The organism is Arthrobacter sp. TJ-178, assembly GCF_058269275.1.
In genome coordinates, this window is record NZ_JBZCNK010000001.1 from 1 (window position 1) to 57,671 (window position 57,671).

The window sequence follows — 57,671 nt, forward strand, 5'->3', positions numbered from 1 at the left end:
CGTAAATGTGTTACAGACACAAGACCGGAGCCAAGGAAAATTGGCTGCACGGTCCTGCACTAAATTCGAAACCAGCTAAAAAAGCTGTCCCATACCCACGGGGTGGGCGGTCACAGCCTGTTCAACCAATTAAAATAAATTGGTATCAATAAACTTGGCACACTATTGAGTTCTCAAACAACAGATGCATCCGAAATACTCGGAAAACAATTAATGTTTTTCTTTTCTCTTCGCTGCAGTGTTTCTTTATTCTATTTCATCCGGACCGTGTTTGGCAATTCGGGATAATTCCCGGTTACCGTTTCATCCGGCCGGACGAACCCATCACAAAGCATCCGGATTATCTCCGCTGCTGTGTTGTGGGATGTTGCCGGATCCGGGAGTCTCGCTTGCAGACCATGTCCGCTGGGCGCTCTCCGGGGCAACTCACTCAACTTTACACAGAGTTGCCGGACCGTGCAAACCGCTGGAGTGTGACCTCCTGCACTTTGCCGAACCGCTTTCCCTGTAAGGCCTGAGCTTCGCTGAAAACCAACGATTAATAGTGTGCAACACGGCTTCGGCGCCCTGCAAGCCTCCTACCCGTTGCCTCACTCACAGCAAAGCTGCCTACAGCGGGGCGCCGCCCCGCAGGTACTGCAGCTGCGCCGCCACTGACAGTTCGGCCGCCCGCCGCACGTTGGCCGGCACCTCGGCATACACCAGGTCCGCGACCGCTGAGACAGAAGCATCGGCGCCTGCACTCTGCAGTGCCGAGCGGATTTGTTCGAGCCGTTCCTGGCGGTGGTCGCGGTAGGTGAGGACCACTGTACTGAGATCAGGCAGCACCGGACCGTGGGCCGGAAGCACCGTGGCGTGCCCCAGCTCGGAAAGCCGGTCCAGCGAGGCGAGGTAGTCGCCCAGAGTTCCGTCCGGATAGTCGAGCACCGTGGTGCCGCGCCCGAGGATGGTGTCCCCGGTCAGCACGGACCCGCCCGGACCGTCGTCCGGAAGGTGAAAGCAGACGGAGTCCGAGGTGTGGCCCGGCGTTGCCAGCACGGTGATGTCCACTCCCCCGGCCTGCAGCTTCTCGCCGTCGGCCAGCGGATCCCCGCCCACGCAGTAATTCGGATGGAAGGCCCGGACCGGAGCGCCCGTCAGTTCGGCGAAACGCTCGCTGGCCTCGGTGTGATCGGGGTGGCGGTGCGTGATGAGGACCAGCTCCACCGTCCCGGCGGATGCCAGAAGCTGCAGGTGCTCCTCATCCAGAGGCCCCGGGTCCACCACCACCACATGGCTTGATCCCTCAGCGGCAATGACATAGCTGTTGGTCCCCTCCAGGCTCATGGGACCGGGATTCGGCGCCAGGGCAAAGCGGGTCAGCGGGCTGCTGCGGGTCAGGGCGGTGGCGGACATCGGGTTCCTTTGTTGAGCTTTAGGCCAGGCGGGTCAGCCAGCCGTGGGTATCTTCCACGGTGCCGGTCTGGACGCCCAGGAGCTGTTCACGGATGGACATGGTGACCGGGCCGGCAACGGCGTCGGCCGAACCGATGGTCTCGGTTTCAGTCTTCAGCTCGCCCACCGGTGTGATGACGGCTGCGGTTCCGCAGGCGAAGACCTCGGTGATGTCGCCGGAGGCAACGCCGTCGCGCCATTCGTCCAGGGTGATTTTGCGTTCCTGGACGTTCAGGCCGCGGTCCCGGCCCAGCTGCAGCACCGAGGAACGGGTGACGCCGTGCAGGATGGTGCCGGACAGTGCCGGAGTAACCAGGGTGCCGTCCTTGAAGACGAAGAAGACGTTCATGCCGCCGAGTTCTTCCACGGCGTTGTCATTGGCTGCATCCAGGAAGAGCACCTGCTTGCAGCCGTGTGCCTCGCCTTCCATCTGGGCGATGAGGGAAGCGGCGTAATTGCCGCCGCACTTGGCTTCGCCGGTGCCGCCGATGCCTGCGCGGGCGTACTTGGTGGACAGCCAGATGGAAACGGGCTTCAGCTCGCCGCCGAAGTAGTTGCCGGCCGGGGAAGCAATAACCCGGTAGGAAACCTCACGCGCGGGGCGAACGCCCAGGAACGCCTCGGTGGCGATCATGAACGGGCGCAGGTACAGCGCGGCGCCGTCGCCCTCGGGGATCCAGTCCGCATCCACGGAGACCAGCCGGCGCAGCGACTCCATGAACAGCTCTTCGGGAAGTTCCGGCAGGGCCAGACGGCGGGCGGAGAGATTCATGCGCGCGGCATTGGCCTCGGGCCGGAAGGTCCATACGGAACCGTCGGCGTGCCGGTAGGCCTTGAGGCCTTCGAAGATTTCCTGGCCGTAGTGCAGCACGGCAGCGGCGGGGTCCATGGCGATGGGGCCGTACGGTTCGATGCGGGCGTTCTGCCAGACACCGGTGCCGGTTTCATCGACCTTGTAGTCGATGACGGCCGTGTGGTCCGTGAAGTAGTCTCCGAATCCGGGGTCCGCCAGAATGGCTGCACGCTCCTCGGCCGGCTTCGGGTGGGCAGAGAGCTGCTGGGAAAATTCCAGAGCGCTGACAGACATTTTTCCTCCACGGTGGGCGGCGCGGGCCGCCCGACGAATTGGTTATTGGTACTTCCCGAGCTTATGACACCGCTGCGGCAATCGCATTGCCGACGTCCGCCGTCGTCCGCGGTTCACCGGTGCGCGCAGCGACGTCGTCCGCCACCGCCTGTTCCACGCGGGCGGCCTCTTTTTCCCTGCCAAGGTGGCGCAGCAGCAGTGCGGCGGAGAGGATGGCGGCCGTGGGGTCGGCTTTCTGCTGGCCCGCAATGTCGGGGGCGGAGCCGTGCACCGGTTCAAACATCGAGGGGAAGGTGCCGTCCATGTTGATGTTGCCAGAGGCCGCCAGTCCGATGCCGCCGGTCACAGCGGCGGCCAGGTCCGTAATGATGTCGCCGAAGAGGTTGTCCGTGACAATGACGTCAAAGCGTGACGGATCAGTCACCAGGAAGATGGTTGCCGCATCTACGTGCAGGTAGTCGTGGCTCACTTCGGGGAATTCGACGGCGACGCGCTCCACCGTGCGCTTCCACAGCCGGCCGGCGTAGACCAGCACGTTGTGCTTGTGGACCAGGGTGAGCTTTTTGCGGGGGCGCTCGTTGGCTCGCCGGAAGGCATCGCGGACCACGCGCTCCACTCCGAAGGCCGTATTGAGGGACACCTCGGTGGCTACCTCCTGCGGGGTGCCCTCGCGGAGCACTCCCCCGTTGCCGGTGTACGGACCTTCGGTTCCTTCGCGGACGACAATGAAATCCACGGTGCCCGGGTTGGCCAGCGGGCTTTCCACCCCGGGGTACAGCCGGGACGGACGCAGGTTCACATAGTGGTCCAGGCTGAAGCGCAGTTTGAGCAGCATTTCCCGTTCGATGAGTCCGGACGGAATGTTCGTGTCCCCGGGAGCTGCGCCGACGGCGCCGAAAAGAATGGCGTCATGGCCCTTGAGCGCCTCCAGCGTGTCCTCCGGCAGGGTTTCCCCGGTGGCCAGCCAGTGCTCGGCACCGAGCGGATACTCGGTCAGCTCAAACTGCACAGGACCGCCTTCGGTCACGGCAAGGAGCACCTTGACGGCCTCGGCGGTGACTTCCGGGCCAATGCCGTCGCCGGGAATGACGGCCAGGGAAACGGTGGAGGACTGTTCGCTCATTTGGCCATTCTAGGAACGCAGTCCACATCCCGGGCAAACCATCCCACATGCTGGACTACATGCGGACCGCCGAGATAGCAGCGCGACGATGGCTCGCCACGCGAGCGCCCCATCCGGATTGCCCGGCCCGGTATCAGACCGTGGCATGAGGCGCCGGGGCGCGTGCTGGCCCTAAAGTTGTTGTTCATGCTCGTGCACCGCCGAATTCAAGCCTGGCTCCAGGCCAACCCGTTCAAGGTCGACCTCACCCTGATGCTTTTCGGTGTCCTGATCTTCGTGCTGTCGGCTACTGCTGTTGGAAGCACGCATCCGGTCTTCGATGTCGCCTTATCCTTGGGCATCGTGGTGCCCCTGGCCTGGCGCCGGACCCGTCCGGTGCTGTCAGGAAGCATTACCGCCTTCTTCTGTCTCGTGCAGATTGCCTTCAGCGGGTTCCCCCTGCCGGCGGATATCCTGCCGCTGGTTACCGTCTATACGCTGGCTGCCTACGGGCCGCGCTGGGCGAGCCTGGGCGGATTGGCCCTGGCCCTGGCGGGCGGCGTGCTGTTCGTCTTTCGGTACTTCGGTTTCCCGTATGCAGCCTCAAGCCCGGTTGAACTGGCCATGTACTTTTTCAGCTTGGTGGCCTTTGAAGCCGTAATCCTGGTGGCCTGGACCTTCGGCGACCTGGCCCGCACCCGCAGGCTCGCCATCCAGGCGCTGGAGGACAGGGCCCGGCGCCTGGAAACCGAGCGCCAGCAGGAACGGGACCTTGCGGCTGCCGACGAACGGACGCACATTGCCCGCGAGATGCACGACATTGTGGCCCATTCACTCTCGGTCATCATCACCCAGGCCGACGGCGCCAGGTATGCGAGCGCCTCGGATCCGGAAATTGCTGCGAAGACCCTGGCCACCATTGCGGAGACCGGCCGCGGCTCACTGCGCGAAATGCGGCGCCTGCTTGGAGTCCTCCGCGGGGACGAGCTGGCCTCCACCCGTCCGCTGCCCTCGCTGTCCGACGTCGGCGCCCTCGTGGACGCGGTCAAACGCGCCGGTGTGGAGGTGGTGTTGACCGAAACGGGAACGATGCGCCGGCAGCTTCCCGCCGGGGCCGAGCTGACCGCGTACCGGGTCATCCAGGAATCGCTGACCAACGTCCTGAAACATGCCGGCTCTGCGGCACAGGCAGCAGTCGATCTGGAATGGACATCCCGCGGAGTGGAGATCAGCGTCCGTGACGATGGCCGCGGCGCCGGGGCAGACAGCGGGCCGGCTTCCCCGGCCGCCGGTTCCGGGCAGGGCATCAACGGCATGGCCGAGCGGGTGGCCCTCTACGATGGAAGACTGAAAGCGGCCCCTGTGCCCGGCGGAGGATTCCGCGTTGAAGCATTCATTCCCTACACGGAGGCCTAGGCTCGTGCCCCACTCCCCCTGGACCCCTGAGTCCGATTCCGCCGACACCTCCGCAGCCCCCATCCGCGTGGCTTTGGTTGATGATCAGCAGCTGGTGCGCGGCGGTTTCAAGATGCTGATCAACTCCCAGCCGGACCTGACAGTGGTGGCCGAGGCCGGCAACGGAGGGGAAGCCCTGCACGCGCTCTCCGCCGTGCGCGCCGACGTCGTCCTGATGGATGTGCGCATGCCCGGCATGGACGGCATCGAGGCGACCGCCCGGCTGCTGGAGCGGGCGGCCGCACAGCCCAAGGGATCCAGCGACGCCGAGCTCAAGGTGGTGGTGCTGACCACCTTCGACCTGGACGAGTACGCGCTGTCCGCGATCCGCGCCGGAGCCAGCGGTTTCCTGCTCAAGGACGCCCCGCCGGAAGAACTCCTCGAGGCCATCCGCACCGTGTACCGCGGTGACGCGGTGATTGCGCCGTCGACCACCCGCAGGCTGCTGGACCATGTGGCGCCCCTGCTCCGCGAGCCCACCGCCGAGGTCAGCCGGCACGCGGCCGACGTCGAACGCCTCACCCCCCGCGAGCGCGAAGTCTTCGGACTGATCGCGCAGGGACTCTCCAATCCCGAGATTGCCGCGTGTCTGTTCCTCTCGGATGCCACCGTGAAAACGCACGTGGGCCACATCCTGGCCAAGCTTGGCGCCCGGGACCGCGTGCAGGCTGTGGTGATTGCCTACGAGACCGGTATCGTCGCCCCGTAGACAGGGGCCGCCCCGGCGCCCCGGAGCCAGGGAGGCTGCCGTGTCCGCTGAAGCCGACGTCCGTTCCTTCTGCCTTGGGCTGCCCGGTGTGACGGAACGGCTCAGCTGGCAGCAGCCCGCGTGGTTTGCCCGGACTCTCATGGCGCGCATCTGGGATGACGGGGTGCTGACCGTCAAGTCTCCCGAACGGGAGGCACTTGCGGGCACCAGCCCGGACACCTTCTTTTGGACGCCGCACCACGACCGTTCCCCGCTTTTGCTGCTGGTGCGCCTGGACCGGGTGGACCGCGGCGAACTGGAGGAACTGCTGCTGGAGTCCTACCAACTGGCGGGCCCGCTTCCACCCACGGTATGAGACGGAGCGGGCTGATGCCCGTCCCTCCTCCGATGCTCCGGCAACCGGCCGCGGCATAACGTAGCAGGTATGACAACCCTTACTGAGAAATCTTCCGTGCCCGGCGGCACCACGGCCGCCGCTGCCGCGCAATCCCTGAACAAGACTTACGGTTCCGGGGATACCGCGGTCCATGCCCTGCAAAACGTGGACGTCACTTTCCAGGCCGGCACCTTCACCGCCATCATGGGCCCCTCCGGCTCCGGAAAGTCCACGCTCATGCACTGTCTGGCCGGGCTGGACACCGCCGACTCAGGAAAGATCTGGATCGGTGACACGGAGATCACCGCCCTCAAGGACGCCGAGCTGACCCGCCTGCGCCGCGACAGCGTGGGCTTTGTGTTCCAGTCCTTCAACCTGGTGCCCACCCTCACGGCAGAACAGAACATCACCCTGCCCGTGGCGCTGGCCAACGGCAAGGTGGACCGGAAGTGGCTGGAAGAGATCACAGGCATTCTGGGCCTGACCGGGCGGCTCAAGCACCGCCCCCACGAGCTCTCCGGCGGACAGCAGCAGCGCGTGGCCGTGGCCCGCGCCCTGCTGACCCGCCCGCACGTGGTCTTCGGCGACGAGCCCACCGGCAACCTGGATTCGAAGTCCGGCGCCGAGGTGCTCTCCCTGTTGCGCCGTTCCACCCGCGAAATGGGCCAGAGCATCATCATGGTCACCCACGACCCGGTGGCTGCTTCCTATGCGGACCGCGTGGTCCTGATGAACGACGGCGCCCTGGTGGGCGAGTTGTCCGAGCCCACCCCGGAAACCGTGCTCGCAGCCCTGACCAAGCTGGGGGCCTGAGCATGCTGCAGGTAGCGCTGGCGCAGGTGCGCCTGAACGCCCGCCGGTTCATTGCCGTTTCCCTCGCCGTCATGATTGCCGTCGGGTTCCTGACCGCCACGCTGATCATCAACTCCTCCTCCAAGGCCTCCCTGACGCAGAGCATCGGCGAGGGCTACCGGCATGCAGACCTGGTGGTCACGCCGGAAGTTTCTTACGACGCTCCACCCACCGTCATCACCCAGCAGATGGCGGACGCCGTCAGGGAAACTGACGGGATTGCCGGAACGTATGCGGCCATTTCGTCCTACGTCAACATGGACGAAGGGAAAAAGACCTCCTTCGCCGAGTTGAATAACACCGCCGAAGACCGCGCCCTGTTTCCGGTCGACATTGTGACAGGTGACCTGCCCGCCGCCGGGGAGGTTGCCGTGGACCAGGACACCGCAGACCGTCTGGGGCTCGCGCTGGGCTCGGTCCTGGTGCTCACTGCAAGCGGCGAACAGGATGCCGCTGCCACCGAGCTCACCACCAGTGCCATTGTGTCCACCTCCCGGGATCCCATGAAGATGGGCGCGCCGCAGCTTTATGCCGCCACGGCAACGGTGGAACAGTTCCCCTCCACGGAGCAGGGGTTCCGCAGTGTGCAGGCAGCCCTGGAACCGGGAGCCAAGCTGGAGGATGTCCAGGCCGCGCTCGAACAGACACTGACGGACGCCGGATTCACCGGCCTTTCGGTGCGCACCGCGGCCGAGCAGACCGAGGCAACAGTGGCCGGTTACACGGGCGGTGAAGACCAGCTGACAGTGATCCTGCTGGCCTTTGCAGCTGTTGCGCTTCTGGTCTGCGCCCTGGTGGTGTCCAATACGTTCTCGGTGCTGGTAGCCCAGCGGACCAGGGAGCTGGCGCTGCTGCGCTGCATTGGAGCCGCCCGCTCGCAGATCCGCCGCTCGGTAATCGTTGAAGCACTGCTGGTGGGCGTCGTCGCGTCAATTGCCGGCGTGCTGGTTGCCGTGGCCCTGGTGGGTGCGACCGTGGCCTATCTCCGGAATATTCCGGAGAGCGGCTTCGCAACGCTGTCCGTTTCCCCGCTTTCCGTCGTTGTTGGCCTGGGCGTCGGTGTGGTGATGACCGTGCTGGCCGCCCTGGTTCCGGCGCGGGCCGCCACTGCTGTGGCACCGCTGGCCGCGCTGCGCCCGGCGGACGACGTCCGTGCCGGTACGCGCCGCGGCAAGATCCGGCTGGTGAGCGGGCTGGTCCTGCTGGCCGTTGGAGTTGCCCTGTTGGCAGCCGGGGCTGTCCGTTCCGATCTGCTCCTGGCTCTTCCCGGCGGCATGCTGAGTTTTGTGGGCGTGCTGATGTGCGCCACTCTCTTTATTCCTACCCTGGTCCGTGCCGTTGGTTCCCTGGCAGCTCCGCTCGGAGTCCCGGGCAAACTGGCGGCAGTCAACGCAGTGCGCAACCCGCAGCGGACCTCGGCAACGTCGTCGGCCCTGCTCATCGGTGTGACCCTGGTGGCCATGATGATGACCGGCGCCGCAACCGCCAGGGATTCGTTGAGCACCCTCCTGTCCCAGGAGTTCCCGGTGGACGTTGCCATCAGCGGCGGCCTGTCGGACGGCTCGCCCTTCACCGGTGACGACGCCGATATTGCCCGGGCGGTTCCCGGCGTGACCTCTGCGGCGCTGCTGCCGGTGGCCGGCACCACCGATATGGACGGTTACCCTGCGGAGGTTTACGCACTGGATCCGGCGGATCGAGGGGTACTGCAGGACACCACGGTGGACATCGCACCGGGCAGCATCCTCATGCCCCAGGGCACCAAGGAAAAGACCGTCACGGTCAACGGCGCCAAGGGCGACGTAACACTGGACGTGGTTCTGAGTGAAAGCGGCGCCATGCAGCCGCTGGTCGCGGGCTCAACCGCTGATGAGCTGGGCGGTGTTCCGAAGACCACAGATCCGGACGCCTATCTGTCCGGGCCGCAGCTGTGGCTCTCCGTTGACGACACTCTGACCAGCAACGAACTCCTGAACCTGCAGTCGGACCTCGCCGAAGCCCTGGGCGTGGACGACTACATGGTTTCAGGGGCTGCCATTGTGCGCGCGTCCTTTGAACAGGTCATCGATGTCCTGCTGATGGTGGTCACCGGCCTGCTGGGCGTAGCCGTGGTGATTGCCCTGGTCGGAGTGGCCAACACCCTCTCCCTGTCCGTCCTTGAACGCACGCGGGAATCATCCCTGCTGCGGGCGCTCGGACTGACCCGGGGACAGCTGCGCGGAATGCTGGCGCTGGAAGCGGTGCTGATAGCCGGCGTCGCCGCCCTGTTCGGCACGGTGCTTGGAGCGCTGTACGGATGGCTGGGGGCCCAATCCGCCCTGGGTGCGTTCAGTCCGGTGGCTGCATCCATCCCGTGGGGACAACTCGGCGTGGTGCTGGCCGTAGCGCTCCTTGCCGGTCTGGCCGCCTCGGTGCTGCCGGCCCGCCGCGCTGCCCGTCTTTCGCCGGTGGCCGGGCTCGCCGCCGACTGACCTGCGGCTGAGCAGCGGTTGAGCAGCGGTGCAACCGCAGGCACCGCTGCTCAGGGCATCCCGCGGTGGTGCGCTCGCGGCCGGTCCGCTCGCGGCGGTGCCGGTGATCTGACAGGATAATAAGCAAACTGATCAGCACGAGTTGAAGGAGCACCTGATGTCCAACCCCGGAGCCGCTTGGAAGCCCAAGCATCAGTCCCTGTCCGCCTACCTGGACGATCATCTGCTGGGTGCTGAAACCGGGGTCCGGCTTTTCGGTGCTGCCCGGCGAACCTGGGAAGGGTCCGGCTATGAGCAGACCTTCGCTGATCTGGAATCCGAGATTGCCGGCGAACGCGATGAGCTGGAACAGCTGATTGTGACTCTGGGCTACCGGCGCAGCAAGGTCAAGAAGGCCATGGCCATGGCGGGTGCGGCAGCCGGAAAGCTCGGTCCCATGAATCCGATGAGCACCGGCGGGGGCACCACCGGCCAGTTTGAGCTGGAAGGCCTGCAGTCCATTGTCCGTGCCAAGGAATGCCTGTGGCGCACCCTGCTGGCTTTGTCCGCACACGACCACCGGTTCAATCCGTCCCGGCTCCGGGAGATGATCGATATGGCCGGCAGGCAGCAGGATGCGGTGGCAAAGGTGATGGAGGAAACGGCACCGGCACGGTTCCTGACCGGTCCGCTCAGTTCCGTCTCCTAGGTTCCTACACCCCTAGGTTTCTACGCCCGCTCTACCCGAAATAGCAGAAAGTGCCCTTCTGAGCGTTCAGAAGGGCACTTTCTGCTATTTCAGCGTGCTGTTTACGCCGGCAGGGACTTGAGACCTATTCGGCGGGTTCTTCGTACCGCGGGAAGATCGGCGCCGGAGCCGGCAGCGGCGTGCCGGGTACCAGCGGGGTGCGGATCGCACTGAACCGGCGGGCGTCGTCGTCGGACTGGCCCAAAACGGTCAGCAGCTTGGATGCGCTGTCCGGCATCACCGGCTGAATGAGGATGGCAACGATGCGCAGCACCTCCAGCGTCACGTACAGCACCGTGTTCATGCGTTCGACGTCGGTCTTCCGCAGCACCCACGGTGCCTGCTCCGCGAAGTAGGCATTCGTGTCGCCGAGGACCTTCCACGTGGCTTCGAGCGCACCGTGGAAGTCCTGCACGTCGTACGCCTTGCGGGAAATCTCCAGCAGTTCACCGGCGGCCGCCATGATGACCTTGTCCTCATCGGTGAACTCGCCGGGCTGCGGAACCGCGGCGCCGCAGTTCTTGGCCACCATGGACAGCGAGCGCTGGGCCAGGTTGCCCAGGTTGTTGGCCAGATCGGAGTTCATCCGGCCGACCACTGCCTCGTGGCTGTAGGAACCGTCGCCGCCGAAGGGCACTTCACGCAGCAGGAAGAACCGCACGGAGTCCAGGCCGTACTGGTCCGCCCACTCCTTGGGCGCCACCACGTTGCCCAGCGACTTGGACATCTTCACGCCCTTGTTGTGCAGGAAGCCGTGGATCATGATCCGCTTGGGCAGCTCGATCTTCGCGGACATCAGGAAGGCCGGCCAGAAAATGGCGTGGAAGCGGGAGATGTCCTTGCCGATCACGTGCACATCGGCGGGCCAGTACTTCTTGAAGGTCTCGCTCTCGGTGTCGGGGAAGCCGACGCCGGTGAGGTAGTTGGTCAGTGCATCCACCCACACGTACATCACGTGATCCGGGTTGCCCGGAACCGGAACACCCCAGTTGAAGGTGGTCCGGGAAATGGACAGGTCTTCCAGGCCGCCCTTGACGAAGCTGATGACCTCGTTGAACTTGGACTGCGGCGCGGCGAAAGTCGGCTGGGACTCATAAAGTGCCAGCAGCTTGTCCTGATAGGCGGAGAGGCGGAAGAAGTAGCTCTCCTCCTCGGTCCAGGTCACCTCAGTGTCGGTCTCCTTGGAGTACCGCACGCCGTCTTCGCGGACTTCGGTTTCATCCTCGGTGTAGTACGCCTCGTCCCGCACGGAGTACCAGCCGGCGTACTTGGAGAGGTAGATGTCACCGTTGTCCTCCATCCGCTTCCAGATGGCCTGGGCTGCGGCATAGTGGTCCGCGTCGGTGGTGCGGATGAAACGGTCGGGCGAGGTGCCCATGTCCGCTTCCATCTGCTGGAAGGCGGCCGAGTTGCGGTCCGCGAGTTCCTTGGCAGTAATGCCTTCCTTATCCGCGGACTGCTGCATCTTCAGGCCGTGCTCGTCCGTACCCGTCATGAAGAACACGTCGTAACCGTCAAGGCGCTTGAAGCGGGCCATGGCGTCGGTGGCGATGTGCTCATAGGCGTGCCCGATGTGGGGTTCGCCGTTGGGGTAGGAGATGGCAGTGGTGATGTAGAACGGGGTCTGGGAATCGGAAGAAGTCACATAAGAAAATTACCCTGTTTTGCCCGTCGGTGTCGCTTCGGCCCCGGCGCTGCGGGCAAGGAGCAGCAGGACGGCCGTCATCCGGGACTACACCTCGGCTTTCAGTACCCCGGTCAGCACCGAACCGGTGGCAGCGAGCCCGGCCCGCACCAGGGCTACCCCGACGGCGACCGACCCTGCCAGGAACGCAACGGACACCGGGGCCACCAGCAGCGCTGCTCCCGTCAGCGGAAACAGCAGCACCGTGGGCACGGCGGTGGACACGATGCTGACCAGCAGCAGCGGCTGCATGACAGCACCGGTGCGTGCAGCATCAATCACCTCGCGCGGCATGCCCATCCGGTCCAGGCTGCGGTAGAGGTCTGCCCGGTCCAGCACGGTGGCTGCCTGGTTGATTCCTGCCGAGCAGGCCACCATGAGGAAGCCGGCAATGACCGTGATCAGGACGCCCGTCATGATGTCCTGCAGCAGAAAGTCTTCCGGCCCCTCGGCCTGCGCTCCCTGCAGGGCGGCGGCGCCGGCACCGGCAACCACTGCGGTGAAGCAGACCATCGACAGGGCGCTGACCTGCCGCCAGGCGGTTTTCGGCGCATCCAGGACGATCCGCGCGGACATCAGTGCCTGCGGTGTCGCGGCCCGGCGCAGCCGCTGCCGGGCGGAAACGGACACCAGCCAGGGTCCCACCAGGTTCAGCACTGCCAGCCCGGCTGCGAACGCGCCGAAGATAACAGCAAGGGCTATCGCGGCTGCGGCCACCGGGGTCATCAGGGCGAAAACGCAGAGGGCGAGAATGAGCACCGCCGCACCGGCCCGTGAGCGGCACACCTTTTCGGGGGCGGAACGGGTGCGGACGCCCAGCGGTGAAACCACCACGCGCTGCAGGCCGACGGCGGAACTGACGGCGGCCAGGATCACCACCGCCAGGACGGCCATGGCGCCGGCCGCGGGGTTCAGCCAATAAGCCGCGCCGAGTGCTTCCCCGCGGAAGTGGATCAGCTGGACGAACGGAGCGAGCACCAGATATCCCACCACACCGGCCAGGGCTCCGGCGAGCGCCTGGGCGCAGGCCTCCAGCACCGTCACCTGGCGGACCGTCTTCGCGGAAGCACCCAGCAGGCGCAGTGTTGACAGATGTTCATTACGCCGGCGGGCCGACAGCCGCGCGGCCGAACCGCCAAGCGTGATCAGGGGCAGCACCAGCAGGATGAGTGCGAAACAGGCGAGCAGCAGGTAAAGATTGCCTTCGTCATCCCCCCACTGCAGGAAGGACAGGGCACCGGCCAGGACCGTCAGCAACAGGGTGGTGACGACGGCGAAGGACACCGCAGGCAGCAGCGACGCCGCTCTCCCCGTGGTGCCGGGACGGTTCAGGAGCCAGGCAATCCGCAGCGGTACGGCCAGTTGGGAGGAGCCGGCTGCGCGGGCAAAAGCGGAAGAGACCGGGCTGCTCATCGGATCATTCCTGCGGCACCGGCTGTATCGGCCACGACCCGGCCGTCGGCCAGGGTGACTACCCTGCCGCACCAGCGGGCCACCTCGGAATCGTGCGTGACAACCACCAACGAGCGCCCGGTTCCCTCCACCGTGCCCAGCAGCAGCTTCATCACTTCCGCCGAAGTACGGGAATCGAGTGCACCGGTGGGCTCGTCGGCAAACAGCACGCGGGCGCCGGTGACTTGTGCCCGGGCAATGGCAACACGCTGCGCCTGTCCCCCGGAGAGCTCACCGATTCGCCGTCCCTCCATACCGGCCAATCCCAGGGCGGCCAATGCGCCGGCTGCAGCCTGTTCGGCCTGCGGGCGGGCCGTGCCGCCCAGCATGAGGGCCAGAGCAACGTTCTCCCCCGCGGTGAGCTCGGGAATCAGCAGCCCCTGCTGGAACACGAACCCGAAGTCGGTGCGGCGCAGGACCGACCGGGCGTCGTCGTTCAGGGCGGTGATCTCGACCGGAACACCGGCGCTGCCGAACAGCCGGACGGTGCCGGCATCGGGCGAGATGATGCCGGCCAGGCAGTGCAGCAGGGTGGTTTTTCCGGAACCGGAAGCTCCCATCACTGCGATGGACTCACCGGGCCGGACAGTGAGGCTGACACCGGCCAGAGCGGGAGCGGTGTTGTAGGTCTTGACAAGGTTCTCGGCCGCCAGCAGAGGCATGCCGGGCATGGGTTCAGTCATACCTTCATGGTGTCCCCGCAGGGCAGCCCGGCACCTCGGAGCCCGGCATGAACTCCATGCCGGGCTCCTCCTACCCTGGGCGGAGACGGGCGGACGCTAGCCCTGCAGGTCAACCTCGCGGACCACCGTGGCGCCGATTTCCGTACGCAGGGTTTCCAGCACGTCCTGCGGTACGGAGGAATCCACGGTCAGCAGCGACAGCGCCTGGCCGCCCTCGGTGTTGCGGGCCACCTGCATGCCGGCAATGTTGATGCCCTTCTCCCCCAGGATCCGGCCCAGGGCGCCGATGACGCCGGGGCGGTCAGCGTAGATCAGCACCAGCAGGTGCTCGCTGATCGGAATTTCCAGGTCGTACCCGTTGACGCCCACAAGCTTTTCGATCTGCTTGGGTCCGGTCAGGGTGCCGGCCACTTCCAGCTGCGTGCCGTCCGAGAGCGCCCCGCGGATGGTCAGCACGTTGCGGTAGTCGTCCACTTCGGAGGTCTTGAGCAGACGCACCTCAATGCCGCGCTGCTCGGCCAGGACCGGAGCGTTCACGTAGGAGACCTGTTCGGAAACGATATCCGTGAAGATGCCCTTGAGTGCCGCCAGTTCCAGCGCCTTGACGTCCAGGGCGGCAATCTCGCCGGCCACCTCAATGTCGATGGCGGTCACGGAGTCGGAGGAGAGCGCAGTGAAAATCCGGCCCAGCTTTTCGATCAGCGGGATGCCCGGGCGGACCTCCTCGGCGATCACGCCGCCGGCAACGTTGACGGCGTCGGGCACCAGTTCGCCGGCCAGGGCCAGGCGGACGGACTTCGCCACGGAGACCCCGGCCTTTTCCTGGGCTTCGTCGGTGGAGGCGCCCAGGTGCGGGGTGACAATGACGTTGTCCAGGGACTGGAACGGCAGGTCCGTGGAGGGCTCCTTGACGAAGACATCCACGCCGGCACCGGCAATCTTTCCCTCGGTCAGCGCGGTGTAGAGGGCATCTTCATCTACGAGGCCGCCCCGGGCCACGTTCACCACATACGCGCTGTCCTTCATCTTTTCGAAGGCCTCGGCTCCGAGCATGCCCAGCGTTTCCGGAGTCTTGGGCATGTGGATGGTGACGAAGTCGGCCTGTTCCAGGAGTTCGTCCAGGGTCACCAGCCGGACATTCAGCTGGGCTGCGCGGGCCGGGGTGATATACGGGTCATAGGCGAGGATTTCGGTGCCGAAGCCCTGCAGCCGGGCCGCCACCAGCGCGCCGATGCGGCCCAGCCCGATGATGCCGATTTTCTTTTCGAACAGCTCGGTGCCGGTGTACTTGGAACGCTTCCATTCCCCGCCCTTGAGTGCCGCGCTGGCCTGCGGAATGTGGCGGGCCAGGGACAGGATGTGGCCCACGGTCAGTTCCGCGGCGGAGATGATGTTTGACGTGGGGGCGTTGACCACCATGACACCGGCCTGAGTTGCGGCCTTTATGTCCACGTTGTCCAGGCCCACGCCGGCGCGGGCAATGACCTTGAGGTTCTTCGCGGCGGCAATGGCCTCGGCATCCACCTGGGTGGCCGAGCGCACCAGGATGGCGTCGACGTCGGCGATCGCGGAGAGGAGCTGGGAGCGGTCGGCGCCGTCCGTGGAGCGGATTTCAAAGTCAGGGCCGAGGGCCTCGACAGTGGCGGGCGAGAGCTCCTCCGCGAGGAGTACGACTGGTTTGGTGGCAGACACCGGTGACCTCTTTAGCTGTGGAAGATTCAGGTGGGGTTTTCGCGCAGGAGGCCGGACCCAACGGGTCCGGCCTCCTTGCCGATTCGGCTTGCTTTTCGAGCCTAGCGCCTGCCTCCCGGGCGGGCGTGAATCGGTGCTTCTGTTACGGCCGGCTACCGGGAAACGGAGCCCTCGGTGTAGTCGTCATCGGACTTGATCCAGGAGAAGAGCTTGCGCAGTTCGCGGCCCGTGGCCTCGATGGGGTGGTCTTCGCCCTTTTTGCGCAGTGCCTTGAACTCCGAAGCGTCGGCGTCCTGGTCATCGATGAAGCGCTTGGCGAAGGCACCGTTCTGGATGTCTGCGAGGACAGCCTTCATGTTTTCCTTCACGCTCTCGTCAATGACGCGGGGTCCGGAGACGTAGTCGCCGTATTCGGCGGTGTCGGAGACGCTCCAGCGCTGCTTGGCGATGCCGCCTTCGACCATCAGGTCCACAATGAGCTTGAGCTCGTGCAGCACCTCGAAGTAGGCAACCTCAGGCTTGTAGCCGGCCTCGGTCAGGGTTTCGAAACCGTACTGGATCAGCTGCGAAGCGCCGCCGCAGAGCACGGCCTGCTCGCCGAAGAGGTCCGTTTCGGTTTCTTCGGTGAAGGTGGTCTCGATGACGCCGGCGCGGGTGCCGCCAATGGCCTTGGCGTAGGACAGCGCCAGTTCCTTGGCCTTGCCGGAGGGGTTCTGCTCGACGGCGATCAGGTCGGGAACGCCGCGGCCGGCTTCGAATTCGCGGCGCACAATGTGGCCCGGGCCCTTGGGTGCCACCAGGGCGACATCGACATCAGCCGGCGGCTGGATGTAGCCGTAGCGGATGTTGAAGCCGTGGCCGAAGAACAGGGCGTCGCCGGCCTGCAGGTTCGGGGCGATGTCCTCGGCGTAGACAAAACGCTGGACCTGGTCCGGAGTGAGGATCATGATCAGGTCCGCCTCGGCGACGGCGTCGGCCACGTTGAGCACGCGCAGGCCCTCCGCTTCGGCCTTGGCGCGGGACTTGGAGCCTTCCTTGAGGCCAACGCGGACGTCGACGCCGGAATCACGCAGGCTGAGGGCGTGGGCGTGGCCCTGGCTGCCGTAGCCGATAACCGCGACGGTGCGGCCCTGGATGATGGACAGGTCGGCGTCGTCGTCGTAATACATGTCAGTCACAGTGTTCTCCTACTGAGGTTTCTTGGATAAAGGTTTGGATCGGAACAGCAGCGGAAGCTAGGCGGTGCGCAGGTGCGCACGGTCCCCCATTGACTTGGCGCCGCGGCCGATGGCCAGCGTTCCGGATTGAACTATTTCGCGGATGCCAAAGGGTTCAAGCACTGCAAGGAGCGCGTTGAGTTTTTCGGCGGTGCCTGTGGCTTCAACGATCAGCGAGTCGGTGGACACGTCAACCACTGAAGAACGGAACAGCTCGGCTGCCTGGGTTACCTGCAGCCGGGTTGCGGCATCCGCGCGAACCTTGACCAAGATGTGGTCGCGTTGCACGGAAGACTCGGGAACCAGCTCAACAATCTTGATGACATTGACGAGCTTGTTCAGTTGTTTGGTGACCTGCTCCAGCAGGTCACCCTCGGCCTCGACCACCACGGTGATGCGGGACAGTCCCGGCACCTCCGAGGGGCCCACGGCCAAAGAATTAATGTTGAATGCCCGGCGGGCAAACAGGGACGCTACCCGGGTCAGGACACCGGGAACGTCTTCAACCAGTACGGAAAGGGTGTGGCGTGCCATGGCCCTAGTCCTCCTCTTCCCATTTGGGTGTCATGTTGCGGGCAATCTGGATCAGGTCGTTGGGGACACCGGAGGGAACCATCGGCCAGACCATCGAGTCGCGGCTGACCACGAAGTCGATGACCACGGGGCGGTCGTTGATCGCCAGCGCCTGGCGGATGGTGTCATCGATGTCCTCGTCCCGCTCGCAGCGCAGGCCCGCGCAGCCGTAGGCGTCGGCAAGCTTCACGAAGTCGGGAACCCGGACGGTGTCATGGCCGGTGTTCAGGTCCGTGTTGGAGTAGCGGGACTCGTAGAAGAGGGTTTGCCACTGCCGCACCATGCCCAGGGAGGAGTTGTTGATGATGGCCACCTTGATTGGGATCTTGTTGATCAGGCAGGTGGCCAGTTCCTGGTTGGTCATCTGGAAGCAGCCGTCGCCGTCGATCGCCCAGACGACGCGGTCCGGGTTGCCCACCTTGGCACCCATGGCCGCGGGCACCGAGTAGCCCATGGTGCCGAGGCCGCCGGAGTTGAGCCAGGCGCGGGGGCGCTCGTACTTGATGAACTGGGCCGCCCACATCTGGTGCTGCCCGACGCCGGCCACGTAGACGCCGTCGGGGCCGGTGAGGGCTCCGATGCGCTCGATGACCTTCTGGGGCGCAATGTGGCCGTCTTCCGGTTCGCTGTAGCCCACGGGGTAGATTTCGCGCAGCCGGTTGATGACTTCCCACCAGGGTGCGATGTCCGGGCGTTCGACGGCGAATGCGGCGCGGACCGCCTCGGTCAGTTCCGGCATGATCTCCTTGACCGAGCCGACAATCGGCACGTCCGCCGGGCGGTTCTTGGAGATCTCGGCGGGATCGATGTCCGCGTGGATGACCTTGGCACCGGGAGCAAAGGAGGAGAGCACACCGGTAACGCGGTCATCGAAGCGCGCACCGAGCGTGATGAGCAGGTCCGACTGCTGCAGGGCCGCAACGGCCGACACCGAGCCGTGCATGCCGGGCATGCCGGCGTGCTGGCGGTGGGAATCGGGGAACACGCCGCGGGCCTGCAGGGTGGTGACCACGGGCGCACCCACCAGCTCGGCCAGCTCCAGCAGTTCCGCCGAGGCGTCCGCCTTGAGCACTCCCCCGCCCACGTAGAAGACGGGACGCTGTGAGGCGGCAATCAGGCGGGCTGCCTCGCGGACCTGCTTGGAATGGCCGCGGACCACAATCCGGTAGCCCGGCAAATCGATTTTGGGCGGCCAGGAGAACATCGTCTTGGCCTGCTGGGCGTCCTTGGAAATGTCCACGAGCACGGGGCCGGGACGGCCGGTGGTGGCAATGTGGAAGGCTTCGGCCAGGACCCGGGGAATGTCGTCCGGATTGGTGACCAGGTAGGAGTGCTTGGTGACGGGCATGGTGATGCCCACGATGTCTGCCTCCTGGAAAGCGTCGGTGCCGATGAACGCACTGGAGACCTGGCCGGTAATGGCCACCATGGGAACGGAGTCCATGTGGGCATCAGCGATGGCCGTGACCAGGTTGGTGGCTCCCGGACCGGAGGTGGCAATGCAGACTCCGGCGCGGCCGGTGACCATGGCATAGCCCTCTGCGGCGTGCCCGGCGCCCTGTTCGTGGCGGACCAGGATGTGCCGCAGCTTGGTGGAGTCCATGAGCGGGTCATACGTGGGGAGGATCGCGCCGCCGGGCAGTCCGAAAATGTCCTCCACTCCGAGTTCCTCCAGAGCCCGGACGATCGCCTTGGATCCGGTCATCTCGGTGGGGGGAACCACGTTGTTGGGGCCCTGCACCCGGTTGTCCGCGGCTTCGTGCGGGGTTGATACGGAGGAGGCAACATCACGTGTCTTCGCCGTGGCTGCCTTCGCAGCAACACTGACTTTGTTGGCCATCAGCGACGGGCTGATTGGCGATCCCTTACTCATAAAGACTTCCTTACGGATACTTATTCATGTGATCTGCTGCGGCGGCCGTCCGGACGGTTAGCCCGGGCCGGCTTTTCTGCTTTGTCTGAAGCCAATAAAAAAACCCCTCGTGCCGGTTGGCTCCGTAGGGGTTCGCGCGTGACGTTCTTGCAAGCTCGGCGGTTAGGCCACGCGCTTGGTAAGGACGACGGGTACGATCTGCATGCCTTTCATCCTTCCCGTCCCCTGCGGGGGTGTCAAACTTTTGAGACTCACGTCTCACTATCTGGACATCCCGTCCGCTTTGTGGACGTCCAGTTCCCCCTGGTTCCCTACCCACCCGAAGGCGGCAGGGCTTAATAAGGCTGCAAGGCCTTAGGGGCCCCACGGGCATCCGCGCCAGCGGGTGTCCGTGGGGAGGCCTTATCAGCCGGGCAGGGCTTAATAAGGCCGCAAAGGCCTTAGGGGCCCCAAGGGCATCCGCGCCAGCGGGTGCCCTTGGGGAGGCCTTATCAGCCGCAGTACGCCCCGGTGGAGGCCGAGTTGACCAGCTTGGTGTACTTGCCCAGGACACCGGTGGTGAACTTGCCCGGCAGGGGCTTCCAACCGACCTTCCGCGCTTCCAGCTCGGCCTCGTCCACCAGCAGGTCGAAGCTGCGGGCGGCAATGTCCACGCGGATCCGGTCGCCGTCCTTCACAAAGGCGATGGGGCCGCCGTCGACCGCTTCCGGAGCAACGTGGCCGATGCACAGGCCGGTGGTGCCGCCGGAGAACCGGCCGTCAGTGAGCAGCAGGACGTCCTTGCCCAGGCCTGCACCCTTGATGGCGCCGGTGATGGCGAGCATTTCACGCATGCCCGGTCCGCCCTTGGGGCCTTCGTAGCGGATGACGACGACGTCGCCGGCGTGGATGTCTCCGTTGTCGAGGGCATCCAGGGCGCCCTGCTCGCGTTCGAACACACGGGCGGTGCCCTCGAAGACGTCGGCGTCGAAACCGGCGCTCTTCACCACGGCGCCTTCCGGAGCCATGGAGCCGTGCAGGATGGTGATGCCGCCGGTCTTGTGGATGGGGTTGTCCATGGCGCGCAGGACCTTGCCGTCCGGATCCGGCGGATCGATCTTCGCCAGGTTCTCCGCCACGGTCTTGCCGGTGACGGTGAGGCAGTCGCCGTGAATCAGGCCGGCGTCGAGCAGTGCCTTCATGATCACGGGCACGCCGCCGATCTTGTCGACGTCGTGCATCACGTACCGGCCGAAGGGCTTCAGGTCACCCAGGTGCGGAATCCGGTCACCGATCCGGTTGAAGTCCTCCAGCGTGAGGTCCACCTGCGCTTCGCGGGCAATGGCCAGCAGGTGCAGGACGGCGTTGGTGGAGCCGCCGAAGGCCATGGTGACGGCAATGGCGTTTTCGAAGGCCTTCTTGGTCATGATGTCGCGGGCGGTGATGCCCTTGCGGAGCAGGTTGACCACGGCTTCGCCGGACTTGCGGGCAAAGTCGTCGCGGCGGCGGTCTGCCGAGGGCGGCGCAGCGGAGCCGGGAAGGGACATGCCCAGGGCCTCGCCGATGCAGGCCATGGTGTTGGCGGTGTACATGCCGCCGCAGGCGCCTTCTCCCGGGCAGATGGCACGTTCAATGGTGTCCAGGTCCTTGAGGCTCATCTTGCCGGCGGCACAGGCACCCACCGCTTCGAAGGCATCAATGAGGGTCACTTCGCGCTCGGTGCCGTCTTCCATCTTGGCGAACCCGGGCATGATGGAACCGGCGTACAGGAACACGCTTGCGAGGTCCAGCCGGGCGGCAGCCATCAGCATGCCGGGCAGGGACTTGTCGCAGCCGGCCAGGAGGATCGATCCGTCCAGGCGCTCGGCCATCATGACTGTTTCCACCGAGTCTGCAATGACTTCGCGGGAAACCAGCGAGAAGTGCATGCCTTCATGACCCATGGAGATACCGTCCGAAACGGAAATCGTGCCGAACTGCATCGGGAATCCCCCGCCGGCGTGAACGCCTTCCTTGGCACCCTGGGCCAGGCGGTTCAGTGACAGGTTGCAGGGGGTGATTTCGTTCCAGGAACTGGCAACGCCGATCTGCGGCTTGGCGAAATCATCGTCTCCCATGCCGACGGCGCGGAACATGCCGCGGGCCGGGGCGGCATGGATTCCATCGGTGACTACTCGGCTTCGGGGTTTGATGTCAGGGGTATTCTCCACACTCATAGTCCCGATCTTAGGACCATTGCGATGTTTCCCGGGGGCATGTGACGGACGCGCTTCGCGGTTGTTACGGAGAGTTAAGAACGCGTGACAAGTGGATGTCCATGCGGGTGTTGCCGCCCGGGGCTTCCATCCATCGGGCCCGGTGTTCATAGACTGGGGGCATGACCTCGGCACCAGAACCCCGCAACCAGCCCTCCAGCGATGAGATCAAGGCTGCGCTCCGGCATGTGTTCGAGTCGCAGATTCCCAACTACGGCGATTACAACCTCGTGTGCGCAGGTCCCGGCGGGGACGGAGCCGACACGTTCTACGTCGTGGGCTACCGCTGGCGTCCCGCCGAGCTGGTCTTCGCACCCTTCTCCACCGGCACCCTGTCCGGTCTGGAAGCACCCACGGCAGTGAACTCGACCAACCTTTCACACACCGAGGAAGTGGAGGCCGGAGACTACGAGGTGGGGACGAACACCGGCCGCATCTTCCGTTTCCAGGTTCAGGGCAGCGCCCCGCTTCCCGATGACGGCGAGGCCGGCAGGGTCATTGAACAGGACGCCGACCTGGAGGACTTTGAGTCCTTCCTGGAGCATTTCCTGACCCTGGGCTGACTTCTCCCGGCCGGCACGGCGGCCGGTTAGGCCCAGGGGCCGGGTCGAACGAGGTTCTCGGGTTCCTCGCCGCGGGCAAGGCGGCCCACCTGCTCCTTCAGCAGCTTTTGGATGCGCGGCACAAAGGCTTCGGTGTTTCCGCCGACGTGCGGCGTGATGATGGCGTTGGGCGCCTTCCACAGCGGGTGATCGGCCGGCAGCGGCTCGGGATCCACGACGTCGAGCGCCGCATGCAGCCTGCCGGAAAGCACCTCTGCGGTGAGCGCCTCCGTGTCCACCACCGGGCCCCGGGCCACATTCACCACGAGGGAACCGTCCGCCAGTGCCGCCAGGACCTCCCTGCCGATGAGGTGCCGGGTCTCACCGGTCAGCGGCGTGATGACCACGAGCACCTCCGCGGTCCGGGCAAGCTCCACGAGTTCATCGGTTCCGTGGACCGTTCCGCGCTCATCGGTCCGGGCCCTGGTTCCTACCCGGGTCAGCTCCACTTCGAAGGGCTCGAGCCGCTGGGCGATCGCGGCGCCGATGCCGCCCACGCCGACCATCAGCACGCGGCGGTCCGCGAGGCCGGGATAACGCCGGCTGCTCCAGGTTCCGCTCTGCGCGTTCCGCACGGCGTCGTCAATGCCCCGCAGGCTGGCAAGCATCAGGGTCAGTGCCAGCTCCGCAGTGCCTGCAGCATGCACCCCCGCTGCACTGGCGACGGCGACGTCGGATCCAACCAGCTCCGGGAGCCCGTCATAACCGGTGGTCTGGGCCTGGATCATCTTCAGCCCGGGAACCCGGTCCAAGGCCTGGCGCCAATTGCGGCCGGCAGCGTACGGCAGCACGACGGCGTCGATCTCGCCGTAGTCCAGCCCCTGCGGTTCCCCCGCCAGATCCCAGACACCGGCCCGGATGCCTTCGGGCAGGGGGCGCAGCGACTCCAGGAGGTCTTCGCTGGGAACGGTAATGGTCTGCACGGGACGAAGTTGCTCACTCATGCCTGACAGCCTAGTGCCGAAGGCCCAACTGTCCGCGGACCTCTGGACAGGGGACGGAAACCAACCGTAACGTCAAAGACCGAGCCGGTAGTGCCTCACCGTCTCCCCTTCATTTCCCCCTTGTCCCCCTTTGTCCCCGCAGTGGTTTCCAGCTGCGGGAGAGTCCGGAAGAGCAGATACGTGAAACGTTCGTCCCTGTTTGCATCCGCCGCCGTTTCTGCAGCGGCACTCACCGCGGCGGCGTCGGTGCTGCGCCGGCTGCTGCACAACGGCGTGGTGGAGAAAGCCCTGCACCCGGCATTGCCGGTTACGCCTGTCCCCAGAGATTCCGTGACAGCCACAGCTGCCCAGACACCCGCGGAAACCGATTCCGGCCCTGAGGATCCCGCAGCCGGGGGCGGCGGCAGTGCCGGACTGCCGTCGCGGACCTGGCTGGTGGATAACAGCGAAGACTGGGACGGCAGCCCCGTGGAGCTCGTGGTCCCCCCGGGCACAGGCCCGCAGGCAACGGAACCGGGGGATCCGATGCCCTGAATTTCCCATCGATTTTTCTTTTGGGGAGAAGTACTGGTAGTGTTTCATGTCGTTGCGGAGAGCAAATCGAGCAGAAAAGTTCGGCTTGCACTACTAAACAAAATGCACCTCTAGCTCAATTGGCAGAGCATCTGACTCTTAATCAGAGGGTTCCGGGTTCAAGTCCCGGGGGGTGCACCAATCAAAACCCCGACTCATCGGCAGCACGCCGATCGGTCGGGGTTTTTTGTTGCCCACCTCCTTTTGCCTGCAGCCCCTGGCATGCCGGCATTCCCTGACGTCCCGGGTCGGTCTGGCCCTTGGCACCTGTCCCTTCCTCCCCGGCTCGATCATCCGCAACACACTGCCTCCTGATTGACGCCGGCCCCGAAACTGCATCCGCATCCTATGACCTGCATCTCACTGCGCGATTTAAGGCTCCCTGCGTTCGCGGAACCCATAAAATGCTGGTAGTGTTATTTGTCGTTGCGGATGACAAATCGCCGGTTTTACCGGTGAGGCGGTAACGCAGCAGATGCACCTCTAGCTCAATTGGCAGAGCATCTGACTCTTAATCAGAGGGTTCCGGGTTCAAGTCCCGGGGGGTGCACCAAAATCAAGGAGCGGCTCAGCTCGGTGAAAACCGGCGGGGCCGCTCTTTTGTTGCGCGGGCACTTTGTTGCTTCAGGCTCCAGCGCCGCACCGCGCGCCGCCGGACAAAGCAAAAGGCACGCCCCGTTGCGGGACGTGCCTTTGCACAGAAATCCTTAGGCGCTCTCGGCGGCTTTCGCGTCTGCACCGTCAACGGCTTCATCGGAGGCAGGCTCCTGTGCCATTGGGGCAACTGCTTCCTGCGGAACCACGGGAATTGGCAGGCCGGGAACATCCACAGCCAACTGCCAGCGCGGGTTTCCAAGCTCCCTGATGACATTGCGAAGCTGGCCGCGCAGCTGTTCGGACATCAGCTCCCCACCGTCAGTAAGTGTGCTCTCGATGTCCTGCGCCTCATGCAAAACGTCAATGCCCTGCGGCGTAATGGACACCATGTGGCTCCGCCGGTCCAGATCATTGCGGACGCGGACCACGTGCCCGTGAGTTTCCAGCCGGGAGAGGGTCTTACCCATTGTCTGTGCCTGAACGCGGACGATCTGAGCCAGTTGCGCCTGGGTCATGGGTCCCTGGGCGTCAAGAACTCCCAGCGCGATTACTCCCGCGTGGGTCACTCCGATTCGAACAAGCCTCTCGTTCCAGGCGTGTTCAACCAGGCGTGCCGCCGTTGACAACAGACGACCTGTGGGCCAGTGCTCCATATCGGGCATAAAACAGAACTCTTCCTTTCAGGGTGAGGATTCAGTGGCCATTCGGATAACCTACAAAACCCACCACATACTAGGATAGCCACCTTGGCCGTGCACTGTCGCCCTGTGACACAGCCGGATCTTCCATCGATACCAAGGAGTGACCTATGCCCCGCCTGTCCCCCGGTGATACTGCCCCCGATTTCACCCTTCCGGCAACGGACTCTACTTCCGTCTCACTCGAGGGTTTCCGCGGCCGCAGCACAATTGTCTACTTCTACCCGGCTGCAGCCACTCCCGGCTGCACCAAGGAAGCCTGTGACTTCCGTGACAACCTGAACAGCCTCCAGGATGCCGGGTACGCTGTCGTCGGAGTTTCTCCCGATCCGGTGCCGAAGCTCGAAAAATTCGCGGCGGCGGAGAACCTCAACTTCCCCCTGCTCTCCGACCCGGACCACGCCGTGGCCGAGGCGTACGGTGCGTGGGGCGAGAAGAAAAACTACGGCAAAACGTATGAGGGCCTCATTCGTTCCACCGTGGTGGTGGACCCGGACGGCAAGGTCGCCCTCGCCCAGTACAACGTCAAGGCCACCGGCCATGTGGCCAAGCTGTCCCGCGATCTTGGACTCGCCTAAACCTCAGGTACACTGGAGGCTGGTTTTACGGCTTTCCGCCTTAAATGCGGCGGCGGCGTAATTCCGGGCGCGAGTGGCGGAATTGGTAGACGCGCTGGATTTAGGTTCCAGTGTCTTCGGACGTGTGGGTTCAAGTCCCTCCTCGCGCACCATTGGAATGGTCCGAGACATTGTTCACGGATTAGTCGCAACATAGAAACACCCCGGTCTTCGGACCGGGGTGTTTTTCTTTTTAACCATTGTTCGCCGAGGGTGTTTGCCTAGGGAGCCGGCGACTTTGCGGCCGGATCCGCAGCCGCCGGCGGCGCGGCTCCAAAACTTTTCCGGCACTGCACCCATCCGGCTCCGCAGCCGGGCCGAAGACCTTCTGAGACCTCGCACCAAGAGGTATTCACACCAACCAGGAGGCCCCGCCGTGCGGGTCCTCGCCAGAAGGAGAAAAACAATGGCTTTCAAGACCCGCCGGAACATGTCCATCCTCGGAATCGCCGCTGTCTCCATGCTGGGCATGGCCGCCTGCAGCACCGACTCCTCCGACACCTCCTCCGACAGCTCCTCCTCGGGCATGGCTTCGGAATCCAGCATGTCCCCCTCCGCTTCCGAATCCATGAGCCCCGGCGCCGCCTCCAGCGAATCCATGAGCGCGGATCCGGCAGCCAACCTGGTGGGCGGAAGCTGCGCCGACTACGCCGCGGCAGTGCCCGAAGGAGCAGGCTCCATCGAGGGAATGTCCCTGGACCCGGTCGCCACGGCCGCCTCCAACAACCCCATGCTGACCACGCTGACCGCTGCGGTCTCCGGCCAGCTGAACCCGGACGTCAACCTCGTTGACACGCTGAACAGCTCCGAATACACCGTCTTCGCTCCCACCGACGACGCTTTCGCCAAGCTGGACGCGGCCACCCTCGAAACCCTGAAGACCGATCCTGACCTGCTCTCGAGCATCCTGACCTACCACGTGGTTCCGGGCCAGGTCACGCCTGACGAGCTTGCGGGCATGTACACCACGGTCAACGGTGCCGATGTTGAGGTCACCGGCTCCGGGGACAGCCTGATGGTCAATGATGCGGCAGTGGTGTGCGGCGGCGTGCAGACCAAGAATGCCACCGTGTACCTGCTGGACACCGTCCTGATGCCGTCGATGTAATCTCCGCGAACGGCGCGGCCCAGAGGCACGGGCAAGCAGGCCTTTGCAGCCAAAGCTAAAGGCGGATACCCCTCGCGGGGTATCCGCCTTTTGCGTGACCAAATTGTGACCCTGCCGGGAGTCCAAATACCTTTGTAATCCCCGTCACCCATTAGGCTCGGTCCATACGTATGTGTCACACGACACACATTGACCCCACGCACCGCACTGCACCCGCCTTATTGCACGGGTATCTCTCGCCCCAGAGGAGTAAGACCATGTCACCTGTTGGCCGAACTATGAGCGGCTCCCGCCCAAAGCGGCGCGCCGCTGCCATCACCACGGGGATAGCCCTCAGCGCCCTGATTCTCTCCGGCTGCGCCCAGAGCGAGCGCGAGGAGGGAACGGGCGACGCCGCTGCGTCGTCGGACGTTGACGGAACCTTCGTCTTCGCAGCCTCGTCGGATCCCAAGTCCCTGGACCCGGCTTTCGCCTCCGACGGCGAATCCTTCCGCGTCAGCCGCCAGATCTTCGAGGGCCTGGTTGGCGTCAAGCCGGGAACCGCGGATCCGGAACCGCTGCTGGCCAAGTCCTGGGAGACTTCCGAGGACGCCCTGACCTACACCTTCGAGCTGCAGGACGGCGTCAAATTCCACGACGGCACCGATTTCAACGCCGAAGCCGTTTGCGCCAACTTTGACCGCTGGTACAACTTCACCGGCATCCAGCAGGCTGAAAGCCTTGCCTACTACTACAGCAAGCTGTTCAAGGGCTTCTCCGATACCCCGGAGACCGCCACCTACGAGTCCTGCGAAGCCACCGGTGACACCGAAGCGGTAGTGACCCTGGCCAAGCCGTTCGCCGGATTCATCGCCGCGCTGTCCCTGCCGGCCTTCTCCATGCAGAGCCCGACGGCGATGGACCAGTACGCGGCCAACGAAGCTTCCGGCACGGCCGAGGCTCCCACGCTGACCGAGTACGCCAAGGACCATCCCACCGGAACCGGCCCCTTTAAGTTCGAGAACTGGGAAGTCGGCAACCAGATCACCCTGTCCGCCAATGAGGACTACTGGGGCGAGCAGGGCCAGGTCACGGACATCATCTTCCGCGTCATCGACGATCCCAACTCCCGCCGCCAGTCCCTCGAGGCCGGCACCATCGACGGCTACGACCTCGTGGCTCCGGCTGACACAAAGTCGCTGGCCGACGCCGGGTACAACGTGATAGCCCGCGAGCCGTTCACCATCCTCTACCTCGGCATGAACCAGAAGGTTGAGGAACTGGCGAACCCGCTGGTGCGCCAGGCCATTGCCCACGCGATCGATAAGCAGGCCCTGGTTGACCAGACCCTGCCCGAGGGCACCAAGGTGGCCACCCAGTTCATCCCCGACGTGGTCAACGGCTACAACGAGGACGTCACCGAATACGACTACGATCCGGAGAAGGCCAAGTCCCTGCTGGCCGAGGCCGGCTACCCGGACGGCTTCTCCGTGGACTTCAACTACCCCACCGGAGTCTCCCGCCCGTACATGCCGACGCCGGAGCAGGTCTACACCAACATCACCGCCCAGCTCGAAGAAGTGGGCATCACCGTCAATCCGCAGCCGAACAAGTGGTCCCCGGATTACCTGGACCGCGTCCAGGCCTCCGAAGACCACGGCATCCACCTGCTGGGCTGGACCGGCGACTACAACGACACCGACAACTTTGTCGGCGTGTTCTTCGGCGGCGAAAAGCCCGAGTTCGGATTCAACAACCCGGAGATCTTCGATGCCCTGGAGGAAGCCCGCCAGGTCAGCAGCCTCGAGGAGCAGACTCCGCTCTACGAGCAGATCAACGAGGACATCGCCGAGTTTGTGCCGGCCATTCCGCTGGCACACCCGGCTCCCTCACTCGCCTTCAACGAGCGCGTGGTTTCCTACCCCGCCAGCCCGGTGAATGACGAAGTGTTTAACAAGATCGAACTCAACAAGTAAGCAGCACAGGGCCGGGGTCTCTTCGGAGATCCCGGCCCTTTCACTGTTTCCCTTCCTTCATCCAGCGCCTCTACCACGCTGAGAAAGGACACCTGTGCTGCAAGTCATCGGCAAACGTCTTCTCATGCTGATTCCCACACTCATCGGTTTGTCCATCCTGTTGTTCGTCTGGGTCCGCAGCCTTCCCGGCGGCCCGGCCACCGCTCTGCTCGGCGACAAAGCAACACCGGAAGCGATCGCAAGGATCAACGCCGCCTACGGCTTTGACCGCCCCCTTCTGGAGCAGTACTTCGTCTACGTCGGCAAGCTCCTGCAGGGCGACTTCGGCGTTTCCACGGTCACCGGCCGGCCCGTGCTGGAGGAGTTCGCGACCCGTTTCCCCGCGACCCTGGAACTGTCCGTGGTGGCGCTCATCTTTGCCATCGGCATCGGGATTCCGCTTGGCTACCTCGCGGCAACCCACTACGGACGCTTCTGGGATCATTCCTCGGTGGTGCTTTCGCTCGTGGGAATCACCATCCCGGTGTTCTTCCTGGCCTTCATCCTGAAGTGGCTCTTTGCCATCCAGCTCCCCTGGTTTCCCCCGGACGGCAGGCAGAATCCGCGCATTGACGCCACCCACATCACGGATTTTTACGTGCTGGACGGGTTGCTAACCCGGGAATGGGACGCGTCCTGGGATGCGCTGACGCACCTGGTCCTGCCCGGAATTGCCCTGGGCACCATCCCGCTGGCGATCATTGTGCGCATCACCCGTGCCTCCGTCCTGGAGGTCCAGGGCGCTGATTATGTGCGCACCGCGCGCGCCAAGGGCCTGATGGAGAAAACCATCCGCGGCCGGTTCGTCCTCCGCAACGCCATGCTTCCGGTGACCACCACCATTGGACTGCAGACCGGCCTGCTGATTTCCGGTGCCGTGCTGACGGAAACGGTGTTTGCCTTCAGCGGTATCGGCAGATTCCTGCGTGATGCCATCTTCAACCTGGACTATCCCGTGCTGCAGGGATTCATCATTTTCATCGCCATCGCCTATTCATTGATCAATCTGATCGTTGACGTGTCCTATGGCTTCATCGACCCGAGGGTGAGGGTGCAATGAGTACAGTTCTCCCACCGGCTCCCGGCGGCGCCATCCGCCCCGACGAGCCCGCAGCGCCGATCCAGGCCGACACCCGCGGAACGGGCATGTGGCGTTCCGCGTTCAAGCGGCTGCGCCGCAATCCGGCGGCCATTGCCGGGGCCGTGATTATCGGCCTGTTCATCCTGGTGGCCATTCTGGCACCGGTACTGGCACCGTTCGGCGGCGACGATCTTCCGGGACGGACGGACATCACCCCCACGTCCATCCCCGGGCCCGGCGAGATTGACGCCTACCCGCTGGGACTGGACCGGTTCGGCGGCGACGTCCTGTCCAAACTCATCTGGGGCGCCCGCGCCTCACTCATCATCGGTGTCATTTCCACAGCGCTGGGACTGGCGGGCGGCATGCTCCTGGGCATCATCGCCGGCGGAATCGGCGGCTGGGTGGACAACGTCATCATGCGTTTCGTGGACATCCTGCTCTCCGTCCCGAACCTGCTGCTGGCGGTGAGCATCGCCGCCATCCTGGGGCAGAACACCTACGCCATCATGATCGCCATTGGTGTCTCCCAGATCCCGATCTTCGCCCGCCTGCTGCGCTCATCCATGATTTCCCAGCGCAGCGCCGACTACATCCTTTCGGCGCAGTCCCTGGGCCTGAGCCGGCGCACCATCACCATGAGCCATCTGCTGCCCAACAGCATGGGTCCGGTGATCGTGCAGGGCACCCTGACCCTGGCGACGGCTGTCATTGACGCAGCCGCCCTGTCCTTCCTCGGCCTCGGCGGCGGCAAGCCGCAGACGGCGGAGTGGGGGCGGATGCTGACCTACGCACAGAATGAACTGGCCGTGGCACCGCAGCTGGCGTTCCTGCCGGGCATCTGCATCGCCGTCACGGCCCTGGGTTTCACCCTGCTGGGCGAATCCCTGCGGGAGGCGCTGGATCCCAAGACCCGGAAGAAATAGCCGGTCCGCACCACGAGAAAAGCGCCGCTCCTGTTCACAGGGGCGGCGCTTTTCCGTTCGTCGAGCAGATTAGGAAGCCAGTTCGTCTTCCCCGATGTTCAGCTCGTTGCCCGGGATCGAAGCCAGCAGTTTGCGGGTGTACGGGTGGCGGGGGTTGGAGAAGACTTCCTCCGACGACGCCGCCTCCACCAGTTCACCGTCCTTCATCACGCAGACATAATCCGAGATCAACCGCACCACGGCCAGGTCATGGGAGATGAAGAGGTAGCTCAGTCCCAGTTCTGCCTGCAGGTCCCCCAGCAGTTTCAGGATCTGCGCCTGCACCAGGACATCCAGTGCAGAGACCGGCTCGTCACAAACGATCAGTTCGGGCTTGAGCGCCAGAGCACGCGCAATCGCCACGCGCTGGCGCTGCCCGCCGGAGAGCTCCGCGGGGTAGCGGCCCAGCATGGAATGCGGCAGCGCCACCTGGTCCATCAGCTCGCGCACGCGGGCCTCGCGCTCGCTCTTGGAGCCGCGCTTGTAGGTCTTCAGCGGCTCGTCCAGGATTCGCGCAATGGTGAACATGGGGTCCAGGGAGGAGTACGGATCCTGGAAGATCGGCTGCACCCGCTGCCGGAAGTCCCTCAGCTTTGCCTTCTCCAGGGACCCGACGTCGATTCCGTCAAAAGTCATGGTGCCGCTGGTGGGTTCGACCAGCTTCAGCAGCATCCTGGCAGTGGTGGTCTTGCCGGAGCCGGATTCACCGACGATGGCCACGGTACGCCCGCGGGGGATGTCCAGCGTCACGTTGCGGGCAGCGTAGAAGTCCTCGGAACGGCCCCGGATTTTGTAGACCTTGGTCAGGTCCCGGATCTCCACAATGTTGTCCGGCGCTGCGGTTTCCGGCTGCCCCGCCGCGGTCACTCCGGCCCTGTGCTTCGGTGACGGAACCGCGTCAGCCGGGGCACCGCCGTCGTTCGCTCCCGGGCTTGCTCCGTCCGCGTGTTCGGCATACGCCTGCTCCGCGAGCCGCAGGCGCTGTGCCGCCGGGGCCTTGAAGGCTCCCGGGCTCAGGCGCACCGCGGCAACGCTGGGCGCTGCGGCCACCAGCGACTGGGTGTAGGGGTGCTGGGGATCTTCGAGCAGCTGCCGGGCCGGGCCGTGTTCCACCACGAGGCCCCGGTGCATCACCACGAGTTCGGAGGCACGTTCGGCCGCCAGCCCGAGGTCATGGGTGATGAGCAGGACCGAGGTGCCCAGCTCCTCCGTCATGTTTCCGATCTGGTCCAGGATGGTCCGCTGCACCGTCACGTCCAGGGCGGAGGTGGGTTCATCGGCGATCAGCAGCCGCGGCCGGCAGGCCAGGCCAATGGCGATCAGTGCCCGCTGGCGCATTCCGCCGGAGAACTCGTGCGGATACTGCTTCGCCCGTTCGGCGGCGTCCGGCAGCCCGGCGGCGGTCAGGACCTCAATGACTTTGCGGTCCACATCCTTGGAGGTGGCCATGCCGTGGACGAGCAGGGTTTCCGCAACCTGGGTGCCGATCTTCGTGACCGGGTTCAGGTTGGACATGGGGTCCTGCGGCACCAATCCGATGGACCGGCCCCGGATGGCGCGCATCTTGGATTCAGGCATCCCCACCAGCTCGGTGCCGTCGAAGCGGATGCTTCCGGCCGCCACTTTCCCGTTTCCCGGCAGCAAGCCAATTACCGCCATGGCCGTGGTGGATTTACCGGAACCGGACTCCCCCACAATCGCCAGGGTTCCTCCGCGCGGGAGGCTGAAGGAAGCATTCTTAACGGCTTGGACTTCACCGTCGGTGGTGCGGAAATTAACCGCGAGATCGGTCACCTCAAGCAGGGGTGAATCAAGGCTGATATCAGTCATTTCCCTATCCTGCCCTACTTACAGCGCCAATGTGAGCAGGGTCTCACCAGCGGGTGCCTGTTTTTTTATCATTTAGACTGGAAATCCACGCATAAAACCAAGAGAACCAGACGCGCCCATTGACGGAGCGTAGGAGAATAACCGCTGTGACAGATTCCGGCATGGGCCGCCGCTCCTTCCTCCGGGCCGGTGCACTGCTTGGCGCCTTGGCCCTCGCCGGATGCACGGCCACCCCTCCCGACGGCAATGCCACGGCCTCACCCACCGGCAGCCCCTCCGCATCAGCGCCGCAGGCCACCTTCACCTTCGCCACTGCGGCCCGCCCGTCCACTCTGGACCCCTTCCTGGCCACGGACACCGAAAGCCACCGGGTCACCCGGCAGATCATGGAGGGCCTGGTGGGCGTTGACCCGCTGACCTCCGCACCCGCTCCCCTGCTGGCTGAAAGCTGGACGGAGTCCGAGGACGGACGCACCTACACGTTCAAGCTGCGCAGGGACGTCACGTTCCAGGACGGCGAACCCTTCAACGCCGACGCCGTCTGCGCCAACTTTGACCGCTGGTACAACCTTCCGGTTTCCGCCCGCGGATCAGGAAACCTTGCCTATAAGGCCGTCTTCAACGCCTTTTCCGACAGCCCGGAGCTCGCCGTCTACAAGGCCTGCACCGCGGTGGATGAATACACCGTCCAGGTGGAGCTGGCCACGCGCCTGACCGGGTTCATTCCCGCCCTGGCCACGCCGGAATTTGCCATGGCCTCACCGGCGGCCCTGAAGCAGCACACTGCCGACGCGCTCAGCGTGGAAAAAGACGGCCAGAAGATTTCCTCCTACGGCCTGCACCCCGTGGGAACCGGTCCGTTCACCTTGGAATCCTGGGAGGGTGATGAGGTCCGGCTGGCGGCCTACCCGGGGTACTGGGGCCGGCAGGGGCAGATCTCCACCGTGGTCTTCTCCACCATGGCCAACCCGCAGACCCGCCTCCGCGCCCTGAAGAACGGCGACGTGGACGGTTATGACCTGGTCACAGTGGCCGATGTGGACGACCTTGCCCGCAACGGCCTGCAGATCCTGCAGCGGGATCCGTATTCGGTGCTGTACCTGGGCATCAACGAGGCTTTCCCCGGCATGGACAACCTCAAGATGCGCCAGGCTGTTGCCCACGCCATTGATAAGGACGCGCTGCTGGACGGGCTCTTCCTCAACGGCACCAAGCAGGCCAACCAGTTTGTGCCGGAAAAGCTCGGAGTCAGCTCGGGAACCGTCACGAGCTACGGATACGATCCGGAGAAAGCTGCGGACCTGCTCAAGGAAGCAGGGTACGACGGCGCCGAGCTGCCCTTCTACTACCCCCGCCACGTCACGCGGGCCTACCTGCCGACCCCCGAGCGTGTCTACGCCGAACTCAGCCGGCAGCTCACCGCGGCGGGATTCAACATCAAGCCCGTACCGGTGGAGTGGTCCGATGACTACCTGCACAAGGTGCAGAGCAGCGGGGACCGCGCATTCCACCTGCTCGGCGTCAGCGGAACCTATGACGACCCGGACAACTTTGTGGGCACCCTCTTTGGCAGCTACACCGAAGAGCTCGCCTACGACGACACGCAGCTGCTGAGCAAGATTGACCGGGCACGGACCCTGAAGGCGGGACCGGAACAGGCGGAAGCGTATAAGGCGATAGCCGACCGCATTTCCACCCGGGTGCCGGCCATTCCGCTGGCCTTCCCCATCTCCGCGCTGGCACTCTCACCGCGGGTGGCCAGCTACCCCACGTCCCCGCTGCTCAACGAAGTCTTTAACCGGATCGAGCTCCGGAAGCAGTAGCCGGTTCCCCTCACAGGGAACTTGCAGGCCGCAGGTGATTTTAGTAAGGACGCTTGGGACGATACGCTTCTAGAGCTAGCGCCCTCGCGACTGGAGATACGAAGTTGACTGCTAATAGCCCGGCGGATAAGTCCGCAACTAAAACCGATGTACTGCTGATCGGCGGCGGCATCATGAGCGCGACCCTCGGGGCGTTCGTGAAGCAGCTTCAGCCCGATTGGGATATTTCCCTGTTTGAGCGCCTCGACCGCGCCGGACTGGAAAGCTCCGACCCCTGGAACAACGCCGGAACCGGCCACGCCGCGCTGTGCGAACTGAACTACAGCCCCGCAGCGGCCGACGGCTCCGTTGACCCGGCCAAGGCGGTGGGCATCAACGAACAGTTCCAGGTGTCCCGCCAGTTCTGGTCGCACATGGTCTCCTCCGGCCACATTACGAACAACTTCATCAACCCGCTGCCGCATATGAGCTTCGTCTGGGGTGACGCACACTCCGAGTACCTCCGCCGCCGCTACGAGTCGCTCAGCGCGCAGCCGCTGTTCAAGTCCATGGAATTCTCCGAAGACCACGCCAAGCTGGCGGAGTGGGCTCCCCTGATCATGGAGGGCCGCGACTCCTCCCAGCGCGTGGCCGGTTCCCGCGTAGTCGGAGGCACCGACGTCGACTTCGGCGCCCTGACCCGTGAGCTGACCGGTTACCTTGCCGCCAACGGCGTGGAAATGAACTTTGGCCACGAGGTCAGCAACGTTTCCCGTTCCTCCACCGGCGGCTGGGACGTGTCGGTCAAGAACCGCGCCACAGGCGAGTCCCGCACCGTTTCCGCCCGCTTTGTCTTCATCGGCGGCGGCGGCGGCGCCCTGCACCTGCTGCAGGCCTCCGGGATCCCCGAGGGCAAGGGCTTCGGCGGCTTCCCCGTCTCCGGCCAGTTCCTGCGCTCCACTGACGAGTCCATCATTTCCCGGCACAACGCCAAGGTATACGGCCAGGCCTCCGTCGGCGCACCGCCCATGTCCGTTCCGCACCTGGACACCCGGTTTGTCAACGGCAAGCGGTCGCTGCTGTTCGGCCCGTACGGCGGCTTCTCTCCCAAGTTCCTGAAAACGGGATCGTTCCTGGACCTGCCGGCGTCCGTGCGCCCGGGCAACCTGGTGCCGATGCTGGCCGTCGCCAAGGACAACATGTCCCTGGTCAAGTACCTGGTCACCGAGGTGATGAAGACCCGCGAGGGCAAGACCGAGGCACTGCAGGAATTCATGCCCCGCGCGGTCACCGAAGGCTGGGAGCTCATCACGGCCGGCCAGCGCGTGCAGGTCATCAAGAAGGATCCGAAGAAGGGCGGCGTGCTGCAGTTCGGCACCGAGCTGATCACTGCCTCGGACGGAACCATCGGCGCCCTGCTGGGTGCTTCGCCGGGTGCTTCCACGGCCACCCCGATCATGATCAACCTGCTCAAGCGTGCCTTCCCCCGCCAGTTCGACGGCTGGGAGCCGAAGATCAAGGAAATGATTCCGGGCTACGGCGTCAAGCTCAATGAGAACGAATCCCTGCTGGAAGAACTCACCGGCGACACCAACCGTGTCCTGGGCCTGAACTAACCCGGTACTTCTTCCCCGCAAAAATTTTTTACCCGTTGGACCGGGCTGACCCATCCGGTCGGCCCGGTCCAACGAACGTTAAGTGCCGGAACCGGCTTTGGTCCGGAGTGTTTTGCCGATTTACCTCAGTTCAGCTTCTCTTAAAGGCAGGCTCATGGACCGTTTGGCCAAGTTTTCGCTCTCCAACCGGGCGCTCATCGCCCTGATCACGGTGTTCATAGCCGTGTTCGGCGTAATTTCCATGGGCTCGCTCAAACAGGAGCTCATTCCGTCGCTGGAATTCCCCCAGATCACCGTGATCACTGCGCTGCCCGGAGCCTCCCCGGAAGTTGTGGACAAGCAGATCAGCGAGCCGCTGGAGGGCGCCCTGACCGCCGTCGAGGGATTGGAAGATTCCTCCGCCACGTCCCGCAGCTCGCTCTCCACCATCAGCCTGACCTTCGCCTACGGAACGGATCTGGACCGTGCCCGAGGACAGGTGGACCGCGCCATCTCCAACGCCCGGCAGCTGCTGCCCGACGACGCGAATCCGCAGTCCCTGGCCGGCAGCATCAGCGACTTCCCGATTGTGTACCTGGCCGTGTCCTCGGACCAGCCGCTGGCGGAACTGAACGCCGATCTGCAGCGCCTCACCGTTCCGCGGCTGCAGAAAATCGAAGGAGTCCGGACCGCGGAAGTCACCGGCGGATCCACCCGGAGCATTTCCATCCTCCCCGACCAGGCAGCCCTCGCTGCCCGGGGTGTTACGCCGTCGGCCATTTCCTCCGCATTGGAAAACAGCGGCGCCCTGGTCCCGGCCGGCACCGTCACCGAAGACACCCGCACCCTGCCCATCCAGATCGGCAGCCCGCTGGACAGCCTCGAGAAGGTCTCCGCCCTGCCCGTTGAATCCGCCGGCAGCGGCTCCGCCTCCGGGGCCGGTCCCGTGACCATCGGCGACGTGGCCTCGGTGGAAATCGTCGAAGACGAGAACACCTCCATCACCCGGACCAACGGGCAGCCCACATTGGCCGTGTCCATCACCAAGACTCCGGCCGGCGACACGGTGGGCATTTCGCACCAGGTCACGGACCTGCTGCCGTCCCTGGAATCCGAACTGGGCAACGGCGCCAAGTTCACGGTGGTCTTTGACCAGGCACCGTTCATCGAAGAATCCATTTCCAACCTGACCACCGAAGGCATCCTCGGCCTGGGGTTCGCCGTCCTGGTCATCCTGGTTTTCCTGCTCTCCGTCCGTTCCACCCTCGTCACGGCGGTGTCCATTCCGCTGTCCCTGCTGGTGACGTTCATCGGCCTGCTGGCGTTCGGATACTCGCTGAACATCCTGACCCTGGGCGCCCTGACCATCGCGATCGGCCGGGTGGTGGATGACTCCATCGTGGTGATCGAAAACATCAAGCGGCACCTGGGCTACGGCACCGACAAGCGGACGGCCATCCTGACGGCCGTGCGCGAAGTGGCCGGCGCCATCACCGCCTCGACGCTGACCACGGTTGCCGTCTTCGCCCCGATCGCCTTTGTGGGCGGCCTGGCCGGAGAACTTTTCCGGCCCTTCGCCATCACGACCTCCCTGGCCCTCCTGGCCTCGCTGCTGGTCTCCCTGACGATCGTCCCGGTGCTCGCGTACTGGTTCCTGAAATCCGGCAAACCGGTTGCGGACCCCGCCGCCTACCGCGCAGAGGTGGAAGCCCGCGAGTCCAAGTCGTTCCTGCAGCGCGGGTATGTGCCCGTCCTGCAGACCACCCAGCGGCATCCGGTCTACACAGTGGTGGCCGGACTCATTGTCCTGGCGGGAACTGCCGCCATGACACCGCTGCTGCAAACCAATCTCCTGGGCGACACCGGACAGAACACCTTCAGCGTCCGGCAGGAACTCCCGCCGGGCACCTCGCTGGAGACCACCTCCGCTGCGGCCCAAGACGTGGAGGACGTGCTGCGCGGAACCGAGGGCGTCAAGGACGTCCAGGTCACCATGGGCACCTCCGCCTCCGGTTTCGCCGCCTTCGCTTCCGGCGGATCCTCGGTGGCCTCCTACACCGTCATCACCGAGCCGGGCGTGGACCAGGTGGCGCTGAGGGAGACCGTCAGCAGTGAACTGGATTCATTGGACGACGACGCCGGGAACCTCACCCTGGGCAGCACCGGCGGCGGTTTCGGCACGTCCAACACGGTGGACATCAGTCTGTCCGCCGGGGATCCCAGCGAGCTGCAGCCTGCGTCCGAGCAGGTGGTGGAAGCGATGTCCTCGCTGGCTTCAGCCGGGGAAGTCACCAGCAACCTGTCATCCTCCTCCCCCGTGGTCCAGGTATCCATCGACCGTGCCAAGGCAGTGGCCGCCGGACTGAACGAACAGCAGATCGCCGGCCTGGTGGCCTCCACGCTGAGTCCGCTGCCCGCCGGAACCATCCGCATCGGCACCGATGACTTCCCCGTGCTCATCGGTGAAGGAACGCAGATCACCAGCGTGGAACAGCTCAGCCAGGTTCCCGTGCCCGCAGGGTCCGGGACCGTGCCGCTGAGTTCACTGGCCACGGTTGAGGAAGTGGACACGCCCACGTCGATCTCCGCCTCCGGCGGCGAACGCACCGCCGTCGTCTCGGTATCCCCGGCGGGCGAGAACCTGGGCGCGGCCATTACCGAAGTCCAGGCCAAGCTCGCCGAACTGGATCTTCCGGCCAGCGTGACGGCCACGCTGTCCGGTGCCGCCACCCAGCAGAATGAGTCCTTTACCCAGCTGGGACTGGCACTGCTGGCGGCCATCGCCATTGTCTACGTGATCATGGTGGCCACCTTCAAGTCCCTCATCCAGCCCCTGATCCTGCTGGTGTCCGTGCCGTTTGCCGCCACCGGCGCCATCCTGCTGCTGCTGATCACCGGCGTGCCGCTGGGGCTTCCCTCCCTGGTGGGCATGCTGATGCTGGTGGGCATTGTGGTCACCAACGCCATCGTGCTGGTGGACCTGATCAACCAGTACCGGCAGCCGCGCAACGGGCAGCCCGGCATGAACGTGGCCGATGCCATTACCCGCGGAGCCCGCCAGCGCCTGCGGCCCATCCTGATGACCGCACTGGCCACCGTCTTTGCCCTGACCCCCATGGCCTTGGGCGTCACCGGCGAGGGCGGCTTCATCTCCCGGCCGCTGGCGATTGTGGTGATCGGCGGCCTGGTCTCCTCCACCGTCCTGACCCTGATCCTGGTGCCGGTCCTGTACCGGCTGGTGGAGGGTGCCCGGGAGAAGCGGGCAGGCCGGCGCCGCCACTCCGCGAATCACACGGCGGAGGTTGGGGAGGGGCAGGCCTAGGGCCGGCGGCTCCCTCCTCAGCTGTCCTCTACGCCAACCGCGGGCGCCTCGGCGGCGCCGGGGTGATTTCGGCAGAGTAAAACACAGCGGGGTTCCCCCGGTCCGCCGGCCGTATCAGGCGCTAGAGTGGGACCACTGTCAACATCTCCCGGGGGAACCATGAGAAAAGCCGTCGCCGTCCCTGCCATCGCCCTGCTGCTCATTACCGGCTGCAGTGCCGCAACCGCTGAGCCGGGCGCACCGCATAGCTCCGATCCGGCGACCTCCGCATCCGACAATTCCGCTCCTGCAAATTCCGCTCCTGCCGCCGCCCCGCCGTCGATCCAGGCGTCGGTAGAGGACTCCGAAGAGCAGACCTGCTCCAAGCTCCTCAAGACCAATGGGGAGGGCCCCCTTTACCAGGCCACTTACATCTACCGGATTGATGACTTTGGCGCGAGCACTTTCCTGGGAAGTCCCGAAAGCGCCCGCACCCTCAACGAAGCACTGGATGGAATAGCCCGAGACGCTCCGCAGGACATGGGCGCTGCACTGGCGGCGCTGGCGTCCCCCATGGAGGGCGCCATGCAGACGGCGGGGGACCCGGGCTCGCCCTGGGTTGCCGACTTCGTGACCTGGCAGGGCGCCGTCGCGGAGCTCCTGACCCGCTGCGCACCCTATGAGTCCGGCACGGGCGATGCGGCAGCTTCCTCTTCGGCAGCCCCGGCCCCGGCTGCCGAAGCCAGCGCCGCCTTCCCCGGTTATCCCTTGATCGTGGATGCCGCATCCCTTGACTACCGCGTTGGTGCCTGGTTCGGGGACAGGCTTGTTGCAGGACAGGTTGTGGCGCTGGCTCCTCGGCTCTACGCGCCATATGACCCCGCTGCCCCGGATCTGTTGTCCTACTACGCTGCGGACCGTGTGGTGGGAGACGGCGTCATGAAACACATCGTCTTTCCCGGCTCCGGAAACGCGGCCACGTTCTCGGGACTGCAGCCAGGGAGCCAGGAACCCCAATAGGCCCCACGGCAGTCCTGGGGGAATGAATCGCCGGCAGGCGCCGTTGTTCCGCTATGTAGATGCAAATGCATATACTTGTAGCTGGACCAGCCACATCGGAGGACACCATGCAGATCGGCGTATTCAGCGTCAGCGACATCACCCGCGATCCCGTCACCGGACGGATTCCCACGGAGGGCGAACGGATCAAGGCCGCCGTCGCCATCGCCAAGAAGGTCGAAGAAATCGGCATGGACGTGTATGCCACCGGCGAGCACCACAATCCGCCGTTCTACGCTTCCTCCCCCACCACCCTGCTGGGCTACATTGCCGCACAGACCGAACGGATCATCCTCTCCACGGCCACCACGCTGATCACCACCAATGACCCGGTGAAGATTGCCGAGGACTTCGCCACCCTCCAGCATCTCTCCGACGGCCGCGTGGACCTGGTGCTGGGCCGCGGCAACACCGCCCCCGTTTACCCGTGGTTCGGCAAGAACATGCAGGACTCGGTGGAGCTGACGGTGGAGAACTACAACCTGCTGCGCCAGCTCTGGGACAAGGAGACAGTGAACTGGGAGGGGAAGTTCCGCACTCCGCTGAGGAACTTCACCGCCACCCCGCGCCCGCTCGACGGCGTTGCCCCCTTCGTGTGGCACGGCTCCATCCGCACTCCGCAGGTGGCCGAGATCGCCGCCTACTTTGGTGACGGCTTCTTTGCCAACAACATTTTCTGGCCGAAGGAGCACTACATGCAGCTCATCAGCCTCTACCGCGAGCGCTATGAGCACTACGGCCACGGCCGGGCCGACCAGGCCATCGTGGGCCTTGGCGGGCAGTTCTTCATGCGTAAAAACTCCCAGGATGCCGTCAACGAGTTCCGGCCGTACTTCGACAACGCTCCCGTTTACGGGCACGGCCCCTCCATGGAGGACTTCACCGCGCAAACCCCGCTCACGGTCGGCAGCCCGCAGGAAGTGATCGAGAAGACCCTTTCCTTCCAGGAGTACTTCGGTGATTACCAGCGCCAGCTGTTCCTGATCGACCATGCGGGGCTTCCGCTGAAGACGGTCCTGGAGCAGCTGGATCTGTTCGGCGAATATGTGCTGCCGGAACTGCGGCGCGAATTCGATGCCCGCCGGCCGGCGGACGTTCCCGAGGGCCCGACACATGCTACACGGGTGGCCGCGGCTCAAATGTCGTCACGTTCAACCGCTGCCCCTTCTCTTCAGTAGGCTAGAGGCATGTCCTTGGATACCAGCAGCGCACCCGTTCGACAGGCAGCAGAGACCTGGGAGTCCCTGTTCCGGACCCAGGTGGGAGTGATGCGCCGGCTTCAGAAGGATCCGGCGTTCAAGGAACTGTCCATGCGGGAATACGACGTCCTGTTCAATCTCACCCGCTGCCCCACCGGCTGGATCCGCCTGAATGAGCTCAATGTGCACCTGCTCATCAGCCAGCCCAGCCTCAGCCGGATGGTGGAGCGGATGGAGGCCAAGGGATTGGTCCAGCGCCGGCCTGCAGAGAACGACCAGCGGGGCGTCGAAGTGTCCCTGACCGAGGAGGGGCGTGCGCTGCAGCGGAAGCTGGGCAGCGCCCACGTCCGCGGCATCTATGAGCTGCTCACTCCCGCCCTCAGCGAAACCGAGATGCAGGAACTGAAGTCGCTGACGGACAAGCTGCTTGCCAGCCTGCCCGCGAACGACGGCTAAGTCCCGCCGGGACAGCCCTGAAACCGGAACGACGGCGGGAGCCACGTGGAGAATTTCAGCGCTGAGAGCATCCCTGACCTGTCCGGGACCAACGCCGTCGTTACCGGCGCCAACAGCGGCCTGGGCCTGGAAACCGCCCTGGTCCTCGCGGCGAAGGGGGCACGTGTGGATCTGGCCTGCCGGGACCTCACGCGCGGGGCGGCTGCACAGGACCGGATCCGCTCCCAAACCGGAAACGACGACGTGCGGCTGCGCCGGCTCGATCTCGGTTCACTGGAATCCGTGCACCGGTTCGCTGCCGAGCAGGACGTCCCGGTGGACCTGCTGATCAACAACGCCGGGGTGATGGCCACTCCGCACCGGACCACCTCTGACGGCTTTGAGCTTCAGTTCGGGGTGAACCATCTGGGACATTTTGCCCTGACCGGCCTGCTGCTGCCGGCGCTGCGGCAGGCTCCGGCTGCACGCGTGGTCACCGTTTCCAGCCTGGCCCACCGCGGCGGGCGGATTGACTTTGAGGACCTGGCCGCGCAGCGCCGCTACCGCCCGTGGAGCCGGTATAACCAGAGCAAGCTGGCCAATCTGCTGTTTACGTTTGAATTCCAGCGGCGGCTCGAGGCGCACGGTGAGAAGCTGCTGGCAGTGGCAGCCCATCCGGGCTTCGCCAACACCAACCTCACCTCGGGTATGAACCATCCGGCAACACTGGACATCCTCGGTTCCTTCTTCCGCCTGCTGGGCCAAAGCGGAACGTCAGGGGCGCTGCCCACACTGTATGCGGCCACCGCGCCCGGGGTCCGGGGCGGGGAGTTTTACGGTCCCGGCGGGCCCGGGCAGCTCCGCGGGCGGCCGGTCCGGGTGACCCCGGCCCCGCAGGCGTCGGACCCCGACACGGCCCGCAGGCTCTGGGAAGTCAGCACCGAACTCACCGGTGTTCGGTTCGCCGGGTTGGAGTAGCGCCGCCGGGAGCCCGGCTCTTGGCCCTCCGGTCCTCCGGCGGGACCAAAATGACCGGACCCGACGCCGTCAGCGGCGGATCAGCGAACGCCAGCCGCGGCACCAGCAGGAGCAGGCCCGCCGCAATGAACCCGGTAACCGAGCACACTCCCCAAACCACCAGGTACCCCGAGAGCGGTGCCGCCGTCTGCGTTGCCTGAGCCCCGCCAACTGCGGCATCCGCGGCAGCACTGAGCAGCGCGATGCCGAACACGGCGGAGGCGAAGGAGCCGCCGATGGTCTTGGTCGTGTTCGTCAGCCCGGTGGCCATGCCCGTGCGGTTACTCGGGGCTGCTGCGGCCGCAGCAGCCGGCAGGGCAGCCACGAGGGCCCCGGAGCCCAGGCCGGCGACGATCATGTTGGTCAGGGTCTGGGCCAGCGTGTCATGGAAGGGCAGGAACAGCAGGTGGCCGAATCCCACCAGCGCCGCCGCCCCGCACAGCGTCAGCCGCGGTGTGACATACCGGGAGACCGCCGGGAAAAGCAGGGCGCCCATCAGCACCGACAGGACATAGGAGCCAATGATGATGGAAACATCCCCGGCATCCAGTCCCAGTCCGTAGCCGTTCACTTCCCGATTGGTCCGGGCGAACGTGGACATGGGTGCCTGCGCCCCGAGCACCGAGATGCCGAACAGGCCTGCGGTGAGCTGCACCGGCCACATGGCCGGATCCCGGAGCATGCGAAAGTCCACCAGCGGATCCGTGCGGCCCGTCTCCCAGCGGACAAACGGCACAAAGGCCGCTGCCCCGGCCAGCAGAATCCCCCAGACCCACCAGGTTCCCGGGCCGTTGATCCGCAGGAAGCTCAAGCCCGAGGTGAGCAGCAGCAACCCGAGGGCCAGCAGCAGGAAGCCCCTGCCGTCCAGGATGCCGCCGGTCCGCTCCGTGGTTTCCGGAACACCGATCTGTACGGCGGCAATGCACAGAGTGACGGCGACCGCCGGGATCATCAGCGTCAGCTGCAGCCGTCCGGCGAAAACCTCCACCAGCGCGCCGGCGGCCAGTGCACCGGCGATGACACCGAACTGCAGGGCCCCCACCAGCAGCCCGGCCGCCTTGCGGGTCAGTGCAGCTCCGCCGGGAGCCGTCGAAGCGCGCCCGAAAATCAGCGCAATCTCCAGCGGCAGCCACACCACGTAGAAGCCCTGCAGGGACCATGCGGCCAGGAAGGTCCAGAAATCCGGTGCGAAGGCCACACCCCAGGAGGCCGCCGCCGTCAGCATGGTGGAGACGAGCAGGATCCGCTTATGCCCGTAGATGTCCCCGAGTTTCGCCAGCACCGGAACGGCGAGCGCGCTGAGCATCAACTGGGCGGCCTCGAACCAGTTGACGTCGCCGTCGTTGATTTCCAGGTTCCGGGCAATGTCGGTGAGGATCGGTGTGTAGTACCCCTGCAGGATGCCGGAGGTGATTTCCACCAGGGCCAGGAAAAGCACCACCGGTCCCAGCGAGCGCAGGCTGCGGCGTCCGACGTCGGCGGCCGGCTTCACTGCCCCGCCCCGAGGCTGCGCAGCAGGCGGGTGTAGAAGAGGATTCCTTCGCCGAAGGTCTCGATGCCCAGGCATTCGTTGTTGGCGTGGATATTTGCCCGGTCCTGCCGGCCCATCCGGAACGGAGCGAAGCGGTACACGGCGTCGCAGATGCCGGTGAAGCGGCGCGAATCGGTGCCGCCGAGCATGATGTAGGGGGCGGTGACGGCATCCGGGAACACTGCGGCGATGCTCTGTTCCAGCAGGGCGAACTGGGCGTTGTCCGTGGGCGAGACCGGCGAGGGCTCATTGCCTTCCACCACGCGCAGGGACACCGAGGAATCGCCGATGATCCGCTCCAGCCGCTGCACCGTACCGGCCACGCTCTCGCCCACGGCCACCCGGATGTTCGCGTTGGCCGTTGCCCGGGAGGCCAGGACGTTGGAAGCGGAGCTGCCCTGCAGCTGGGTGACGGCCACGGTGGTGCGGGTCAGGGCGCCGGGTTCCCCGCCCATGCGCGCCAGCACCAGGGTCAGCGGCTTCCGGAAGATCTGCAGGTTCCCGAACACCAGCCGGGCCGGAAACGGTGCCGAGGGTGCCAGCCGGCCGATCATCTCCACCGTGGGTTCCGGCAGGACCGCGGGCATCGGATGGGCGTCCAGCCTGGTGATGGCGCGGGCGAGCCTGGCGGTGGCCCCGCGCCGGTGCGGAGTGGAGGCGTGCCCGCCGGCATCCTCGGCGGACAGTTCCACGTCCAGGATTCCTTTCTCGGAGACACCCACCACGGCCACCGGGCGCTCCACGAAGGGAAAAGCCTGGTCAGCTACGGCACCGCCTTCATCCAGGACCAGCCAGGGCCGGATGCCGCGGCCAGCGAGCAGGGCCGCGGCTGCTTCGGCGGTGTCGCCGGCGGTTTCCTCGTTGTTCCCGAAGGACAGGTACACGTCCCGCGCCGGAACGAAGTCTTCCGCCAGCAGTTGCTCCACCGCTTCCAGGATGGCGGTCAGCGAGCCCTTGTCATCCAATGAGCCCCTGCCCCAGATCCGGCCGTCGGCAATTTCGCCGGAGAAGGGCGGATGCATCCATGACGCGGGGTCCTCCACCGGAACCACGTCATAGTGGGCCATCAGGACCACCGGGCCGCCGTCGTCGTCCGTTCCGTTGCCCTCCCACCGGTACAACAGCCCGTAACCGTTGACCCGCTCCAGGGACAGCGCGCGGTGAACCCGGGGGAACAGTTCGGGAAGGGCGGCGATGAAGCCGTCGAACTCTTCGAGGCGGACCTGCTGCGGGTCCCGCGACGAGACGGTTTGGTACCCGATAAGCCGGGCGAGTTTCGGTGCCGCCCTGGTGCCGGCTGCGAGCGCCTGGCCGGCTTCGGCTCCGGTGACGCGCACGCGGGGCGCAGTTGTCTTGATATGCATGCCCAGAGTGTAACGGGCGTCACAACAGGTGCAGTCGAGGTAGCCTTGCTGCCACAGCCCCGCATCCGCCGTTTCCGTTTCAGGAGGATAAATGACCAGCTCCACGGTCCTGGTGAGGCATCCGGTGGAAAGCGATGCTCCCCGGCTTGCGGACATCCATATTTCGGCATGGCGGGCTGCCTACCGGAACGTCATGTCCGACCAATACCTGGACGGCCTAAACCTCGAGACTTCCACGAGGGGCTGGCGGCGGAACATTCTGGAGCCCAGGCCCGGAATCTTCCATTTGGTCGCGGAGACGGACAGCGGAGTCGCCGGGTTCTGCATATTCGGACCCGCGGAAGGTACAGCCGGACCGGAACCGGAGGGCGGCACAGCAGCTCCAACCGGACAGCTTTACGCAATCAATGTGCATCCGGACGCCTGGGCCCGGGGTGTCGGTTCGGCCCTGTTCGCCGCTGCGGAGGAAAAACTCACGTCGCTGGGATATCACCGGGCATTCCTGTGGGTTGAAGCAACCAACAAACGGGCCATTGATTTTTACACCAACCGGGGATGGCTGGACGACGGCGGAACCCTGCAGGACACCCGGTTTGATCCACCGGTGTCGGAGCGCCGCCACAGCCGGGACCTGCTTTCGGAAGTCGCGAGCGTGTCGTTCAATCACCTGGACTTTGCCACGGCAGCAACCCGTCGTCGAGGACCGGGTGCAACGGAACAGCCACCACCGGACGGTGCTGATGGTGGGCAAGCTGAACCATGACGGAGGTGGTGAAAAACTCTTCAATTGAACCCCGGAAACCTGATTCGCGTGTGCCGACAACGATCATAGCCGCGTCCAGTTGGTCGGCCAGCCGGGCAAGCTCCTGCACCGGACCACCGGCCAGTGCACGGACGGACCACGTTACGGGGTGCGAATCCAATGCTCCCGCAATCTCTGCCCGAAGTCCGGGATCGAACTCCTGGGTCTCTTCGAAAGGCAGGTCGGGATTGATGGGCTCGGACACCACCGTTCCGTCGGCTCGTTGCTTGACTTCCTCGCTGGAGGCGTCGACAGTGGCGCAGACCAAGTCCGCCCCGAGCCTGTCGGCTAACCCTCCCGCTACGTCGACCACCGCGGCAGCCGTACCGGGCACGACACCCACCAGGACCTGCGGCTTGGAATTGGGGCTCGTCATGATGTTGACTCCTTCTCTGGGACCGTCCATGAGTCTCATGTTGTACAGCTAAGGTGTCACAGCACTTCGAGCATGTGTACCGGATTAGAGCACCATCTGCCTCATGAGGCGCGGATTGCTGGCGGGCGCTTGACTCGTTGGGCCTTGCCCGCTGCAAGCGGGCCCCGGCGCCAGTCCCCCCACTGCTTCGACGGCGGCGGCGACCGCCCGCGCGGCCCGGTCGACGTCGTCCTTCCGGAGCGCAGCTGTAAAGGTGAAGCGCACGGCCGTCTGCGCGGTCGCCCGGTCCAGCCCCATCGCTGTCAGGACAGCCGACGGTTCATCAGAGCCGGCGGCACAGGCCGAGCCGCTGGAGCACAGCACACCGGCCCGCTCCAGTTCCAGCAGCACCGCTTCGCCCGAAGTCCCAGGGAAGCAGAACGAGGCGTGGCCGGGGAGCCGTTCGCTGCGGTGCCCGGTCAGCAGGGCGCCGGGAACCCCGCGCAGCACGGCGTCAATCAGCCGGTTCCGCAGCATCTCCGCTCGCCGGGCCGCGTCGTCGCGCTCCGCGGCAGCCAGCGCCAGCGCCGCAGCCATTCCGACGGCGCCGGCCACGTTCTCCGTGCCGGAACGCCGGCCGCGCTCCTGCCCTCCCCCGTGCATCACCGGCTCAAGTGCCGGCGCTCCGCGCAGGTACAGCAGCCCGATCCCCTTGGGCGTGCCCAGCTTGTGTCCGGACAGGCTCAGCGCGTCCGCCCCCAGGCGAGTCGCGTTCAGGTCCAGCCAGCCGCCGGCCTGCACCGCGTCCGTGTGGAACGGCACGCCCGCCGTACGGCAGCGGGCGGCAATGTCCCGCACCGGCTGGACGGTGCCGACCTCGTTGTTGGCGTACATCACCGAGCAGAGCACCGTCTCCGGCGTCAGGGCTGCGGCCGCCTCCTCCGGATCCACCATGCCCGTTTCGTCCACGGACAGCAGCGTCACGCGGAAGCCGTGGCGGCGCTGCAGATAGTCCAGGGACTCCAGCACCGCGGGATGCTCGACGGCGGTGGAGACCAGGTGCGGAGCGGCACCTGTGCCTTCCTGCGCCGGACGGTCCCGCCGGGCCAGGCGGTCCAGGCGGTCCATCCCCGCCAGGGCCAGGCCCTTCACTGCGAGGTTGTCCGACTCGGTGCCGCCGGAGGTGAAGATGATTTCCCCGGGGCGGCAGCCGAGCACCCCGGCCGCTGTCTCCCGGGCTGCCGCGACGGCGCGGGCGGCCGATTCCCCGGCCGAGTGCGAGCTGGAGGGATTGCCGAACTCCGTGGTGAGGTACGGCCACATGGCCTCCAGCACTTCGCGCCTGGGCGGGGCGGTGGCGGCTGCATCCAGGTACATCACACCAGGTCCAACCCCAGGTCCAGGGCCCGGACGCTGTGGGTGAGTGCTCCCGCGGAAATCAGGTCCACCCCGGTGGCGGCAATCTCCGCAACTGTTTCCAGCCGGACATTGCCGCTGGCTTCGGTGAGCGCCCGTCCGGCGATCAGGTCCACGCCCCGGCGCAGATCCGCCGGAGAGAAGTTATCCAGCAGCACGGTGTCCGCACCGCCGGCCAGTGCTGCTTCGATCTGGTCCAGCCGGTCCACCTCCACCTCGAAGTGCACGGTGTGCGGCAGCCTCGCCTTGGCCGCCGCCAGGGCCTGCGCCAACTCCACGGTGCCGGCGGCCAGCAGCGCCAGGTGGTTGTCCTTGGCCATCACGGCATCGGAAAGACTGAACCGGTGGTTGTTCCCGCCGCCGCACCGGACGGCGTGGCGTTCCAGGATGCGCAGGCCCGGTGTCGTCTTGCGGGTATCCGTAATCCGGGCGGAGGTCCCGGCGGTCTGCGCAACAAAGGCCGCGGTCAGGGTGGCGATGCCGCTGAGCCGCTGCGCCAGGTTCAGGGCCACCCGTTCACCGGTGAGCACCGCGCGGGCGGGTCCGCTGATTTCCGCCAGGACGGTTCCGGCGTCGAAGGACTCGCCGTCCCGGAGCGGGAACTGAACTGCTGTTTCCGCAGAGGTGAGCCGGAACGCAGCCTCGATCACCTGCGCGCCACAGAAGATGCCTGGTTCACGGGCGGTGAGGACGGCCGAGGCCCGGGCTTCCACCGGGACCAGGAGTTCGGAGGTGATGTCGCCCCACGGTGCGTCCTCGGCGAGCGCCGCGGCAACGATGCGGTCCACGGCATCCTGCGGAACAGGTGCCGGCAGATGAACGGAACGGGGAAGCGCTGCGCTGGTGGTCATGGAGGTGTTTCCCTTCGGGGAGCTCATGCGGTGAGGTGCAGGGTGTTGTCGGCGGGGCGGGTGCCGGCGGCTTCCTCGGCCGGGCGGATCTCGGCGTCGGTGCGGTAATGGGCGCCCACGGATTCGGTGCGCCGCAGTGCGGCAGCCAGGAGCAGCCGTGCGCAGGTCAGCAGGTTCGCGTCTTCCAGCACCCGTACTTCAGGTGCCGGCAGCTTCGTGGCTGCGTTCCCCGCCGCTTCCCGCTCCCAGCGGGCGACCTGGGCGGCGGCAGCGGCCAGCCCGTCGGCGCTGCGCAGCACCCCGGCCCGGGCGGACATGAGTTCCTGAAGGGCAGCACGGCTAAAAGCAGGCTGCTTCCGTCCGGACTCCGCCGGCAGGGAAGATGCCCGTTCGGGGTCTGCCCGGGCGGCAGGAAAGGCAGCAGAAAGAGCCGCGCGTGAGACGGCGGAAAGTGCACCGGTTCGACCGTCCGTTACGGCAGCGGCGCCGGCCCGGGAACCGAACACCAGTCCCTCCAGCAGGGAATTGGAGGCCAGCCGGTTTGCGCCGTGCACACCGGTGCAGGCACACTCGCCCGCAGCGTACAGTCCGGGCACCGTGGTGCGGCCCTCTAAATCCGTGGACACTCCGCCCATCCAGTAGTGGGCAGCGGGAACCACGGGCAGCAGGTCCCGCTCCCAGTCCAGCCCGTGCCGGCGGGTCAGGGCGTCCAGGCCGGGAAAGCGCCGGGCCAGGTACCCGGGTCCGCGGGCGGCTGCAACACCGGTGGCATCCAGCCAGACGCACGGTTCCCCGCTGTCCAGCAGATAGGCACTGACGGCCCGGGAGACGACGTCGCGCGGAGCCAGTTCAGCGTCCGGGTGGGCGGCCCGGGCTGCCCGGCCGGCCAGCAGGAAACGTTCCCCCGCGGCGTTGCGCAGCACGGCTCCCTCACCGCGGACCGCCTCGGAAATCAGCGGGTTCCCCGGCACGTCCAGGGAGGTGGGATGGAACTGGAAGAACTCGAGGTCGCGCACCGCCGCACCGGCGCCCGCCGCCAGTGCCACACCGTCGCCGGTTGCCGGCTCCGGGTTGGTGGTGTGCGCGTACAGGACGCCTGCTCCCCCGGCGGCGAGGATCACGGCGTCGGCCGTCAGCGCCGTGATCTCGCCGTTCCGGAGCAGTTGCACGCCGGTGACCCGGCCGTTTTCCTGCCGCAGGCCGGCCGCGAAGGTGTGCTCGGCGACGGTAATCCGCGGTTCCGCCGCCACGGCCTGCAGCAGGGCGGCGGCAATGCCGGCTCCGGTGCTGTCGCCGTTGACGTGCAGGATCCGCCGGGCCGAATGGGCCGCTTCCCGGCCCAGCGCGAGGGTGCCCGCCGGATCGCGGTCAAAGGGCGTGCCCAGCTGCAGCAGGCGCCGGATCTGCTCGCCGGCTGCCGAGCAGAGAACCTGCACCGCCTCGGGGTCGCCTTTCCCGGCACCGGCGGCCAGTGTGTCCGCCGCGTGCGCCTGCACGGTGTCTCCGGGCGCCGCCGCGTCCGGTACGACGGCGGCAATTCCGCCCTGGGCCAGCCAGGTGTTGGACTGCTTCACCGCACCCTTGGCCAGCACGGTCACTTCCACGGCCGGGTCAGCCTGGACCGCACTCAGCGCGGCCGTCAGTCCGGCGATGCCGGCTCCGACGACGGTGATCACGGGCGCGCCGCCAGCATCCGTTCCAGCGCGGTGCGGGCAGGAACGGCAACGGTGGCGGGAACCGTGATCCGGTTCAGGACTTCGCCCCGGACCAGGCCCTCCAGCACCCAGGCCAGGTAGCCTGGATGGATTCGGTACATGGTGGAGCAGGGGCAGATGACGGGGTCCAAGCAGAAGATGGTGTGCTGCGGATACTGGGCCGCCAGCCGGTTGACCATATTGATCTCGGTGCCGACGGCAAAGGTGCTGCCGTCTTCAGCGGCGTCGATGGCCTTGAGGATGTAATCGGTGGAGCCGGCCTCATCGGCGGCATCCACGACGGGCATGGGGCATTCCGGGTGCACGATCACCCGGACGCCGGGATGCTCCGCCCGGGCCTTTTCGATTTGGGCGACGGTAAAGCGTTTGTGCACCGAGCAGAAGCCGTTCCAGAGCAGCACCTGTGATTCCCGCAGTTCCTCCGCCGTGTTTCCGCCCAGCGGCAGCCGCGGGTTCCACATGGGCATGGCCTCCAGCGGTATGCCCATCGCCTTGGCGGTGTTCCGGCCCAGGTGCTGGTCCGGGAAAAACAGCACCCGCCGGCCGCGCTCAAAGGCCCACTCCAGCACCGCTGAGGCATTGGAGGAGGTGCAGACAATGCCGCCGTTCTCACCGCAGAAACCCTTCAGCGCGGCCGAGGAGTTCATGTAGGTGACCGGAATGACCGGGACCAGGCCGTCGTCGTCGGGCTCCGAGCCGAAGAGCGCGGTGAGCTGTTCCCAGCACGCAGCCACCGAATCGATGTCCGCCATGTCCGCCATGGAGCAGCCCGCGGCCAGGTTGGGCAGCACCACGGCCTGATTTGGCCCGGAGAGCAGGTCAGCGGTTTCGGCCATGAAGTGGACGCCGCAGAAGATGATGGCCTCGGCGCCGGGCTTGGACTTGGCTGCCTTGGCCAGCTGAAAGGAATCGCCCACAAAGTCCGCGTGCCGGATGACTTCATCGCGCTGGTAGAAGTGGCCCAGGATGACGGCGCGGTCCCCCAGCTTTTCCTTGGCGGCTGTGATGCGCAGGTGCAACTCGGCGTCCGACGCCTGCCGGTATTCCTGGGGAAGGCTGCCCTGCCGGGGCGTGGCGGGCGGCGCGGCGTCATGCATGGAGGCGCCGGGGCCGTAGTCCGGCAGCCGGGCGCCGTCGAATTCCCACGGCGGCATCACCAGCTCCGGCGTGCAGGTTCCGGCGGAGGAGGCTTTTCCGGCGGCGGCGCCGGCGGCTGAAATCAGTGCGACGGCGGTGGCAACGCTGGGGGCGGAGGTGCCGGGGATGTTGCTCATGGTTCACTGCTCCGTTGCTGGGGTGGTGGATGTTTGGGTGCCGGCGGATGTTTCCGGTCCGGCGACTGTTTCCGGGCCGGCGACTGTTTCCGGACCGGACAGGAGCGCTCCGGTGTAGCGGTAGAGGCGCGGCGGGCGGTGCCTGCCGCCCTGCAGATACTGGTCAGTGGGCTCGATGTCCGGTGCTGCCCGCAGCTGGCGGCGGAAGTTGGCCGGTTCCAGTTCGCGGCCCAGCACTGCTTCATGGACTTCCCGCAGCTGCGCCAGGGTGAAGGTGTCCCCCAAAAAGGCGTAGGCGATGGAGCCGTATTCCATCCGGTTGCGCAGGCGCCACAGGGCGTACTCCACAATCTCGTTGTGGTCGAAGGCCAGCTGCCCCGGTGCAGCGGCCGGAAACCAGCGGACATTCTCGTCCTGCCGTGACAGCGCGGCTTCATCGGGCTGAACCAGGGCCCAGTACACGATGGACACCACCCGGGGCGACGGCGACCGGTCGGTCCCGCCGAAGGCATAGAGCTGCTCCAGGTGCTTCGGCGCCAGCCCGGTGGTGGAGGCGAGGTTGCCGGCGGCGGCTTCCTGCAGCGACTCGCGGGCCCCGAGCGGGCCGCCGGGCAGTGCCCAGAGACCCCGGAACGGCTCGCGGATGCGGCGGACCAGGGGCAGCCAGAGGGCGGGGCGGCCGGTGTCCGGGTCCGGCCGCAGGGCAAAGATGACGGTGGAGATGGCCAGTGCCGGTGGCTGCCGGGCACGTTCGGAGACGTTGGCGTACCCGTGGGGTACCTGCTGGGGAACCATGAAGGCCCTTCCCTGCCGGCCGCCGCGGCGGTGGAGCCCGGCGGGAAGAGTAAAAGTCAGGATGACTCTAACTCATTTTCCAGCTGTGCAAGGCGGCCTGCGTCACAGGTGCAGGATTAGCCCGCAGCGGCCGGGCTTGCCGCCGGGTCCGTCGCGGAGGCGGCGTGCAGCAGAGGCAGGGTCCGGCCGTCGAAGTGCGTGTTCAGGACGATCACGGACGAGGACCTCACGATGGTGCGGGTGGCTACGATGGAGTCGATCACCCGCTGCAGGTCGGAGTTGGAGCGTGCCGCCACCCGGGCCAGGAGGTCGCTCTCACCGGAGACGGTGTGGATTTCCTGGATTTCCGGAATTTCGGCCAGGGCTCTCACCACTGCGTCGTGTCCGGTGTCCTGGCTGATGGTCAGGGAACAGTAGGCAAGGACTGCGTAACCCAGCGCCGCGGGATCTATCCGCGGCCCCCAGCCCGAAATCACCCCGGTGCGCTGCATGCGGTCCAACCGGGCCTGCACGGTGGCGCGGGCCACCTTCAGGGAGCGTGACGCTTCCAGGACGGACATCCGCGGTTCGTCGGTGAACAGCGCAATGATCTGGGCATCCAGGGCATCCGTTGACATGTTTTCCTCTCCGGCACCGCTTCTGCTGTGCAAACTGTAAGCATTGTGGCATGGATCATGAACAGCGTGGATAACGCCCAAGGCGGCATAAGATAGTTAGCTAGGTCCGGGCCGGCTTGTTCCCGCCCGCCCTTCACCGGAATCCCCAACGTCAAAGGCTCCTTTTCCATGAGTACCCGAACCTCCGCGGCTGGTTCCACCGGACCGGCAGCGCCCGCCCCGGCAGGACCGCCCGCCGCACGGAAAATGCAGCCGCGCCACCTGGTGTTCATGAGCCTGGGCAGCGCCATTGGAACCGGGCTGTTTGTCGGGTCCGGCGCCGGCATCGAGGCAGCCGGACCTGCCGTCCTGCTGTCCTTCCTGATCGCGGGCACCATGGTTATCCTCGTCATGCGCATGATGGGCGAGATGGCCGCAGCAGATCCCACCAGCGGAGCCTTCTCGGTATACGCGGAGAAGGCGCTGGGCCGGCCGGTGGGAACCACCATCGGATGGCTGTGGTGGCTGCAGCTGGTCATCGTCATTGCTGCGGAAGCAACTGCGGCAGCTGCAATTGTTGCCTCCATGTGGCCCGGCTCGCAGCAGTGGCTGCTGGCGCTGGTGTTCATCAGCCTGTTCACGGCAATTAATCTGGGCGGCGTCGCCAGCTTCGGAGAGTTCGAGTACTGGTTTGCCCTGCTCAAGATCGTGGCCATCGTGGCCTTCCTCGCCGTCGGCATCGCCTTCATTGCCGGCTGGCTGCCCGGCGTCGATGCGCCCGGACTGAGCAACCTCACCGGCAACGGCGGTTTCATGCCCCATGGCTGGAGCGGGGTGGGCGCCGGCCTGCTGCTGGTGGTCTTTGCCTTTGGCGGAACCGAAATTGTTGCCGTTGCAGCTGCCGACACTGAGGATCCCGGCACCAACATTGCCAAAGCCATCACCTCGGTGGTGTGGCGCATCATCATCTTCTACATCGGATCCGTCCTGGTCATCGTCACCATCCTGCCGTGGGACAGCGAGTCGCTGAGCACCGGGCCCTTTGTCGCCGCACTTGCCGCGGCCCGCGTTCCGGGTGCCGACGTCGTCATGGCGGTCGTGATTGTGGTGGCCCTGCTTTCGGCCCTGAACGCCAACCTTTACGGTGCCTCGCGGATGGTCTTCTCGCTGGCCGAGCGGGGCCGCGCTCCCAGGGCTCTGGCGCGCAAGGGCACCAGCGGCGTGCCGCGGGCCGCCGTCATCGCCTCGGTAACCTTCGGCTTCCTGACCGTGGTGCTGAACTACCTCTACCCCGAAACCGTCCTGATGATCCTGCTGAACCTGGTCGGGTCCACCTGCCTGGTGGTTTGGGGCGTATCGATTGTTTCCCAGATCATCCTGCGGCGCCGCGCCGAGGCCGCCGGCGTGAAGCTCAGCTTCAAGATGTGGGCCTTCCCCTGGCTCTCCTACTTTGCCCTGGCCCTGCTGGCCGGCATTGTGGTCCTTGGCTTCCAGGATCCCGCAGTGCGCATCCAGCTGGTGGCCACCCTCGCCCTGACGGCCGTCCTGGGGTTCGCCGCCTGGCTTCTGGACCGCAGCGCCGTGCGCTCCGGCCGCCAGCTGGGCTGACCCCCGGCGCGGCAATTCGAGTGCGGGCGCAAATGCAGGTATTTCCCACGGCTTTTGAGTAACCTGCGGAGACTTTTACCGGCGCTACTTGGAAATCTCGGCAAAGGGATTGCCCCGCTGCTGAATACGGGCAGCAGAAAGGGCCGCGGTAATCCGCGGCCCTTTCTGCTGCTGCCGACCGGCCGACGGTTACCGGCCTACTGCTGCGGGCTAGAGGCCCTTGCGCTTCTTGGGAGCCACTTCTGCTTCGCTGGCACTCTTGGCTCGTTTTTCGGCCCGCTTATCCTTGATGGACTTGCCCGGCTTTTTCTCATTTGAACCCTGCGGGGATTTACCTGACATTTAGGCTCCTCTTGAAGAACAAATACGGATAGTCCCGACCATACGCTGTATAAAAATAAAAGCCAGTCCCCGTGCGTCCTGTTCTATTTCCCGCCCGGCATGCCCCGCCCTGAGTGCGGCGCCGGCGCCGCCGCCTGACCGAACATCTTCCAGTGTCGAGAGGACGCCGCTCTTTCCCGTCGAGAGTAGAAAAGATGACCCTTCGCGACGCTGAAAAGGTCACGTACACGACACTCGACGAGGCAAACAACCGGAGAGCCGAAAGACACACCACGCAGACACTGCACAACTTGTACGGTCGCCCACGCTGCACCAGCTCGAAAACGCACACTGTGTACAGATATCCCCGCGCGAATTGCATGCTTCGGCACTGCCGGACTAGGTTGCCACTATGGTCTCAGTCACATCACAGGTCCCGGAGCTTTCCGGAGACGAACTGCGCCGGCTGTATCGGTTGCTCACAGCAGTGCGGCAGCTCGATCTCGCGGCGGTCGCCTGGCAGCGCCAGGGCATCATTCCCGGCTATGCGCCCGAACTCGGGCAGGAGGCCGCCCAGGTGGGCAGCGCCTTCGCCATGGACCGGAGCCGGGATTTCATCTTCCCCACCTACCGCGAAATGGGTACGGCCCTGACCCTCGGGGTGGACATGGTCCAGTACATGGCCACACACAAGGCCTCCTGGCACGGCGGTCTGTACGATCCGGTTGCCACCCGCCTTGCTCCCATTCAGGCGGTAGTGGGCGGTTCAGTGCTCCACGCGGTGGGCTGGGCCCACGGGCAGCGGCTGGAAGCCCAGGCAGGCGGCGGCATTCCCGCCGAAGGTTTGCCCGCGGCACTCACCTACTTCGGTGACGGCGCCAGCTCCCAGGGTGACATCCACGAAGCGATGAACTTTGCAGCGGTACTCAAGGCGCCGGTGATCTTCTTTGTCCAGAACAACGGCTGGGCCATTTCGCTGCCCACCGAGGCCCAGGTGGCCGGCGGCACCGTTGCCGCACGCGCTGCCGGATACGGCATGAAGTCCCTGACGGTGGACGGCAACGATGCCCCCGCCGTCGTGATGGCCACCCGCGAAGCGCTGGCCCACGCCCGCGCCGGGCACGGTCCGGTGCTGATCGAAGCAATGACGTACCGGCGCGGACCGCACTCCACCAGTGATGATCCGGGCCGCTACCGCACCCTGGAGGAAGAACGGCGCGACGCCGGCACCGACCCGGTGGAGCTGCTGGCAGGCCGGCTGCTCGCCGAAGGCCACGCCGACCAGGAATTCCTGGCCGCGGCCAAGACCGACGCGATAGCCGGCGCAGATGAAATCCGCGAGGGAGTGCAGGCCCTGGCACCGCGCCCCGGCGCGGAGATGTTCAAGTTTGTGTTCGCCGAATCCACCGAGCAGCTGAAGGACCAGGCACTCACCTGGCGGAAGGAATCCGAACATGACTGACCAGATGACCGGCAGCTCGGACCTCGCCGCGGCGCAGGCCAACACCGAAGACACGGCAGCCCAGCAGCAGTCCGCCACCCCGTCCGTTCCCGCTGTTTCCGGAACCACCGAGACGCTGTCCATGCAGGCAGCGCTGAACCGTGCCCTGGCGGAGACCCTCGCGGACAATCCGAAGGCAGTGATCCTGGGCGAGGATGTCGGCCGTCTTGGCGGGGTCTTCCGCATAACGGACGGCCTGCAGCAGCGTTTCGGCGCGGACCGGGTCTTTGACACCCCGCTGGCTGAGTCCGGAATCCTGGGCATGTCCGTGGGCCTGGCGATGGCCGGCTTCCATCCGATTCCCGAAGTTCAGTTTGACGGTTTTGCCTATCCCGCCGTGAACCAGATCGTCACCCAGCTGGCCCGGATGAATTACCGCAGCCGCGGCACCCTGCCGATGCCGGTGACCCTGCGGGTGCCCAGCTTCGGCGGCATCCGCGCCCCCGAACACCACGGCGAATCCCTTGAGGCGCTGTTTGCCCACGTTCCCGGCCTGAAGGTGGT

The 57,671-nt window shown here is 65.6% G+C and carries 48 protein-coding genes and 3 tRNA genes (1 of these 51 running past the window's edge); 27 read left to right on the top strand and 24 right to left on the bottom strand.

Annotated features, from left to right (window positions below):
* Positions 1-609 precede the first annotated feature (609 nt).
* The 3 genes from AC4D2Q_RS00005 to AC4D2Q_RS00015 all read right to left on the bottom strand — a co-directional run bounded on the left by AC4D2Q_RS00005 (position 610) and on the right by AC4D2Q_RS00015 (position 3,644).
* Positions 610-1,395, bottom strand: coding sequence for an MBL fold metallo-hydrolase (locus AC4D2Q_RS00005; protein ID WP_490944026.1), 786 nt, complete (start codon positions 1,393-1,395; stop codon positions 610-612).
* 19 nt (positions 1,396-1,414) lie between these two features.
* Positions 1,415-2,521, bottom strand: coding sequence for a branched-chain amino acid aminotransferase (locus tag AC4D2Q_RS00010; RefSeq protein ID WP_490944028.1), 1,107 nt, complete (start codon positions 2,519-2,521; stop codon positions 1,415-1,417).
* Between the two features lie 61 nt (positions 2,522-2,582).
* Entirely contained in the window at positions 2,583-3,644 is a 1,062-nt protein-coding gene (locus tag AC4D2Q_RS00015; protein WP_490944030.1) for a 3-isopropylmalate dehydrogenase, read from the bottom strand.
* Positions 3,645-3,830: 186 nt separating this feature from the next.
* On the opposite strand from AC4D2Q_RS00015, the gene AC4D2Q_RS00020 reads away from it, so the two are divergent.
* From AC4D2Q_RS00020 to AC4D2Q_RS00045, 6 genes are all read left to right on the top strand, one after another.
* Positions 3,831-5,039: a sensor histidine kinase gene (locus tag AC4D2Q_RS00020; RefSeq protein WP_490944032.1), complete on the top strand. Its 1,209-nt coding sequence runs from the start codon at positions 3,831-3,833 to the stop codon at positions 5,037-5,039.
* A gap of 67 nt (positions 5,040-5,106) precedes the next feature.
* Positions 5,107-5,787 (top strand): response regulator, encoded by a 681-nt coding sequence (locus tag AC4D2Q_RS00025; protein WP_490945680.1) that lies wholly within the window; start codon positions 5,107-5,109, stop codon positions 5,785-5,787.
* Positions 5,788-5,827: 40 nt separating this feature from the next.
* Complete coding sequence (locus tag AC4D2Q_RS00030) at positions 5,828-6,142, top strand: MmcQ/YjbR family DNA-binding protein (protein WP_490926795.1); 315 nt, start codon at positions 5,828-5,830, stop codon at positions 6,140-6,142.
* Between the two features lie 69 nt (positions 6,143-6,211).
* The gene (locus AC4D2Q_RS00035) at positions 6,212-6,976 is read left to right on the top strand and encodes an ABC transporter ATP-binding protein (protein ID WP_490926794.1); all 765 of its coding nucleotides are present in this window, start codon (positions 6,212-6,214) and stop codon (positions 6,974-6,976) included.
* A 2-nt stretch (positions 6,977-6,978) separates the two neighbouring features.
* The gene (locus AC4D2Q_RS00040) at positions 6,979-9,486 is read left to right on the top strand and encodes an ABC transporter permease (RefSeq protein WP_490944035.1); all 2,508 of its coding nucleotides are present in this window, start codon (positions 6,979-6,981) and stop codon (positions 9,484-9,486) included.
* Between the two features lie 157 nt (positions 9,487-9,643).
* Positions 9,644-10,174 carry a hypothetical protein gene (locus AC4D2Q_RS00045; RefSeq protein WP_490944037.1) on the top strand — a complete coding sequence of 177 codons (531 nt, stop codon included), beginning with the start codon at positions 9,644-9,646 and terminating at the stop codon, positions 10,172-10,174.
* 124 nt (positions 10,175-10,298) lie between these two features.
* Here AC4D2Q_RS00045 and metG read toward each other — a convergent pair whose 3' ends face one another.
* The 8 genes from metG to ilvD all read right to left on the bottom strand — a co-directional run bounded on the left by metG (position 10,299) and on the right by ilvD (position 21,582).
* A complete protein-coding gene (gene metG / locus AC4D2Q_RS00050) occupies positions 10,299-11,858 on the bottom strand; it encodes a methionine--tRNA ligase (RefSeq protein ID WP_490944039.1) in 1,560 nt (519 codons plus the stop codon).
* An 87-nt stretch (positions 11,859-11,945) separates the two neighbouring features.
* Positions 11,946-13,310, bottom strand: a complete 1,365-nt coding sequence (locus tag AC4D2Q_RS00055) for an FtsX-like permease family protein (protein ID WP_490944040.1) — start codon at positions 13,308-13,310, stop codon at positions 11,946-11,948.
* Entirely contained in the window at positions 13,307-14,032 is a 726-nt protein-coding gene (locus AC4D2Q_RS00060) for an ABC transporter ATP-binding protein (RefSeq protein WP_490944042.1), read from the bottom strand. Before AC4D2Q_RS00060 ends, AC4D2Q_RS00055 begins: the two co-directional genes overlap by 4 nt.
* Positions 14,033-14,128: 96 nt before the next feature.
* A complete protein-coding gene (gene serA, locus AC4D2Q_RS00065; RefSeq protein WP_490944044.1) occupies positions 14,129-15,724 on the bottom strand; it encodes a phosphoglycerate dehydrogenase in 1,596 nt (531 codons plus the stop codon).
* A 152-nt stretch (positions 15,725-15,876) separates the two neighbouring features.
* Positions 15,877-16,902: a ketol-acid reductoisomerase gene (gene ilvC, locus AC4D2Q_RS00070; protein ID WP_490944046.1), complete on the bottom strand. Its 1,026-nt coding sequence runs from the start codon at positions 16,900-16,902 to the stop codon at positions 15,877-15,879.
* 57 nt (positions 16,903-16,959) lie between these two features.
* On the bottom strand, positions 16,960-17,475 hold the full coding sequence (gene ilvN / locus AC4D2Q_RS00075; RefSeq protein ID WP_490926786.1) for an acetolactate synthase small subunit: 516 nt from the start codon (positions 17,473-17,475) through the stop codon (positions 16,960-16,962).
* 4 nt (positions 17,476-17,479) lie between these two features.
* Positions 17,480-19,387, bottom strand: coding sequence for an acetolactate synthase large subunit (locus AC4D2Q_RS00080; protein ID WP_490944047.1), 1,908 nt, complete (start codon positions 19,385-19,387; stop codon positions 17,480-17,482).
* Positions 19,388-19,878: 491 nt separating this feature from the next.
* Positions 19,879-21,582, bottom strand: a complete 1,704-nt coding sequence (ilvD, locus tag AC4D2Q_RS00085) for a dihydroxy-acid dehydratase (protein ID WP_490944049.1) — start codon at positions 21,580-21,582, stop codon at positions 19,879-19,881.
* A gap of 161 nt (positions 21,583-21,743) precedes the next feature.
* Here ilvD and AC4D2Q_RS00090 point away from each other — a divergent pair, with 161 nt between their 5' ends.
* Positions 21,744-22,184 carry a hypothetical protein gene (locus AC4D2Q_RS00090; RefSeq protein ID WP_490944051.1) on the top strand — a complete coding sequence of 147 codons (441 nt, stop codon included), beginning with the start codon at positions 21,744-21,746 and terminating at the stop codon, positions 22,182-22,184.
* A 26-nt stretch (positions 22,185-22,210) separates the two neighbouring features.
* Here AC4D2Q_RS00090 and AC4D2Q_RS00095 read toward each other — a convergent pair whose 3' ends face one another.
* Positions 22,211-23,167 (bottom strand): 2-hydroxyacid dehydrogenase, encoded by a 957-nt coding sequence (locus AC4D2Q_RS00095; RefSeq protein WP_490944053.1) that lies wholly within the window; start codon positions 23,165-23,167, stop codon positions 22,211-22,213.
* 180 nt (positions 23,168-23,347) lie between these two features.
* Between AC4D2Q_RS00095 and AC4D2Q_RS00100 the strand changes: the two genes are divergently transcribed.
* From AC4D2Q_RS00100 to AC4D2Q_RS00110, 3 genes are all read left to right on the top strand, one after another.
* On the top strand, positions 23,348-23,701 hold the full coding sequence (locus AC4D2Q_RS00100) for a hypothetical protein (protein ID WP_490944055.1): 354 nt from the start codon (positions 23,348-23,350) through the stop codon (positions 23,699-23,701).
* A gap of 104 nt (positions 23,702-23,805) precedes the next feature.
* A tRNA-Lys gene (locus AC4D2Q_RS00105) sits at positions 23,806-23,881 on the top strand.
* Positions 23,882-24,217: 336 nt separating this feature from the next.
* Positions 24,218-24,293: transfer RNA gene (locus tag AC4D2Q_RS00110), tRNA-Lys, on the top strand.
* 154 nt (positions 24,294-24,447) lie between these two features.
* Here the strand turns inward: AC4D2Q_RS00110 and AC4D2Q_RS00115 are convergent.
* On the bottom strand, positions 24,448-24,990 hold the full coding sequence (locus AC4D2Q_RS00115) for a MarR family winged helix-turn-helix transcriptional regulator (RefSeq protein ID WP_490945681.1): 543 nt from the start codon (positions 24,988-24,990) through the stop codon (positions 24,448-24,450).
* Positions 24,991-25,145: 155 nt separating this feature from the next.
* Between AC4D2Q_RS00115 and bcp the strand changes: the two genes are divergently transcribed.
* The 6 genes from bcp to AC4D2Q_RS00145 all read left to right on the top strand — a co-directional run bounded on the left by bcp (position 25,146) and on the right by AC4D2Q_RS00145 (position 30,761).
* On the top strand, positions 25,146-25,613 hold the full coding sequence (gene bcp / locus AC4D2Q_RS00120) for a thioredoxin-dependent thiol peroxidase (protein ID WP_490944057.1): 468 nt from the start codon (positions 25,146-25,148) through the stop codon (positions 25,611-25,613).
* 67 nt (positions 25,614-25,680) lie between these two features.
* Positions 25,681-25,765 (top strand) — tRNA-Leu (locus AC4D2Q_RS00125).
* 293 nt (positions 25,766-26,058) lie between these two features.
* On the top strand, positions 26,059-26,760 hold the full coding sequence (locus AC4D2Q_RS00130; RefSeq protein ID WP_490944060.1) for a fasciclin domain-containing protein: 702 nt from the start codon (positions 26,059-26,061) through the stop codon (positions 26,758-26,760).
* 257 nt (positions 26,761-27,017) lie between these two features.
* On the top strand, positions 27,018-28,715 hold the full coding sequence (locus AC4D2Q_RS00135) for an ABC transporter substrate-binding protein (protein WP_490944062.1): 1,698 nt from the start codon (positions 27,018-27,020) through the stop codon (positions 28,713-28,715).
* Between the two features lie 94 nt (positions 28,716-28,809).
* On the top strand, positions 28,810-29,814 hold the full coding sequence (locus tag AC4D2Q_RS00140; RefSeq protein ID WP_490926776.1) for an ABC transporter permease: 1,005 nt from the start codon (positions 28,810-28,812) through the stop codon (positions 29,812-29,814).
* Complete coding sequence (locus AC4D2Q_RS00145; protein ID WP_490926775.1) at positions 29,811-30,761, top strand: ABC transporter permease; 951 nt, start codon at positions 29,811-29,813, stop codon at positions 30,759-30,761. Before AC4D2Q_RS00140 ends, AC4D2Q_RS00145 begins: the two co-directional genes overlap by 4 nt.
* 69 nt (positions 30,762-30,830) lie before the next feature.
* Here AC4D2Q_RS00145 and AC4D2Q_RS00150 read toward each other — a convergent pair whose 3' ends face one another.
* Entirely contained in the window at positions 30,831-32,630 is a 1,800-nt protein-coding gene (locus tag AC4D2Q_RS00150) for a dipeptide ABC transporter ATP-binding protein (RefSeq protein ID WP_490944065.1), read from the bottom strand.
* 146 nt (positions 32,631-32,776) lie between these two features.
* On the opposite strand from AC4D2Q_RS00150, the gene AC4D2Q_RS00155 reads away from it, so the two are divergent.
* From AC4D2Q_RS00155 to AC4D2Q_RS00185, 7 genes are all read left to right on the top strand, one after another.
* Complete coding sequence (locus tag AC4D2Q_RS00155) at positions 32,777-34,453, top strand: ABC transporter substrate-binding protein (protein ID WP_490944067.1); 1,677 nt, start codon at positions 32,777-32,779, stop codon at positions 34,451-34,453.
* Between the two features lie 104 nt (positions 34,454-34,557).
* Complete coding sequence (locus AC4D2Q_RS00160) at positions 34,558-36,048, top strand: malate:quinone oxidoreductase (RefSeq protein WP_490926772.1); 1,491 nt, start codon at positions 34,558-34,560, stop codon at positions 36,046-36,048.
* 154 nt (positions 36,049-36,202) lie between these two features.
* Positions 36,203-39,349, top strand: coding sequence for an efflux RND transporter permease subunit (locus tag AC4D2Q_RS00165; RefSeq protein ID WP_490944069.1), 3,147 nt, complete (start codon positions 36,203-36,205; stop codon positions 39,347-39,349).
* A 159-nt stretch (positions 39,350-39,508) separates the two neighbouring features.
* A complete protein-coding gene (locus AC4D2Q_RS00170; RefSeq protein WP_490944071.1) occupies positions 39,509-40,348 on the top strand; it encodes a hypothetical protein in 840 nt (279 codons plus the stop codon).
* 107 nt (positions 40,349-40,455) lie between these two features.
* Positions 40,456-41,565, top strand: coding sequence for an LLM class flavin-dependent oxidoreductase (locus tag AC4D2Q_RS00175; RefSeq protein ID WP_490944074.1), 1,110 nt, complete (start codon positions 40,456-40,458; stop codon positions 41,563-41,565).
* Positions 41,566-41,574: 9 nt separating this feature from the next.
* Positions 41,575-42,042, top strand: coding sequence for a MarR family winged helix-turn-helix transcriptional regulator (locus AC4D2Q_RS00180; RefSeq protein WP_490944076.1), 468 nt, complete (start codon positions 41,575-41,577; stop codon positions 42,040-42,042).
* A 45-nt stretch (positions 42,043-42,087) separates the two neighbouring features.
* Positions 42,088-42,999, top strand: coding sequence for an oxidoreductase (locus AC4D2Q_RS00185; protein ID WP_490944078.1), 912 nt, complete (start codon positions 42,088-42,090; stop codon positions 42,997-42,999).
* On the opposite strand, the gene AC4D2Q_RS00190 is transcribed toward AC4D2Q_RS00185, so the two are convergent.
* Both AC4D2Q_RS00190 and AC4D2Q_RS00195 read right to left on the bottom strand, forming a co-directional pair.
* Positions 42,968-44,530, bottom strand: coding sequence for an MFS transporter (locus AC4D2Q_RS00190; protein ID WP_490944080.1), 1,563 nt, complete (start codon positions 44,528-44,530; stop codon positions 42,968-42,970). The genes AC4D2Q_RS00185 and AC4D2Q_RS00190 overlap by 32 nt on opposite strands.
* Positions 44,527-45,933 carry a M20/M25/M40 family metallo-hydrolase gene (locus tag AC4D2Q_RS00195; RefSeq protein ID WP_490944082.1) on the bottom strand — a complete coding sequence of 469 codons (1,407 nt, stop codon included), beginning with the start codon at positions 45,931-45,933 and terminating at the stop codon, positions 44,527-44,529. Before AC4D2Q_RS00195 ends, AC4D2Q_RS00190 begins: the two co-directional genes overlap by 4 nt.
* Before the next feature lie 193 nt (positions 45,934-46,126).
* On the opposite strand from AC4D2Q_RS00195, the gene AC4D2Q_RS00200 reads away from it, so the two are divergent.
* Positions 46,127-46,696 carry a GNAT family N-acetyltransferase gene (locus AC4D2Q_RS00200; protein WP_490945682.1) on the top strand — a complete coding sequence of 190 codons (570 nt, stop codon included), beginning with the start codon at positions 46,127-46,129 and terminating at the stop codon, positions 46,694-46,696.
* Here the strand turns inward: AC4D2Q_RS00200 and AC4D2Q_RS00205 are convergent.
* The 7 genes from AC4D2Q_RS00205 to AC4D2Q_RS00235 all read right to left on the bottom strand — a co-directional run bounded on the left by AC4D2Q_RS00205 (position 46,593) and on the right by AC4D2Q_RS00235 (position 53,758).
* The gene (locus tag AC4D2Q_RS00205; protein ID WP_490944084.1) at positions 46,593-47,111 is read right to left on the bottom strand and encodes a universal stress protein; all 519 of its coding nucleotides are present in this window, start codon (positions 47,109-47,111) and stop codon (positions 46,593-46,595) included. The two genes, AC4D2Q_RS00200 and AC4D2Q_RS00205, sit on opposite strands and share 104 nt — an antisense overlap.
* Positions 47,112-47,195: 84 nt before the next feature.
* Positions 47,196-48,470, bottom strand: coding sequence for a cysteine desulfurase family protein (locus AC4D2Q_RS00210; protein WP_490944086.1), 1,275 nt, complete (start codon positions 48,468-48,470; stop codon positions 47,196-47,198).
* Positions 48,467-49,357 (bottom strand): carboxylating nicotinate-nucleotide diphosphorylase, encoded by an 891-nt coding sequence (gene nadC, locus AC4D2Q_RS00215; RefSeq protein ID WP_490944088.1) that lies wholly within the window; start codon positions 49,355-49,357, stop codon positions 48,467-48,469. Before nadC ends, AC4D2Q_RS00210 begins: the two co-directional genes overlap by 4 nt.
* Before the next feature lie 23 nt (positions 49,358-49,380).
* Positions 49,381-51,033, bottom strand: coding sequence for an L-aspartate oxidase (gene nadB, locus AC4D2Q_RS00220; protein WP_490944090.1), 1,653 nt, complete (start codon positions 51,031-51,033; stop codon positions 49,381-49,383).
* A complete protein-coding gene (gene nadA, locus AC4D2Q_RS00225) occupies positions 51,030-52,346 on the bottom strand; it encodes a quinolinate synthase NadA (protein WP_490944091.1) in 1,317 nt (438 codons plus the stop codon). The genes nadB and nadA overlap by 4 nt, the downstream gene beginning before the upstream one ends.
* A 3-nt stretch (positions 52,347-52,349) precedes the next feature.
* The gene (locus tag AC4D2Q_RS00230) at positions 52,350-53,141 is read right to left on the bottom strand and encodes an NUDIX hydrolase (protein ID WP_490944095.1); all 792 of its coding nucleotides are present in this window, start codon (positions 53,139-53,141) and stop codon (positions 52,350-52,352) included.
* Between the two features lie 116 nt (positions 53,142-53,257).
* Positions 53,258-53,758: an Lrp/AsnC family transcriptional regulator gene (locus AC4D2Q_RS00235; RefSeq protein ID WP_490944099.1), complete on the bottom strand. Its 501-nt coding sequence runs from the start codon at positions 53,756-53,758 to the stop codon at positions 53,258-53,260.
* Positions 53,759-53,926: 168 nt separating this feature from the next.
* Here AC4D2Q_RS00235 and AC4D2Q_RS00240 point away from each other — a divergent pair, with 168 nt between their 5' ends.
* On the top strand, positions 53,927-55,345 hold the full coding sequence (locus AC4D2Q_RS00240) for an amino acid permease (RefSeq protein WP_490926758.1): 1,419 nt from the start codon (positions 53,927-53,929) through the stop codon (positions 55,343-55,345).
* A 210-nt stretch (positions 55,346-55,555) separates the two neighbouring features.
* Here the strand turns inward: AC4D2Q_RS00240 and AC4D2Q_RS00245 are convergent, their stop codons facing one another.
* Complete coding sequence (locus AC4D2Q_RS00245; protein WP_490926756.1) at positions 55,556-55,687, bottom strand: hypothetical protein; 132 nt, start codon at positions 55,685-55,687, stop codon at positions 55,556-55,558.
* Between the two features lie 391 nt (positions 55,688-56,078).
* On the opposite strand from AC4D2Q_RS00245, the gene AC4D2Q_RS00250 reads away from it, so the two are divergent.
* Together AC4D2Q_RS00250 and AC4D2Q_RS00255 are read left to right on the top strand one after the other, a co-directional pair.
* A complete protein-coding gene (locus AC4D2Q_RS00250; RefSeq protein WP_490944101.1) occupies positions 56,079-57,128 on the top strand; it encodes a thiamine pyrophosphate-dependent enzyme in 1,050 nt (349 codons plus the stop codon).
* A gap of 121 nt (positions 57,129-57,249) precedes the next feature.
* A protein-coding gene (locus AC4D2Q_RS00255; RefSeq protein WP_490945683.1) for an alpha-ketoacid dehydrogenase subunit beta crosses the window boundary here: on the top strand, positions 57,250-57,671 show its start. The gene runs 544 nt beyond the window's last position; only the first 422 of its 966 coding nucleotides appear in the window; it begins with the start codon at positions 57,250-57,252; its stop codon lies off the right edge, out of view.

Excerpts from the sequence above, each read along its gene's own strand:
- AC4D2Q_RS00090 (WP_490944051.1), top strand. The coding sequence starts at position 21,744 with ATGACCTCGGCACCAGAACCCCGCAACCAGCCCTCCAGCGATGAGATC.
- AC4D2Q_RS00010 (WP_490944028.1), bottom strand. The coding sequence starts at position 2,521 with ATGTCTGTCAGCGCTCTGGAATTTTCCCAGCAGCTCTCTGCCCACCCG.
- AC4D2Q_RS00035 (WP_490926794.1), top strand. The coding sequence starts at position 6,212 with ATGACAACCCTTACTGAGAAATCTTCCGTGCCCGGCGGCACCACGGCC.
- AC4D2Q_RS00040 (WP_490944035.1), top strand. The coding sequence starts at position 6,979 with ATGCTGCAGGTAGCGCTGGCGCAGGTGCGCCTGAACGCCCGCCGGTTC.
- AC4D2Q_RS00170 (WP_490944071.1), top strand. The coding sequence starts at position 39,509 with ATGAGAAAAGCCGTCGCCGTCCCTGCCATCGCCCTGCTGCTCATTACC.
- AC4D2Q_RS00080 (WP_490944047.1), bottom strand. The coding sequence starts at position 19,387 with ATGAGTAAGGGATCGCCAATCAGCCCGTCGCTGATGGCCAACAAAGTC.
- AC4D2Q_RS00230 (WP_490944095.1), bottom strand. The coding sequence starts at position 53,141 with ATGGTTCCCCAGCAGGTACCCCACGGGTACGCCAACGTCTCCGAACGT.
- bcp (WP_490944057.1), top strand. The coding sequence starts at position 25,146 with ATGCCCCGCCTGTCCCCCGGTGATACTGCCCCCGATTTCACCCTTCCG.
- AC4D2Q_RS00115 (WP_490945681.1), bottom strand. The coding sequence starts at position 24,990 with ATGGAGCACTGGCCCACAGGTCGTCTGTTGTCAACGGCGGCACGCCTG.
- AC4D2Q_RS00130 (WP_490944060.1), top strand. The coding sequence starts at position 26,059 with ATGGCTTTCAAGACCCGCCGGAACATGTCCATCCTCGGAATCGCCGCT.
- ilvN (WP_490926786.1), bottom strand. The coding sequence starts at position 17,475 with ATGGCACGCCACACCCTTTCCGTACTGGTTGAAGACGTTCCCGGTGTC.
- AC4D2Q_RS00015 (WP_490944030.1), bottom strand. The coding sequence starts at position 3,644 with ATGAGCGAACAGTCCTCCACCGTTTCCCTGGCCGTCATTCCCGGCGAC.
- AC4D2Q_RS00205 (WP_490944084.1), bottom strand. The coding sequence starts at position 47,111 with ATGACGAGCCCCAATTCCAAGCCGCAGGTCCTGGTGGGTGTCGTGCCC.
- AC4D2Q_RS00060 (WP_490944042.1), bottom strand. The coding sequence starts at position 14,032 with ATGACTGAACCCATGCCCGGCATGCCTCTGCTGGCGGCCGAGAACCTT.
- ilvD (WP_490944049.1), bottom strand. The coding sequence starts at position 21,582 with ATGAGTGTGGAGAATACCCCTGACATCAAACCCCGAAGCCGAGTAGTC.
- AC4D2Q_RS00045 (WP_490944037.1), top strand. The coding sequence starts at position 9,644 with ATGTCCAACCCCGGAGCCGCTTGGAAGCCCAAGCATCAGTCCCTGTCC.
- AC4D2Q_RS00200 (WP_490945682.1), top strand. The coding sequence starts at position 46,127 with ATGTCCGACCAATACCTGGACGGCCTAAACCTCGAGACTTCCACGAGG.
- nadA (WP_490944091.1), bottom strand. The coding sequence starts at position 52,346 with ATGAGCAACATCCCCGGCACCTCCGCCCCCAGCGTTGCCACCGCCGTC.
- AC4D2Q_RS00245 (WP_490926756.1), bottom strand. The coding sequence starts at position 55,687 with ATGTCAGGTAAATCCCCGCAGGGTTCAAATGAGAAAAAGCCGGGCAAG.
- AC4D2Q_RS00240 (WP_490926758.1), top strand. The coding sequence starts at position 53,927 with ATGAGTACCCGAACCTCCGCGGCTGGTTCCACCGGACCGGCAGCGCCC.
- AC4D2Q_RS00250 (WP_490944101.1), top strand. The coding sequence starts at position 56,079 with ATGGTCTCAGTCACATCACAGGTCCCGGAGCTTTCCGGAGACGAACTG.
- AC4D2Q_RS00165 (WP_490944069.1), top strand. The coding sequence starts at position 36,203 with ATGGACCGTTTGGCCAAGTTTTCGCTCTCCAACCGGGCGCTCATCGCC.
- AC4D2Q_RS00195 (WP_490944082.1), bottom strand. The coding sequence starts at position 45,933 with ATGCATATCAAGACAACTGCGCCCCGCGTGCGCGTCACCGGAGCCGAA.
- AC4D2Q_RS00175 (WP_490944074.1), top strand. The coding sequence starts at position 40,456 with ATGCAGATCGGCGTATTCAGCGTCAGCGACATCACCCGCGATCCCGTC.
- AC4D2Q_RS00020 (WP_490944032.1), top strand. The coding sequence starts at position 3,831 with ATGCTCGTGCACCGCCGAATTCAAGCCTGGCTCCAGGCCAACCCGTTC.
- AC4D2Q_RS00150 (WP_490944065.1), bottom strand. The coding sequence starts at position 32,630 with ATGACTGATATCAGCCTTGATTCACCCCTGCTTGAGGTGACCGATCTC.
- AC4D2Q_RS00005 (WP_490944026.1), bottom strand. The coding sequence starts at position 1,395 with ATGTCCGCCACCGCCCTGACCCGCAGCAGCCCGCTGACCCGCTTTGCC.
- AC4D2Q_RS00180 (WP_490944076.1), top strand. The coding sequence starts at position 41,575 with ATGTCCTTGGATACCAGCAGCGCACCCGTTCGACAGGCAGCAGAGACC.
- AC4D2Q_RS00135 (WP_490944062.1), top strand. The coding sequence starts at position 27,018 with ATGTCACCTGTTGGCCGAACTATGAGCGGCTCCCGCCCAAAGCGGCGC.
- AC4D2Q_RS00145 (WP_490926775.1), top strand. The coding sequence starts at position 29,811 with ATGAGTACAGTTCTCCCACCGGCTCCCGGCGGCGCCATCCGCCCCGAC.
- AC4D2Q_RS00055 (WP_490944040.1), bottom strand. The coding sequence starts at position 13,310 with ATGAGCAGCCCGGTCTCTTCCGCTTTTGCCCGCGCAGCCGGCTCCTCC.
- AC4D2Q_RS00095 (WP_490944053.1), bottom strand. The coding sequence starts at position 23,167 with ATGAGTGAGCAACTTCGTCCCGTGCAGACCATTACCGTTCCCAGCGAA.
- nadC (WP_490944088.1), bottom strand. The coding sequence starts at position 49,357 with ATGACCACCAGCGCAGCGCTTCCCCGTTCCGTTCATCTGCCGGCACCT.
- AC4D2Q_RS00235 (WP_490944099.1), bottom strand. The coding sequence starts at position 53,758 with ATGTCAACGGATGCCCTGGATGCCCAGATCATTGCGCTGTTCACCGAC.